Source organism: Pseudomonas sp. ASL8, assembly GCF_056680355.1.
Genome location: NZ_CM155278.1, coordinates 2,978,855 through 3,036,525, shown reverse-complemented (window position 1 = coordinate 3,036,525; position 57,671 = coordinate 2,978,855). Strand labels below are relative to the sequence as shown.

At 53.9% G+C, this 57,671-nt stretch carries 45 protein-coding genes and 4 pseudogenes (2 of these 49 running past the window's edge); 13 read left to right on the top strand and 36 right to left on the bottom strand.

Features of this window, described 5'->3' with window-relative positions:
• The 4 genes and pseudogenes from AC1MEA_RS13930 to AC1MEA_RS13915 all read left to right on the top strand — a co-directional run.
• Positions 1 to 185 (top strand): annotated as a pseudogene (locus tag AC1MEA_RS13930) (IS110 family transposase) (its annotated part extends 199 nt beyond the left edge of the window); the annotation flags it as partial.
• A gap of 188 nt (positions 186 to 373) precedes the next feature.
• Positions 374 to 2,314, top strand: coding sequence for an acyltransferase family protein (locus AC1MEA_RS13925; RefSeq protein ID WP_480416501.1), 1,941 nt, complete (start codon positions 374 to 376; stop codon positions 2,312 to 2,314).
• 208 nt (positions 2,315 to 2,522) lie between these two features.
• Positions 2,523 to 3,266: pseudogene (locus tag AC1MEA_RS13920) on the top strand (IS5 family transposase).
• Between the two features lie 377 nt (positions 3,267 to 3,643).
• Entirely contained in the window at positions 3,644 to 4,630 is a 987-nt protein-coding gene (locus tag AC1MEA_RS13915) for an acyltransferase family protein (RefSeq protein WP_480416499.1), read from the top strand.
• A gap of 486 nt (positions 4,631 to 5,116) precedes the next feature.
• Here the strand turns inward: AC1MEA_RS13915 and AC1MEA_RS13910 are convergent, their stop codons facing one another.
• The 26 genes and pseudogenes from AC1MEA_RS13910 to mtnA form a co-directional block, all read right to left on the bottom strand.
• A complete protein-coding gene (locus tag AC1MEA_RS13910) occupies positions 5,117 to 5,887 on the bottom strand; it encodes a PIG-L deacetylase family protein (RefSeq protein ID WP_449633672.1) in 771 nt (256 codons plus the stop codon).
• Positions 5,888 to 5,905: 18 nt separating this feature from the next.
• Complete coding sequence (locus tag AC1MEA_RS13905; RefSeq protein WP_480416496.1) at positions 5,906 to 6,658, bottom strand: hypothetical protein; 753 nt, start codon at positions 6,656 to 6,658, stop codon at positions 5,906 to 5,908.
• 197 nt (positions 6,659 to 6,855) lie between these two features.
• A pseudogene (tnpC, locus tag AC1MEA_RS13900) lies at positions 6,856 to 7,524 on the bottom strand (IS66 family transposase); the annotation flags it as partial.
• A 397-nt stretch (positions 7,525 to 7,921) separates the two neighbouring features.
• Positions 7,922 to 10,318, bottom strand: coding sequence for a hypothetical protein (locus AC1MEA_RS13895; RefSeq protein ID WP_480416495.1), 2,397 nt, complete (start codon positions 10,316 to 10,318; stop codon positions 7,922 to 7,924).
• A gap of 102 nt (positions 10,319 to 10,420) precedes the next feature.
• Positions 10,421 to 10,759 carry an EamA family transporter gene (locus AC1MEA_RS13890; RefSeq protein ID WP_449633669.1) on the bottom strand — a complete coding sequence of 113 codons (339 nt, stop codon included), beginning with the start codon at positions 10,757 to 10,759 and terminating at the stop codon, positions 10,421 to 10,423.
• Positions 10,760 to 10,763: 4 nt separating this feature from the next.
• Positions 10,764 to 11,744, bottom strand: coding sequence for a glycosyltransferase family 2 protein (locus AC1MEA_RS13885; protein ID WP_480416494.1), 981 nt, complete (start codon positions 11,742 to 11,744; stop codon positions 10,764 to 10,766).
• A 505-nt stretch (positions 11,745 to 12,249) separates the two neighbouring features.
• Entirely contained in the window at positions 12,250 to 15,108 is a 2,859-nt protein-coding gene (locus tag AC1MEA_RS13880) for a DUF4915 domain-containing protein (RefSeq protein ID WP_449633667.1), read from the bottom strand.
• The gene (locus AC1MEA_RS13875; RefSeq protein ID WP_480416493.1) at positions 15,101 to 16,450 is read right to left on the bottom strand and encodes an ABC transporter ATP-binding protein; all 1,350 of its coding nucleotides are present in this window, start codon (positions 16,448 to 16,450) and stop codon (positions 15,101 to 15,103) included. Before AC1MEA_RS13875 ends, AC1MEA_RS13880 begins: the two co-directional genes overlap by 8 nt.
• Positions 16,440 to 17,258, bottom strand: coding sequence for an ABC transporter permease (locus AC1MEA_RS13870; protein ID WP_480416492.1), 819 nt, complete (start codon positions 17,256 to 17,258; stop codon positions 16,440 to 16,442). Before AC1MEA_RS13870 ends, AC1MEA_RS13875 begins: the two co-directional genes overlap by 11 nt.
• A 480-nt stretch (positions 17,259 to 17,738) precedes the next feature.
• The gene (locus AC1MEA_RS13865; protein WP_480918144.1) at positions 17,739 to 18,662 is read right to left on the bottom strand and encodes a glycosyltransferase; all 924 of its coding nucleotides are present in this window, start codon (positions 18,660 to 18,662) and stop codon (positions 17,739 to 17,741) included.
• 58 nt (positions 18,663 to 18,720) lie between these two features.
• Positions 18,721 to 19,611: a glucose-1-phosphate thymidylyltransferase RfbA gene (gene rfbA, locus AC1MEA_RS13860; protein ID WP_480416491.1), complete on the bottom strand. Its 891-nt coding sequence runs from the start codon at positions 19,609 to 19,611 to the stop codon at positions 18,721 to 18,723.
• The gene (gene rfbD / locus AC1MEA_RS13855; RefSeq protein ID WP_480416490.1) at positions 19,608 to 20,513 is read right to left on the bottom strand and encodes a dTDP-4-dehydrorhamnose reductase; all 906 of its coding nucleotides are present in this window, start codon (positions 20,511 to 20,513) and stop codon (positions 19,608 to 19,610) included. Before rfbD ends, rfbA begins: the two co-directional genes overlap by 4 nt.
• The gene (rfbB, locus tag AC1MEA_RS13850) at positions 20,510 to 21,586 is read right to left on the bottom strand and encodes a dTDP-glucose 4,6-dehydratase (protein WP_480416489.1); all 1,077 of its coding nucleotides are present in this window, start codon (positions 21,584 to 21,586) and stop codon (positions 20,510 to 20,512) included. Before rfbB ends, rfbD begins: the two co-directional genes overlap by 4 nt.
• A gap of 434 nt (positions 21,587 to 22,020) precedes the next feature.
• Positions 22,021 to 23,502, bottom strand: a pseudogene (locus AC1MEA_RS13845) (MBL fold metallo-hydrolase); the annotation flags it as partial.
• A 274-nt stretch (positions 23,503 to 23,776) separates the two neighbouring features.
• Positions 23,777 to 24,019: a lipopolysaccharide assembly protein LapA domain-containing protein gene (locus AC1MEA_RS13840; protein WP_449633660.1), complete on the bottom strand. Its 243-nt coding sequence runs from the start codon at positions 24,017 to 24,019 to the stop codon at positions 23,777 to 23,779.
• Between the two features lie 26 nt (positions 24,020 to 24,045).
• A complete protein-coding gene (ihfB, locus tag AC1MEA_RS13835; protein ID WP_219064060.1) occupies positions 24,046 to 24,342 on the bottom strand; it encodes an integration host factor subunit beta in 297 nt (98 codons plus the stop codon).
• A gap of 165 nt (positions 24,343 to 24,507) precedes the next feature.
• Positions 24,508 to 24,789 carry a hypothetical protein gene (locus AC1MEA_RS13830; RefSeq protein WP_480416488.1) on the bottom strand — a complete coding sequence of 94 codons (282 nt, stop codon included), beginning with the start codon at positions 24,787 to 24,789 and terminating at the stop codon, positions 24,508 to 24,510.
• Between the two features lie 521 nt (positions 24,790 to 25,310).
• Positions 25,311 to 25,769 (bottom strand): REP-associated tyrosine transposase, encoded by a 459-nt coding sequence (locus AC1MEA_RS13825; protein WP_480416487.1) that lies wholly within the window; start codon positions 25,767 to 25,769, stop codon positions 25,311 to 25,313.
• A 247-nt stretch (positions 25,770 to 26,016) separates the two neighbouring features.
• The gene (gene rpsA / locus AC1MEA_RS13820; protein ID WP_219063883.1) at positions 26,017 to 27,708 is read right to left on the bottom strand and encodes a 30S ribosomal protein S1; all 1,692 of its coding nucleotides are present in this window, start codon (positions 27,706 to 27,708) and stop codon (positions 26,017 to 26,019) included.
• A 121-nt stretch (positions 27,709 to 27,829) separates the two neighbouring features.
• Positions 27,830 to 28,519, bottom strand: a complete 690-nt coding sequence (gene cmk / locus AC1MEA_RS13815) for a (d)CMP kinase (protein ID WP_219063884.1) — start codon at positions 28,517 to 28,519, stop codon at positions 27,830 to 27,832.
• Positions 28,516 to 30,723: a bifunctional prephenate dehydrogenase/3-phosphoshikimate 1-carboxyvinyltransferase gene (locus AC1MEA_RS13810; RefSeq protein WP_480918143.1), complete on the bottom strand. Its 2,208-nt coding sequence runs from the start codon at positions 30,721 to 30,723 to the stop codon at positions 28,516 to 28,518. The genes cmk and AC1MEA_RS13810 overlap by 4 nt, the downstream gene beginning before the upstream one ends.
• Before the next feature lie 28 nt (positions 30,724 to 30,751).
• Positions 30,752 to 31,864: a histidinol-phosphate transaminase gene (gene hisC, locus AC1MEA_RS13805; protein ID WP_480416486.1), complete on the bottom strand. Its 1,113-nt coding sequence runs from the start codon at positions 31,862 to 31,864 to the stop codon at positions 30,752 to 30,754.
• A gap of 15 nt (positions 31,865 to 31,879) precedes the next feature.
• The gene (gene pheA / locus AC1MEA_RS13800; RefSeq protein ID WP_480416485.1) at positions 31,880 to 32,974 is read right to left on the bottom strand and encodes a prephenate dehydratase; all 1,095 of its coding nucleotides are present in this window, start codon (positions 32,972 to 32,974) and stop codon (positions 31,880 to 31,882) included.
• Complete coding sequence (serC, locus tag AC1MEA_RS13795; protein WP_449633655.1) at positions 32,974 to 34,059, bottom strand: 3-phosphoserine/phosphohydroxythreonine transaminase; 1,086 nt, start codon at positions 34,057 to 34,059, stop codon at positions 32,974 to 32,976. The genes pheA and serC overlap by 1 nt, the downstream gene beginning before the upstream one ends.
• 176 nt (positions 34,060 to 34,235) lie before the next feature.
• A complete protein-coding gene (gene gyrA / locus AC1MEA_RS13790; RefSeq protein WP_219063889.1) occupies positions 34,236 to 37,007 on the bottom strand; it encodes a DNA gyrase subunit A in 2,772 nt (923 codons plus the stop codon).
• 440 nt (positions 37,008 to 37,447) lie between these two features.
• Complete coding sequence (gene mtnA, locus AC1MEA_RS13785; protein ID WP_480416484.1) at positions 37,448 to 38,524, bottom strand: S-methyl-5-thioribose-1-phosphate isomerase; 1,077 nt, start codon at positions 38,522 to 38,524, stop codon at positions 37,448 to 37,450.
• 137 nt (positions 38,525 to 38,661) lie between these two features.
• Between mtnA and AC1MEA_RS13780 the strand changes: the two genes are divergently transcribed.
• The 5 genes from AC1MEA_RS13780 (at position 38,662) to AC1MEA_RS13760 (ending at position 43,440) form a co-directional block, all read left to right on the top strand.
• The gene (locus tag AC1MEA_RS13780; protein WP_480416483.1) at positions 38,662 to 40,008 is read left to right on the top strand and encodes a TRZ/ATZ family hydrolase; all 1,347 of its coding nucleotides are present in this window, start codon (positions 38,662 to 38,664) and stop codon (positions 40,006 to 40,008) included.
• A gap of 60 nt (positions 40,009 to 40,068) precedes the next feature.
• Positions 40,069 to 40,767 carry a bifunctional 2-polyprenyl-6-hydroxyphenol methylase/3-demethylubiquinol 3-O-methyltransferase UbiG gene (ubiG, locus tag AC1MEA_RS13775; protein WP_443691295.1) on the top strand — a complete coding sequence of 233 codons (699 nt, stop codon included), beginning with the start codon at positions 40,069 to 40,071 and terminating at the stop codon, positions 40,765 to 40,767.
• Between the two features lie 4 nt (positions 40,768 to 40,771).
• Positions 40,772 to 41,443, top strand: coding sequence for an N-acetylmuramic acid 6-phosphate phosphatase MupP (gene mupP, locus AC1MEA_RS13770; protein ID WP_480416482.1), 672 nt, complete (start codon positions 40,772 to 40,774; stop codon positions 41,441 to 41,443).
• 70 nt (positions 41,444 to 41,513) lie between these two features.
• Complete coding sequence (locus AC1MEA_RS13765; protein WP_449633650.1) at positions 41,514 to 42,254, top strand: YciK family oxidoreductase; 741 nt, start codon at positions 41,514 to 41,516, stop codon at positions 42,252 to 42,254.
• Between the two features lie 259 nt (positions 42,255 to 42,513).
• Complete coding sequence (locus AC1MEA_RS13760; protein ID WP_219063895.1) at positions 42,514 to 43,440, top strand: GGDEF domain-containing protein; 927 nt, start codon at positions 42,514 to 42,516, stop codon at positions 43,438 to 43,440.
• Between the two features lie 53 nt (positions 43,441 to 43,493).
• Here the strand turns inward: AC1MEA_RS13760 and AC1MEA_RS13755 are convergent, their stop codons facing one another.
• The 7 genes from AC1MEA_RS13755 to AC1MEA_RS13725 form a co-directional block, all read right to left on the bottom strand.
• Positions 43,494 to 44,237 carry an iron-containing redox enzyme family protein gene (locus AC1MEA_RS13755; protein WP_480918142.1) on the bottom strand — a complete coding sequence of 248 codons (744 nt, stop codon included), beginning with the start codon at positions 44,235 to 44,237 and terminating at the stop codon, positions 43,494 to 43,496.
• An 84-nt stretch (positions 44,238 to 44,321) separates the two neighbouring features.
• The gene (locus AC1MEA_RS13750) at positions 44,322 to 46,787 is read right to left on the bottom strand and encodes an EAL domain-containing protein (protein WP_449633648.1); all 2,466 of its coding nucleotides are present in this window, start codon (positions 46,785 to 46,787) and stop codon (positions 44,322 to 44,324) included.
• A gap of 232 nt (positions 46,788 to 47,019) precedes the next feature.
• A complete protein-coding gene (locus AC1MEA_RS13745; protein ID WP_449633647.1) occupies positions 47,020 to 48,837 on the bottom strand; it encodes an ABC transporter ATP-binding protein in 1,818 nt (605 codons plus the stop codon).
• Positions 48,830 to 49,432 (bottom strand): DsbA family protein, encoded by a 603-nt coding sequence (locus tag AC1MEA_RS13740; protein ID WP_449633782.1) that lies wholly within the window; start codon positions 49,430 to 49,432, stop codon positions 48,830 to 48,832. Before AC1MEA_RS13740 ends, AC1MEA_RS13745 begins: the two co-directional genes overlap by 8 nt.
• A gap of 36 nt (positions 49,433 to 49,468) precedes the next feature.
• A complete protein-coding gene (gene trhO, locus AC1MEA_RS13735; protein ID WP_219063898.1) occupies positions 49,469 to 50,407 on the bottom strand; it encodes an oxygen-dependent tRNA uridine(34) hydroxylase TrhO in 939 nt (312 codons plus the stop codon).
• Between the two features lie 290 nt (positions 50,408 to 50,697).
• Complete coding sequence (locus tag AC1MEA_RS13730) at positions 50,698 to 50,997, bottom strand: BolA family protein (protein WP_219063899.1); 300 nt, start codon at positions 50,995 to 50,997, stop codon at positions 50,698 to 50,700.
• A gap of 34 nt (positions 50,998 to 51,031) precedes the next feature.
• Complete coding sequence (locus tag AC1MEA_RS13725; RefSeq protein ID WP_219063900.1) at positions 51,032 to 51,562, bottom strand: DUF2059 domain-containing protein; 531 nt, start codon at positions 51,560 to 51,562, stop codon at positions 51,032 to 51,034.
• Between the two features lie 173 nt (positions 51,563 to 51,735).
• Here AC1MEA_RS13725 and AC1MEA_RS13720 point away from each other — a divergent pair, with 173 nt between their 5' ends.
• The gene (locus AC1MEA_RS13720; protein WP_480416481.1) at positions 51,736 to 53,130 is read left to right on the top strand and encodes a class II fumarate hydratase; all 1,395 of its coding nucleotides are present in this window, start codon (positions 51,736 to 51,738) and stop codon (positions 53,128 to 53,130) included.
• Positions 53,123 to 53,737, top strand: a complete 615-nt coding sequence (locus AC1MEA_RS13715) for an NAD(P)H-dependent oxidoreductase (protein WP_219063902.1) — start codon at positions 53,123 to 53,125, stop codon at positions 53,735 to 53,737. The genes AC1MEA_RS13720 and AC1MEA_RS13715 overlap by 8 nt, the downstream gene beginning before the upstream one ends.
• Positions 53,738 to 53,795: 58 nt before the next feature.
• On the opposite strand, the gene AC1MEA_RS13710 is transcribed toward AC1MEA_RS13715, so the two are convergent.
• Positions 53,796 to 54,755, bottom strand: coding sequence for a DMT family transporter (locus AC1MEA_RS13710; protein WP_449633646.1), 960 nt, complete (start codon positions 54,753 to 54,755; stop codon positions 53,796 to 53,798).
• A gap of 232 nt (positions 54,756 to 54,987) precedes the next feature.
• On the opposite strand from AC1MEA_RS13710, the gene AC1MEA_RS13705 reads away from it, so the two are divergent.
• Positions 54,988 to 55,200 (top strand): DUF6316 family protein, encoded by a 213-nt coding sequence (locus AC1MEA_RS13705; protein ID WP_480416480.1) that lies wholly within the window; start codon positions 54,988 to 54,990, stop codon positions 55,198 to 55,200.
• Positions 55,201 to 55,203: 3 nt separating this feature from the next.
• Here the strand turns inward: AC1MEA_RS13705 and AC1MEA_RS13700 are convergent, their stop codons facing one another.
• Together AC1MEA_RS13700 and AC1MEA_RS13695 are read right to left on the bottom strand one after the other, a co-directional pair.
• Entirely contained in the window at positions 55,204 to 55,809 is a 606-nt protein-coding gene (locus AC1MEA_RS13700) for a tRNA-uridine aminocarboxypropyltransferase (RefSeq protein ID WP_480416479.1), read from the bottom strand.
• Positions 55,810 to 55,818: 9 nt separating this feature from the next.
• Positions 55,819 to 56,712: a LysR family transcriptional regulator gene (locus AC1MEA_RS13695; RefSeq protein WP_219063906.1), complete on the bottom strand. Its 894-nt coding sequence runs from the start codon at positions 56,710 to 56,712 to the stop codon at positions 55,819 to 55,821.
• Positions 56,713 to 56,999: 287 nt separating this feature from the next.
• Between AC1MEA_RS13695 and speB the strand changes: the two genes are divergently transcribed.
• Positions 57,000 to 57,671 carry the 5' portion of an agmatinase gene (speB, locus tag AC1MEA_RS13690; protein ID WP_480416478.1) on the top strand. It continues 279 nt past the right edge of the window, so 672 of the gene's 951 nt are visible here — the first part of the coding sequence; it begins with the start codon at positions 57,000 to 57,002; the stop codon falls past the right edge of the window.

Here is a 57,671-nt window from a genome sequence, read left to right as displayed (position 1 = left end):
GCTCAGGCCACCGAGTGCAATTAATCGCGGCGCAGCATGTGAAGGCCTACGTCACCGGCAACAAGAATGACGTCATCGATGCAGAGGCCATCTGCGAAGCAGCGTCGCGACCCAGAACCCGCTCGGTTACGGTAAAGACACTTGAGCAGCAGATCCTGTCGACCGAGCACAAGCTGCGCAAGTCTTGGTGGATAATCGCACGGGCATCATCAACCAAGCGCCCCCCTAATGTAACGGTACGTGGGGTTCAAGGGTCGCTTACGATTTTTCCTCAACCAAGTATTTGTGAGGCTCAGGCTTTAACCTGAGTTTGTTAGCATGTAGTCTATGCCTGACTTGCCGCGCAACCATTGAGTTGGAGATTCAACGAAGAATGACATCCCTGAAATTAGAAGATGTTCCCGACCACGTAATAAATCCAATTCATATTAAATACCGCTCCGACATTGACGGGCTTCGTGCAATTGCCGTCTTGTCTGTCGTCCTGTTTCATGCCTTCCCTTCTTTAATTCGGGGAGGTTTTATCGGGGTTGATATTTTTTTCGTGATTTCTGGGTTCTTAATAACATCAATACTAATCAAAAACTCAAAGAAAGAAATATTTAGCATCTCAGAGTTCTATGCTCGACGAATCACCAGAATTTTTCCGGCACTGATTGTCGTACTGATAACCTCTCTCACATTGGGTTGGATTACTTTACTCGCTGATGAATACATGTTGCTCGGCAAGCATACATTGGCTGGGATTGGTTTCGTATCCAACCTCGTTTTTTGGAGCGAAAGCAGCTATTTCGAGACTGCTGCCGAAACCAAGCCACTGCTGCACCTATGGAGTCTTGGCATTGAAGAGCAGTTTTATTTGGTCTGGCCCCTCGTTCTTTGGGCATGCTGGAAAAAAAGATCAAGCATCCTTGGCGCTATTTTAGTAATCGGAGCCGTATCATTCGCTTTGAATCTCTATGAAGCTGTCAACAATCCAATCGCCGACTTCTACTCACCGTACACCCGCTTTTGGGAGCTGCTGGCAGGCGCCTTGGTTGCAAGCATCCTTAACGAAAGACAAGCTGCGCTACCGCAGGGACGTCTTGCCGACGCTCTGTCTTGCTTAGGCGCCATCCTGATCATCGCCGGCTTGGCATTTATCTCCCGTGCGGCGACTTTCCCTGGAATGTTCGCCTTACTCCCTGTTCTAGGTACAGTTCTAACTATTTCTGCTGGCCCGAAATCCATCATTAATCGGACTGTACTTTCCAGCCGCCTGCTTGTTTGGGTTGGTCTTATCAGCTACCCACTATACCTATGGCACTGGCCTCTGCTCTCATTTGCAAGGATCATAGAGAGCGAAACGCCTTCACTTTATGTGCGGGTGATGGCCGTGCTGATGGCAATCATTTTGGCTTGGGCAACTTATTTGTTTGTCGAAATGCCTCTGCGAACAGGGCAGGTGAAGCGGTCGATAGCCATTCCAGCCTTGATAGGCATCATGGCGTCGATCGGTCTGGCGGCCTGGATCGTCTATGCTAATAATGGCTTTAGTTCACGGACCGGGGCAAATCCAGTTGAAAAGTTCTCAAACGACTTGGGGCGAGACCCATACCTGACTTATATAAGCAACAATTTTTTTCGATGTTCTGACGTACAACTTAAAGAGCTATCGTACCCAGATACAGTTTATGGGTATAGGTGCTTCCAATCGAAACCAAACAGTCCAGTCGAGATACTCTTAATCGGCGACAGTCACGCAGAACATTTGCTACCGGGAATAGCAGAGCAATTCAAAAACATAAATGTTGGATCTTTCGAACAATCAGAACTACCTTCTGTTGATAGCCCACATTTTACAAAAGTACTGCAACTGATCGCGGACAACAAAGATATAAAAACCATAGTGATTAGCGCACTATGGTTCGATAAAATTAAATCCGGAGCAATGGAGTCAGAGAAGCAGATGCTAAGAACATTTCAGTTTCTTGCTCACACAAATAAGAAGATTTATGTTTTAGACGACATACCTGCGTTTTCATTCAGTCCTGAAAAATGCAAATACGGTCGGCGCTTCAGTGGCAGCGGAACCACCTGCGACGCTCCTCTGCAAGAGCACCTGAATCAGAAGAAGTACTACTTCGATATTCTAACTTCTGCCGTCAAAAACTTCAGCAACATCAAGTTTATTCCTGTCGATCAGTTCTTCTGCGATGAAAAAATTTGCAAAATGACCTTTGGAGGTACTCTTTTGTACCGAGATACCAATCACCTGAATATTGATGGCTCGAAGTATCTGGCTAAAATGCTGATTCAGGCCGGGGCGTTCTGATCAGAACCGACGACAGGGAAATCAGGTTATACGTGGTTGCACCAGATACTTGAGCGCCTGCCGCAACTCTGCTCGCGGTAGGAATGGCAGTCACCTACCACCGCCGCACAAGCAGATAACTGACGGCCGGGGAAACTCTGAAAAGGCTCCCACGTCTGGTGAAATACGCGTGTCCCACAAACTGAACGGTTGGGTCCCGATGAAGTAAATATCCTTCTCAGATGCCGAATACGCTGGCAAACGTAAGCATGCCCGCCGCGAGCGTTTCCTGATTGAGATGCATCAGGTCGCGCATTGGAAAAGCCTGTCTGCATTATCCGAAGGGCGAAGGCGGTCGTCCGGCGTATCCGTTGATGGCCATGTTGCGGGGGCATTTGATGCAAAACTGGTTCGGCTACAGCGACCTGGCGATGGAAAAGTCTTTCTACGAAACCACGATTTTGCGCCAGTTTTCCGGACTGCATCTGGATCGGACTCCGGATGAAAAAACGATCCTCAACTTCCGCCGGCTGTTGGATAAACATGAGCTGGCTGGTAGGATTTTGCAGGTCATCAACGGCTATTTGGGCGAAAGAGGTTTGCTGCTACGCCAAGGTACTGTGGTCGATGCAACGATTATTCATGCGCTCAGGCCGACCAAGAACAAGGATGGTAAACGCGACCCTGAAATACACCAAACCAAGAAAGGAAATCAGTGCTTTTTTGGGATGAAATCGCACATCGGCGTCGATGCTGAATCCGGTTTGGGCATAGCGTAGTGGGTATCGAGGCGAATCACGTCCGGGCCAAGGTTGAGCATCCATTCCGGATGATCAAGCGCCAGCTTTATTATACGGAAGTCCGCTTCCGAGGCTCGGTTAAAAACACCGCGCAGCAGATCACACTGCTTGCCTTGTCGAACCTGTGGATGATGCGAAAACGGCTGTTGAATGTAGGCGAGGTACTCCTGTGATTCGGACAATGAGCCCTGAAAACGTGCTATTCCGCAAAAAATAGCGAACTGACAGGAGGAAAGGTTTGCTTTCCGACTAAGTCAGCGTTTTTTGAACCTCAAACAACGAGGCCATTAAAAACTGCTGCTTACTTCAGACCGTCCCTAGACGACCTCAGTCGCTGGCAAGACGTGTACCATAGGTTTCATGTTTCACATCCATCTTATAGTGTGAAATACTTATGAAAATTGAGCTCCATGAACGAGATAAGAAACAAAAGACTCCCAGCAAAGTCGCAAATAACAACCATTCACAGGAAAGACAGATAGCCTGTTGACTTAGCTTTCCGATATGATGGCCTCTGGTGCGTTGTCATCCTCCTTAAAAGAAACTAAAAATGAATATTTCGAATAGTCTCACACAGCAATTAAAGGGATTAGCAATTATCCTTGTAATTATTGGGCATTTATCACAGACCGGCTTTGTTAATCTCGCCCCAGTATTTATTGTCGCTGGCGGATGGGGCGTTGCCATATTTCTTTTTATTTCTGGATACGGCCTATCTAAGTCATATTTAAAAACTGGAATCACGCTTCAAGTAATTTTAAAAAGATTGCGTTCAGTCTGGTTTCCCTACGCACTAGTGACCCTAGCGTTGTTACTTATGGATCACTTTATATTCAGGGGCTCGTATACCACCCTAATATCGCTAAAACTTTTACTAGCAATTGATTTTTCTTATTCTTACGATAAAACCATGTGGTATATCTCATATATCATGATGTGGTACGGCATATTTTATGCCGTATTTTCGATCAATATCTTGAGGAGAAGCCATAAAGTATTTCTACTTTTTATCCTCTCTTTAATTCTCTCACTCTTCATAAAATCACCCGTCCTAGATTGGAATTTTTATTATTTCATTTTCCCATTTGGCGTTCTTATTGGCTGCTATACGGATGAGTTAATGGCCATTGATAAGCCTCGTTTCTATGGTGCACTCGCCATTGTATTTTCGATCTCGATAGCAGTTTTTTCAGGCTCATCTGACTGTTTTCACGACTTAAGCAAAACAATATATGTAGCTCTATTTTGCTTCTCTTTCCTTGTCTGCACTTTAATAATTTTTTATATCACGCAGCTCGAGTCTTCCTTTTTGAAGTGGATTGGGGCAATATCATATGAGATCTATCTATTGGAAGGGGTTTTATTGTGGCGGTACAAAGTTCCTTATTTTTTCAGCAATGCATTCATTTCCACAGCATTCTATTTATTTTCTCTCACTCTTGCGTCATATATACTTTCGCGACTAATTACTGCAATAGACCGCAGAGTATTTGGATCACCGCATGACAAGCCGCCACACTTATTAAAATCCGAATAAACCTCAACTAATTCAGTGAAATAGAATACCAATTTCCCGAAGTACCTATAGGACTTCGAAGTAACAAATATTTTTCGTTCACGACGACGTTTTGCAAGGTCGGGTCGTCAAAAAGAATCACAAACTGATTCGGCGGCCCGCCGGTTTGCCCCCACATCCAGGATTGGCTGGTGGACGCTCGATCTGGCTCTTTCGTATCCGATCCATGAACTACACCTACTGCCAGACTACCGCCTCGTTTCGAAAGTCCACCGGCTTTGGGCAGAGGTACGCGTCGGGTCGCATCATGACGGTGCTGGCTCCAGAGAGAGATCGGGAGCACAGCGTCAGGCATTAGTGGGCGGCTTGGAATGTGGGCTTTATGGCGCACTTACGCTAAAGCGAATAAACAACCTCAATAGACAGAGACCTTGAAAGACAGGGTACTTAAAACAGAGCCCGGTCACGATCAGTTTTTGTTGCGCATATAGGTCATTATGAATGAGACTAATTCTGCCGTGATAGCTTTTGATGTAACTGTTCTATAGCAATACACATCGTAGGCCAATCAAGAAAGCCGCGTTGTTCATAATAAAGAGGCCCTTGATGCGGAGGCTGTTCTAGTCGCTGTCTGTTTACACCTTGCAAGGACTGGACACCATGAAATAAATAATGTCCACCCACGAATGGGAATAGGCCTATCCAACTCCGCCATTGAGATGGATAGGAGAGGCAAAGTCTTATGTAGCGAAAACGATCTCGCCAGGCAATGGGCTGTCGTTCAATGGGACCATTTTCTGGAAGCGGTGACAACGCACGGAAAAATGGACCCGAGCAATTCCGGCCATTATAAAGTGGATATTGCCAGACTGTGGGTGAGTTTGCTCGTGCCGCTAGTAACTCAACGACAATAGCATGCAGCAGGTCATGGTCAGGGTGACCGCCTTCCCAGGCAGGCACAAAACAGGCCTGAACAGTTGGGTGGTCATTAAGGAAACAATCAAGCCAGTCTACAAACACACCAACATGGTGATGCATTTGACCATCTGTAATTGATAATTTCCGACCGATAAAAAAAATGTCATCCGCGGCAACACCTAACTTTTGAAGAACTGCTCGCGACTCACTATCTCGACGATCAGGATCAGCAGTGGCGGAACCATCGGTCACGTAGATGCAGCGGACCCACCGACCAGTACTTAACTCATGCTCGATCTGGTGGAATACTCCGAACTCGTCATCTTGATGAGGCATAAAAAATATAGAAGCTGATCTCATGTAGGCATCCCCCCGAAATTAAGGTATATCAATTGTGTCGAGATCAAGAAATTTAATCTTCTTCAAGAAAACATTATTATTTTTCGCGTTGTCGGTAAGGCATTTGTAGCCAAAATTTCTCGGTTCAAAAAGGAAATTGGGCATCCTAATAAAAAAAGCACCCGGTCGATAAGCGGATAGCGTTATCACAAACCCAACATTAGACGAGTACAGCCCATCTCTGCCGAGAAGGTGGACGAATAATGGCTTTTTTCTAGTGTACCATCCTCCCGTTGGCCTAATTGCTTTCCACAAGCCACTGTCTTTGATTGTTTTTCTAAAAAAACGCCAAAAAAATGGGATACCTACATACAGATACAGGTTTCCATCAAGGGTCCACCCCAGGCCTTTTTCACGTATCTTCCTAATATTATTATTGGGGTAGCCACAAACTACAGATATATCGTCCTCAATAAATGTTTTATACAATCGCTTTCCCAGAATAACTGATGAGCCCTTTTGGGTTCCATCGGACATGGTGTCTGTAGAAAGGAAAATAGCGGAGTCCTCATGGCTTAATTTTAAGCCACAATACGCGGCCACCATGGTGCCGTCCTTAATTGTGCAACAGATCCTTGAATCGTTTAGTAGGTACTTTTGAAATACACGAGTAGCATTTTCCTCGGAGCCTCCGAAACATCTTTGGAATAAGCGAGTCCATTGCGCAATGAATTCATTGCTAAAGTCGCTGCGCCTAGTTATATGAATTCCGTCATCCAGTAAGTTGCTCATGACAAGTTTCGCTCCGTTTGAGAACTATAAATTTTGATTGCGCATAACTGATCAAACTGCAAACTGCTTTTTTATGCGTCAGCATCATAGCCAATCGGCGGGTAGCTAGACGGAAAATTGTAAATGGTTTGGCTGAAACCTCCAAATAGTTTGTATTCGATCCATGAACTACGCCTATCGCCAGACTATCGCCTCTTTTACCGTGGCATCTCTGGCGAGCAGTTCCATGGCAATAGCGCTTCGTAGTCGGCCACCGACTGCGCATGTGGCAGTCGTTCCAGTACGTGGAGCAGCCACGTGTAGGGCTCTTGGCCGTTGACCTTGGCGGTCTCGACCAAACTGTATATCTGCGCACTGGCCGTCGCCCCCTTGGGCGTCTGCTGAACAGCCATGCCTTGCGCCCGATGACAAACAGTTTTATTGCGCACTCAGCTCTGTTGTTGTCTATCGGTAAAAAACCAGCCTCCACGTAACGTTCCAGCCGGCTCCAGTTGCTGGCCAGATAACTGACGGCTCGGCCGAGTACGCTCTGCGGCGTAATCTGCGGATGCGTTTTCTCCAGCCAGCTTTTCAGTTGCGCCAGGACCGGCAAACTCTTTTCCTGCCGATCAGCCAAGCGGTGTTCATCGCTCACGTCTTTCAGCTTATGCTCGATGCCGTACAGCTTGTTGATGATCGTCAGCGCAATATCGGGCACGGCCAGTTTTGCCTTTGGGTTGCACTTTTTGCGCTTCGACGAACTTGCGTCGAGCGTGCGCCAGACAAGCCAGCCGCGTAACGCCCGGTTACGCACCCAAGGCGTTGTAGCCGGCGTAATCGTCCGTCATCACATAGCCGCGATAATCTTCGAGCAGGCATAAAGGCACGCAGCAACTTGATCTGCTCTTTCAGATCAACGATATGGGTCTGGTAAGACTCTTTGACTTCGTGATCACGTGCACGCACTTCGTACGTCTCAAGCAGCATCTGCTTGAGACGTACCGGGTCATCAGGAAAGTTGTGAGGCATGGAAATCATGCCGCGGATTATAACCTTCATACGACAAACCTTGGAGTCAAAACCTGATGGGGGCGGTTACGCCACAGATCAAAACCGTCGAGCAACCAGTTCAATTCCTGGACACTTATGGCGCGCTTACGTTACAGTTTTTCCGTCCCCGGTATACTTTTTCAGGAGACGTGGAAGAGACGACAACTATCCTGATACCGGGGTATCTGCAAGGTAATATGTAAAAAGGCTACCGTCTGATGGTAGCCATTTTTGCTAGTTGAGTTCTATCTTCAGAGATTTCACACTGATCGACGTCGTATCTCGAGAAGTGATATAGACATCACCGCTGCTACTTCCTAAAGGAACAGTAATCGATTCGGTAAACGATACGATGCTATCTGAACAAGGCAGGAGTTTGTAGTATACAGGGCTTTTGTTCCAGTTCACTTGTGCAACAAAAAAACCTGTGTGAGATTCACATTTAAACGAGACAGAATATCTGGCGAAGCTCGCACCCTTTGTCTCTATTTTCGCGATGATGTGAGGCGTCTCATTAGCTATGCCTGTTGTACTAGCTGCTGACGGAGGTATCGCTGATAGGGTCGAAGTCAGATCGACTGAGGTATTATAGTAAGTTTTAGTGGGTGATAGACGATATAAGATCCAAGAGCCAGACTGGTAGATGGGTGTGCCATATTCAGAAAGATAATTGTGAATCAGATCTCGCCTGACTTGCTTACCTAAAGGACTCATACCCCATGCGATAAACTGAATGCCTTCCGTTTGCATATAATTTGAAATATCAGCCGTGCTTTCCAGTGGTGCGATTTTTTGTTCGCTGCTGGGTGCATACCAATTCGAAAATACTGGGCTGCCGTTTAAGGTTGCACCGTATGGACTGTCGGAATCGAAAAATACTTTAGAGCCAGGGGCAATGAAATTGACGTGCTGAACAAGCCGCTTCGCTGGCGCCAGTTGCTCTGTGGCGACTCGCTTTCCTGCCTCGCTATAGAGGCTTTGCAGTGGTGTAGTGAAGAACCATGAGGCGCCAGGCAGAAAGTACAGATTAACGGCTATGGTAAAAATAATACAGATGCGGACGACTGCTTTACTTATTTTGCGAGTGCTAGGCAGGTCTTTGAGAAGCAAGCCGATAGCAACAGATGCAATCGGAATAGCAGGAAAAAGATAGCGCCAATACTGGGAAGCTGCAAACATGATGAAACCGAAACCAACGCCTACGAATACAAGAGGAACATAGAGCAATCGTTTTTTTGAGAAAGCAGCCACTAATAGTGCGATGGGAAAAAGTGTCAGGTATTGAAAGCCCGCAGTGAAGTTCCTTACTTCGTAGAACTCACCAGTTCGAAAAAAAGTACTCCAGTAGCTTTTTAGTGAAAAGCCCTTTTGGTAGCGGAGATCGGAAAAATTTATCAGTGGAAAGTAAGGGGACTTAAATATTGCATTGTAGAGAGGGAAGACGGGGTTGTGTGTTTTTATCCACGCGTTAATATAGGGGTGCAGTGCTACAAATACAAAGACCAGAAAAAGGCTCGCCAAACCAAAGATAGACTTTTTATCAAGCGTTAAACGTAGCGAGGTATTATTAGCATAAAGGTGGGTAATGAGTGAAACCACCAATAATAAAGAAATCACTGCACCAGGCAATTTTGTAGAGCAGGAAATCGCTGCTGCAAATAACACTCCGAGTGTGCCAGCCCAGACATCGTGACGCTGCAAAAGGTAGATCGAGCGAACGCCCGCAACGGTGGCGAGCCCAAGGAAAAGCTCTGTTTGTAGTGAGCCTAAAAGATTGGCGATAATGGGTGTACTACTAAATAATGCTAATATTAACAGACGGTCTTTATTGTCTGTCAGAAAAAGCTTGGAAAGTTCGCTTATTACTAATAACAAAAGGGTAAAAAATAGTAGATTGAGCGCCCCACGAGCGTCGCTGTCTGCCATGAACGAGGTAATGCTATGCAGAAGGTCAACTGTAAATGGGGCAACCGACCAAATTTGCGCGGTAACGTCAAAGGAGTAAATACCTGTGTTCGTCAACTCACTCCACATTCTTAAATGTTGTGCGTTGTCGTCATATCCAATGGTTGGGAAAAATGCAAAGCGCGCCACCGAAGTTACTAGGACAAGGAAGGAAAATAAATACAGCCCAGGCGTGGTCTTTAGTGTGCAAAGTTTTGTTGTGAGTACCTGCTTCGCTGTTGTGAATATTTTTTGCTGCGCGTGAGATGAGAAGATCAGAAGCAGTGGAAGGCTGATGATTGTCCAATATACCTCGCGCGTGTTTGCATGAGTGTGAATTAGACAGCCAAAAATAGTTAGAAAAACGCCCGTTCCGACGAGAATACCTGGAGTTGGATGCATCAGATACGTTGTGTCGCGGTAGAAAAAAGAAATTGCAAAGGAACCCAGTAAATATGAGCTTGCGAGAAACGCTACGCAGGCAAAAAAGTTGCCTACGCCAACTCCGACAATTAGATATAGGGCGCTGAGCAGCAGGAAGGCAATTTTATGATGCGAGGGCAATAAAACCTTTAAAATAAGATAGGCCGCACCGCAACTTGCTATCCAGCCTATAAAGTCGAATGCTGTTGCAGACGTCCAGTAAAATGGAATGTTATCGCTATAGTTAATGATGCCTAGGATCATGGTTAGAGTTCCAAGCACCAGAGCGATGGGAAGACCCATTTCCTTCAAGAATATATTACATGGCATTTGTTATATCTCGAAATATCTATCGGTTAGCGTACGTTAGGACCTAACGGCAATTACAATGCCCGCGACAATTAACATCACGCCAATAAAGTACTGTGGGTTGAATTTTTCTTGGAAGAACAGATAGCTGCCGATGGGTACAATGACAAAAGCGAGAGCCATAAGAGGGTAAATTTTTCCTAGATCTGCCTTCTGCAGGACCCAGATCCAAGCGATAGTTGTGATCCCGTAAAGGGCAAAGGCCGAAAACACTGTAAGGAGCGTTGACGGGTCGAAGAAACTACCGGTCTTGTGCAGAGAGTTAGCGCTAAGTTTGAATAAAATTTGGCCGGCGGCGATGCCCATGACACATATTAGTGCTACCAGGTAAGTCATCATATTATTCCGTTTTTTTAAATTTTGTACGAGTAAGGTGGAAGGCACGCTTTGGCACTGCGGCAATGTCATGTCCTAAAAAGGCAAGTACCAGTTGTGTGCCCAAAATGACAGGGAGTGCAGATAACATTACAGTCCCTGCCGGGGTTGCTATACCAGCGCTCGATGAAGAGATCCAATGAGAGAGGCCGACTCCGCCCCCTATTACCATTAACAGAAGCCCCAGAGGAAGCTCAATGGAGGCTAATGACATATTGCGCAGGTAGTAGTTGTAAAAGATCCGCTTTAAGAAATTACGCAAATGCTTGACGGCAAACTCTCCAACAATGCGTGATATTTTCAGATTGCTTTCTTCATCTCCATATTTAGCATCCATTGGGATGTCGATAACGACTGCCCGCAGAGTATTCAATCGGAACAAAATATCGGTTTCAAAAAAATAACGTTTGCTGATTTTTGCGAATGGTAAATGTTTAGCAACGGTTGCGTGAATAGCAGTATAACCATTCGTAGGGTCAAACAGATCCCAATAGCCGGAAGAAAGTTTGGTTAGGAACGACAGAGCCGCGTTACCAAATAAGCGCATTTTAGGCATGGAATGAATTTCTTCCAGGTCAAAAAATCGATTACCCTTTGTATAGTCGGCATCACCCTTCAAAATGGGGCTTATGAAATCGTAGATCAGGCTTGGATCCATTTGGCCATCACCATCAATTTTGACAATAACTGTAGCGCCTTCACTGATTGCCGCCTGATAGCCAGTCATGACCGCGCCACCGACCCCCATGTTTTGAGGATTTCGTAACACCTTGACTCGGGGATCTAAGCAATTGTCTTCCACAAATTGGCCAGAGCCTACAGGGCAACAGTCATCGACAACATAGATTACATCGATTTCATTACCAATGGCAGCAATGACCCCCAAAATATGCTCTTTAACTTTATAGCTGGGTATCACTACTGCAATTTTGTCGCTGTTTTCCATAATCGCTCTCAATTGGGTATGGGAAAAGCCAATAGTAGCGTAAGCGCTCCATGAACCCCACCTATTCAAAAATAGGTGGGGTTCATGGAGCGCTTACCATCCTGTTGACTGGCTCCTGATGGAAGTCGGGAGCACCGCATCAGACAGCTTTGAATACGCTGTTCGCTCTGTCGAACCTGTAGATGGCTACTGAAGGCGGGAGAGGCGCGTCAGTAATGCGGCAAATGCCGTTGAAAAAGACGCAGCGCACTGAAAAGCGCGACGAAACTGTGGCAAAAATTCGAACTTCAGTTGCTCTTGTATTTTTTGAAGTAATTGGCGCGTAACGCTGTAAATAGAAGGCCCTACTTTCAGACCTTCCCTACATCGCTGCCCACAAGCAAGCAACAAGAGCCTTGTTAGAACATCCAATAATTCCAAAGGAGGATGGCCATCCAGGTACTACACCTCCCCGTAACTGAAAAAACCCGAAGGTAACCGTTGCTCGCACAAGGATCATGGGGTTTTAAGAGTTCATCACCTGATAGCCAGCCCCTTTGCGCCTATACGTTTCAATTTTGCTTTCCAGTACCGCATTACTTTTATCAATCATTTCATTGTAAAAAGAGTTTTCGAACCCCCAAAGGGTCGATTTTTGTTCCTCTTTGTGGCCGACCAGAAATGGATGAATCGTGACAACGCGGATACCTACATGATTTTCCATATAGCGATCAATGGCATTGCCGTGGACATCATGATTGCTCTCATCCCATTTCAAAATAGCCTGATAGAAACTAGCGTTGTACACGTTGAATACAGCACTGACCATCTTATCGATATGTACAAGTTCCAATCCATCCTGTTCTGCGATGCTGACAACCTGAGTGTCCTCATGCAGGTCTGCAATGAAACCGGAAAAAATGTCCCAATCATTCGGATGCGCTTGTAGGTAGGTCAATATTTTACTCAACCGCTCCTCCCAACCAGGCGTAAACTCCACATCGTCCTCACAAACAATGATCCACGGCAGTTCCTGCTCAGCAGCCTTACGCATGATAAACTTGTAACTCATGCCGCAACCAATCCAACCCAAAGGGTGTCGCAAACCCGGAAAATATTGGATGCCGTAGACGTTGTCCTTGTCAAAATCAGCACGACGTTCGACTGACTCAGGCAATCCCAAACATAAAAAATTGCCAGAAAACCGTATATTGTCGGCGGCCAAACTATAAAACCCTTCGAAATTAATATTTCCACTGGCTAGCAAGAAACGCTGGAAGTAGTATTCGAATTCGTTTGGCTGCCGTCGAAGTATTTCAATATTATCGGTTAAGCGCACTTCACACGCATGCTCATCGGCAAGCCAGTAATCCAGCCTCGCCAGCATGCCGTCGGCATCTCCCACCTCAACAAAGTCAACAACCTCGCTCAACTGCTGATGTTGTTTGATATCGGAGCTACTTTCCGATACAACCAAACACCCCAACGATAGACACTCATAAAGGCGAGTGGTCTCTAGCAACGCGCCTTCATAGTAGTGCACGTTAATCACCACTCGCGCCTTGCGCAACTCACGATACAGTTCTTCACCAAACAGGTTATCGATCAGTTTGACCTTGTATTTCTCTTCAATCCGAGCAATGAATTGACGACGTCTTTCATTATTGGTATCACCATAAAATAGGACATCGTATTCCTTCTTTAGCTTGCAGCCGGGTACACCCGTATAGTAGTCCGGCAACCAGCTGATAGGCATGTAATTCAGCTGCTTCTGGCTCACCCCGTGCTCAGAAAAGTAAGCGAGATTATTCAGCGAGTAATCGAATACTGCGAAAGAGCCTTCAAGAACCCGCAGATACTCTGGCGTAAGCCAACGAGAACTTACAGTCTGCTCCATCTGAAAAGCAACGTACAATTCAGGTAATTCGGTGAACATCTGTGGGCAAACAACGAAGTGGGGCACATTACTGAAACCGTCGATAGGCTTCTCAAATATCACGGCGCACTTTATGCCAACCTTTTTCAACTGGCGGGTAATCAGCTCAGCAATGAATAGGCAATGACGTGTACACAGCACATATACCTGCTCATGACCATGAAGCTCAAAGCAAGCTACAGGCATCATGGAATGCACTGTCGGCGCCCCAGTAAGTACCTCGCGAGCACGCCGCAGGGCGCTAGCCAAACCGTGGGTACGGACATGAGCAACAGCGTTAGATAGACGACTAAGGTTTCGTGAGAAATGGCCCAGTGCTTTGAGGTTTGCCCTAAGACCTTTCGCTCCCCGCTTCGATACCCAGCAACGCATTAGAAAGCGAAGAGGCTTAGTCAATAACCATGATTTGGAATTATAAATCGCGGACAGTTCAAAACTTTTTTGCCTTATATCCTCTCGTAATAATTCAATCTCATACTTACTATTTTCTACACTCTCGTTGAGGGCCACCACTAGCTCATTATTCAAGCCTGCCTGAACAGTCAACTCCCGCTTAAGCTCGAGGATCTCCCCTTTAAGTTCGAGAACCTCCCCTTCGCGTAAATCCGAAGAAATACTCACTGTTGAGGCGATTGCACTTATCAACTCAGAGGCGTCTTCGATTGCAATAATCGAATACACCTCATTGGCAGGTAGGGATATTCTCCCCAGCTCCGCCAAAGAATCAGCATCTAATGCCAGAACTGTTGCCGATGCGACGCCGGCATCATCTATATTTCTTGAACGGCTTAATCCTACGTAAATAACACTACCAACAACACATATTCCTCTGGAATAGCCGTCCAACCTTACGGACCTAACAAGATCACCAGAAAGTGTATACTCTCGAAGTTCTTTATCTTCAGAACTTGCAACTAATAAATTTTCTCCGTAGGGGACGAGGCTATGTGGCTGCGACAACCCCTTAATAAGCCTGTCACCTGAAAGTAAATCCTGAACATAACCTGAACCTGTGGTTTTTCCTTTATAGCCCCGCGCCTCTTTAAAATCACCAAAGGCTGAAAAAACCACTCGTTCATTCCAAACGCCAAGGCAATTTAAATGTCTCGAATCATCAGCACCAGGGTACACCCATCTTTGTACTTCGCGACCGTCGAGATCAAGCTTTACAACCTCATTTTTCGTAGTACCGACCAAGTAATAAAAGCCATCAAAACCAAGCACATCGTGGATATCAGGAAACAACACCTCTTCACTCGTTGCCATAAATGGCCTATCACCGCAAATCCACAAGGAGCTTGGTTGTGCCGCACGGAGAAGAGCATTTGGCAACGCATAGAGCCCCGTTGTATCGACACCATCTAGCTTGAAGAGTTGGCCAGCATGAGCTAAAAAAACTCCTCCACCATTGGGACAAGAGACTAATAACTTAGAAAATAATTCACTCATGAATTTCTATACCTGGTGTGCAGTGGAAATCTATCAACTCTGTTGCTAAATTGTTTTCAACAGGAGCCACACGAAACACAACAGCATCTACCAGACGATGTAATACTGTTTCCTCCTGCCCTGCTATCCCAAAAGCCCCAGCATTCAAAAAATAAGTACCTGGATTCAACGCGCACTCGAAGTTAAATCCAACGGAGACAGTGGTACCTGCAGCCACGTAGGGAATAACTTCTGATGCCGAAGCAGTGAGAGAGCCACCTAATGAAAAGCCAGACGTTGTCTTAATAACCATCCCAAACCGCACCTGTGTCGCCGCACTGACAAACCTTACATCAAAGGTATATTTATAAGTTTCCCGGCGAATCAAGTTATTAACTTGACGACCATTGAGCGTCCGAATCATTGGAGCTTCAATATGAGCCCCATGCGACTCGTACTCGATAGTGCTACTTGATATGAAACCCGGATCAAAAAACTCCATTCCTTCTTCACCACCGGAATTTTTTTCAAGTTCTATATTATTCCGTGCGTGCTCCAAGCCCGACTGATCAATCTCAGCACACGATGCTTTGATTTCATCAATAATTAGGGCTCGTTTATCATTAGGTGCATAGATAAGCTTTTGATACTTTGCGACCATTGTTTTAGGAAGTCCCATTGCTAGCTTTTCGCCAGAATCAAGAAGAACTACACGATCGCAAAGTTCAACAATTGCACTCCCGGAATGGGAAACAAAAAGTATCGTAGCACCCTTTTTTTTGATCGCTTCAATGCGAGAAAAACATTTCCGCTGAAAAACCTCATCACCTACAGAAAGTGCCTCATCAACTATAAGTATCTCTGGATCTACGTTGATTGCCACTGCAAATGCCAATCGCACCAGCATTCCGCTTGAATATGTTTTTACGGGTTGCTCAATAAAGTCTCCAATATCAGCAAAACTGACAATACCTTGGTAGCGCGCATCGGTTTCCTGCCTGGACAGGCCTAGTATCGATGCGTTCATGTATACATTTTCACGCCCCGTAAACTCAGGATTAAAACCCGAACCCAATTCAAGCAAGGCGGCAATTCGTCCATTTGCCTTAATACTTCCGCCGGATGGATTGAGCGTACCGCAGATCATCTGTAGCAGAGTCGATTTACCGCTACCGTTACGCCCTACAATACCGACTGTCTCCCCCTTCATTACTTCAAAGGATATACCCCGAACAGCCCAAAACTCGCGGAAATACTGTTGGCGACCACGCACCAGCATCTGCATAAGTCGGTCGCGTGGCTTTTCATAAATATGATAGCACTTGCTTAAGTTTTCAATTTTTATTGCAACTTCAGAGGACATCTGCAAAACCCTTTCTTGTCTTCTGGAAACAGGCAAAACCAACACATGCAATAATTATCGAAACCAAAGTATAGATAGCCAGCAGAGAGAACCCGGGCAACTTCCCCCAGAAAAGCACGTCACGAATCTGCTCGATTGCAGGAGTGAGCGGATTCATATATAAAAATTTCCGATATTGTTCTGGAAGCGCAGTTACTGGATAGAATATTGGGGACACAAACATCAACATGGTAGTCACGATACCAATGAACTGGCCCGCATCACGCAAGTAGACACCCAACGAAGCCAATGCCCATGAAACCCCAACGATAAAAAACACCAACGGAATTATTATTAAAGGAAGAAAAATAACAGTAATATGAGGCACCCCATAAACTGCCATGTAAGTGACCAACCAAACCATTAAACTCACGAGCGCATGAAACAGAGAGGCCCCTATCGCCACCCAAGGTAAAATCTCCAATGGAAACACTACTTTTTTAACATAGTTAACATTGGACAAAATCAGACCAGGAGCTCTACTTACGCACTCAGAAAAAATATTAAAAATCATCAGTCCTGCAAATAATACGAGCGCAAATTCCGCTTTCGAATTAGATCCACCGTCCCAACGAGCCTTAAATACAAAGCTGAACACAAAAGTATAAACAGTCAGCATGAAAATCGGATTGAGGAGAGACCATAAAATCCCCATAATGGAACCTCTATAGCGACCTATCACTTCCCGTTTTATCAGAGCGCCAATGAGATTCCGATTACGATATAGGCTTACAACCATTTCTTGTGGGGAGGCAGAAAAATTCTGCATCAGGTAAACACCTCGGCCTGATTCATGGATAAGCCTCTCAGGTCCTTTGCGGACTGAAAAAAGCTTCATTTATCGGTTAAAGCGATACTGACGGCCGGAACATTCCGGCAAGGCATCACTCACCTTCGCATCCCAATTCACTTACAGGCAGTAGACATTACGAAACTTAGGTTTTCAAAATTGCGCGATGAAACCACCTCGATCCCCTGCGCTTGAAATCCTTTTCCTGCTTGACATCTACCACCTCAAAGGGAGTTGACTGCTAAGTTTATTCGAGTTTTCGCCGTTTCGTCAACCCGACTAACATAGCCGCCCCTCAAAATTCGGGGAGTACGCATTGTCATGCAGCCCCCAGCACGCCGATGGCTACAATCTGGTAATTTGGTACAGGTCTGCCCTCCAAACTGCCTTTATGTAGTGAACTCCAACGCTAATCCGAGAGCAAAAACAGAACCCCTATCATCCAAACCTTAGAGTCTTTCATATATGTTTATTTCCAGCAGCAGCTGTCGCACAGCAGATAAACAAAAAGAAAAACTTATCCCGCACTCTCCTGCGGCAGTTGCAGCTACTCAAGGCCAATCGCAGTAATTGCAAACGCCCTAATTTCAGCCAGTTTTTAACAAACGGGTCACTTCCCTTCCCAACCAGGCCGGTGATCAATCGAACCTGGGTAAACCACCACCCGTTACTGATTTTTTTGTATCGTACGATCAGTGATGACATCCCGGCATTGGCCCCCATCTGATTCCGCTCATGCTGACGGTAGCGCATGCCAGGCACGGGGTCGATAAACCATTTGTAGCCATGACTACGGGCAAATGCGTAACAGTACCAGTCATGCAACGTGACGAGTTGCAGCGATTCCCAACTGGCCAACATGGCGGCCTTTAGCTCATCTGCCATTTTTTTACTGAACACATAGGTACAGCCAGGCCCAGCGGCTTCGAACAGAAAATCCCATTCGACTTGGGGCTGGGCTTTGTCCAGCAAAAGGGTTCTGCCATCGGGCCAAAAGGCGGTGACATTGCTTGAGTAAGCATCGCACTCGCCAGCCATCAAGACCTGTGTTGCCCGCTCAAGCTTGTCTGCGTACCAGACATCATCCTGATCGGCAAAGGCGACGAAATCGAAACCGTCAAAATCGACATCCCTGACCAGACGGAAGAAATTGCGCGCAGCACCTGAAAATTTGCCCGCAGGAGGCAGCAATCGCACATTGCTGTGCGTGGCCGCGTACGCGGCACACCAGGCTTCGGTACCATCCGAAGAAGGATCGACGCTGATAAACAGCGTTATGTCGACATCCGACTGGTTGAGGATCGATGCAACTTGCTCCTCGATCCATTGCATACCGTTGTAGGCAGCCAATAAAACTGCAATTTTTGGTTGCTCTACTGGCATGCTCTCACCCGTTTGCAGTGTCTGAAGGTTTCCGACGGTCAACATCGACGATCCCAGATCAATGAGTGCCTGCATCCAACAATCGTTGCAAATACTGACCATAGCCAGTCTTCTTCAGTTTCTCAGCCTGCTCTCCCAGCTGTTCTGCCGTGATCCAACCACTGTTGTAAGCGATCTCTTCCAGGCAGGCGACCTTTAGCCCTTGCCGTTGTTCGATGGTATGAACAAAGTGGCTGGCCTCAAGCAAGGACTCATGGGTACCCGTATCCAGCCATGCAAAACCTCTACCCAGCATCTCGACATTCAGGCTCTGCTGTTCGAGGTAAGCGAGGTTCACATCGGTGATTTCCAGTTCGCCGCGCTCAGAAGGCTTGATGCTCTTGGCGATTTCCACGACCTGGTTGTCGTAGAAATACAGGCCGGTGACCGCGTAATTGGATTTTGGCTGGAGCGGTTTCTCTTCGATGCTCAGCGCACGGCCGGATTTGTCGAATTCAACGACACCGAAGCGTTCCGGGTCAGATACGTGGTAGCCGAATACCGTTGCACCGTGGGTCTGATTGCTGGCTGAACGCAGGTTGTCAGAAAAATGCTGCCCGTAAAAAATGTTATCGCCGAGGATCAAGCAGCATGGATCCTTACCGATAAATTCCTCACCGATGATAAAGGCTTGAGCCAGGCCATCCGGGCTAGGTTGTTCTGCGTAGGTCAGTTGAATCCCGTACTGGCTGCCATCACCCAACAGCTTGCGGAAGCATGGGAGGTCTTCCGGGGTTGAGATGATCAAGATTTCACGCATGCCTGCAAGCATCAGAACCGACAGCGGGTAAAAGATCATCGGCTTGTCATAGATAGGCAGCATTTGCTTGGACACACCCAGCGTCAATGGGTGCAAGCGCGTGCCCGAGCCGCCAGCAAGGATGATGCCTTTACGTTTAGTCGTGATCATTTACCTGAAATCTCCATAAGCATTCTGGTTACACCACTTTGCCAATCCGGCAAGTGCAAGGAAAAAGTGTCGCGCAGCTTCTGTGTATCCAAACGAGAGTTCAGAGGACGGCGAGCGGGCGTCGGATAGGCGGCAGTGTCGATAGGTTCGACTGTCTCCGCGGCCAAAACATCACCTTGGGACCGAGAAAAATCAATCACGTGCCGCGCATAGGCGTGCCAGGAAACTTCACCCGCCGCCGCCAAGTGATAGACGCCGCTGATCTGAGGGCAATCCAATGCCTTCTGCAGCGCCAATACCGTGACGTCGGCCAACAAATCCGCACCGGTGGGCGCACCCACCTGATCTGAAATAACGCTCAAGGTTTGGCGATCCCTGGCAAGCCGGAGCATTGTCTTCGCGAAGTTATTACCCCGTGCCCCATATACCCAACTGGTGCGAAAGATCAGGTGCGTGCAGCCCGACGCCTGAATCATTTGCTCGCCAGCGAGCTTGGTCGCGCCATAGTGGTTTACCGGCGAGACGGCATCGGTTTCTGCCCAGGGACGATTGCCACTGCCGTCGAATACGTAGTCTGTGGAGTAATGAATCAACCAGGCATTGAGTGCCAAGGCTTCTTCGGCCATCACTTGGCTCGCCAATGCGTTGATCCGGTGCGACAGTTCACGGTCGGTTTCAGCTTTATCAACGGCGGTGTAAGCGGCTGCGTTTACGATCACATGGGGGCTGACGATGCGAATGGTCTGACGCAGCGCATCAAGGTCGGCCAAATCACCGCATAGTTGACCATAAGGGCTGTCGACAACGTTACGGTCCAGCGCAACCACTTCGCCAAGCACGCTGAGCGCACGCTGCAACTCCCAGCCCACCTGGCCGTTTTTTCCGAGCAGCAGGATTTTCATGCTTTACCTGAACGAGAGGCGTAGTTCTTGTCGATCCACTGCTGATAGGCACCGCTCTTCACGTGATCGACCCATTCCGGGTTGTCCAGATACCATTCCACTGTTTTGCGAATGCCCGACTCGAAGGTCTCTTGCGGTACCCAGCCAAGCTCGCGCTGAATTTTGCTCGCATCAATTGCGTAACGCAGGTCATGCCCCGGACGGTCCTGAACGTAGGTAATCAGGCTTGCGTGGGGACGGAACGCGGAATCAGGTCGCAACTCATCAAGCAATGCACACAAGGTGTGGACCACTTCGAGGTTCTGTTTCTCGTTATGGCCACCGATGTTGTAGGTCTCGCCGAGCTCTCCTTCCGTGACCACTTTATACAAGGCGCGGGCATGGTCTTCGACGTAGAGCCAATCACGTACCTGATTGCCTTTGCCATAGATCGGCAATGGCTTGCCTTCGAGGGCATTGAGAATGATCAGTGGGATCAGTTTCTCAGGGAAGTGGCACGGGCCGTAATTGTTCGAGCAGTTGGTCACCAGCGTTGGCAAGCCGTAGGTGCGGCTCCAGGCGCGGACCAAGTGGTCGGAGCTGGCTTTACTGGCCGAATAGGGCGAGCTTGGCTGATACGGCGTGCTTTCGGTGAAGAGGTCTTCGGGACCTTCGAGGTCGCCGTACACTTCATCGGTTGAAATGTGGTGAAAGCGGAATGCCGCTTTACGTGTGTCGTCCAGACCATTCCAGTACTGACGGGCCACTTCCAGCAACGTGTAGGTACCGACGATATTGGTCTGGATGAACTCCGAAGGCCCCGTGATTGAACGGTCGACATGAGACTCGGCTGCCAGGTGCATCACCGCGTCGGGGCTGTGATCACGGAACACGCGCTCGACGTCATCACGGTTACAGATGTCAACGCGCTCAAAGGCATAACGATCACTGTGATCGACCTCAGAAAGCGATTCCAGATTACCTGCGTAGGTAAGCTTGTCGACGTTCACGACCGAGTCGGCCGTGTTGGAGATGATGTGGCGAATGACCGCAGAACCAATGAATCCGGCGCCGCCGGTGACTAGAATCTTCACGCGAAGTCCATACTTTAAGTGTCGAACAAGGCTCATGGCGGTCTTGTCCAATCTATAAAAAACAAAAGCTACCGCATCAGCTCGGGCTTTTGAGCAAGTAAGCTGTACGAATTGGATTGAGCTCTGGATAGAGCTGAATCAGAGGCAATGCAGAGCGACATTTTACAGTTAAACGAAGGTATTGCTAACGTCAGTTGACAAACTGCGCCCTCGAATTCAAGTAATTGACATCCTCTACTTGAATGATTGATGTCAAAATAATACCACCCAGTCTGAATACCGCGCCAACCGCCATGCTGTAGCGGGTATACGACCGTTCAATCGGTGCAGCCAGGCATCCAAATGTTTAGTTGAACAATGCCATGACACGGGCACTTCTCGAAAACCAGATTCCAGCCAGGGCTTTTCAGGTAGCCCCGGCTGGAGCGTTACCCTCAACTACCCGGTATTACTACCTCAATGCTACGTTTCGCTAGCAGGTATTTTCTTTGCAAAACATTGCTCAGGGCCTTTTTCGCCTGAGCTTCGCCATGCACCAGTCGCACCTCTGCAGGCCATTCGCTCATGCCGGTTACAAAATCCACCAGACCTTGCTGATCGGCGTGAGCGGAGTAGCCACCTAGGGTGGTAACGCCTGAGCTGATAGCAAAGCGCTCACGATCAAGCTCGACATATCCGGCCTTTGGACCGTAGGCCTGAATCGCTGCGCCTGGCGTGCCTTTGGCCTGATAACCGACGAACAGCACATTGTGCCTGCTGTCACCGAGCATGGCTTTCAGGTAGTTGACGATACGACCACCGGAGCACATCCCGCTGCCCGCGATGACAATAGCGGGTCGGCCAGTGCTGGCGAGGTAGTTGACCGTTTGCAGGTGCTTTGCATGACTGTCGATGGTGATCAGTTGGTCAAAGCGCAGAGGTCGACGGCCGTTGTCTAATCGTGCAGTGGCTTCAGCATCCCAGAACTCATCAAGTTCCTGATAGACCTTGGTAAACCGGCTGGCCAACGGTGAGTCGAGGATAATTGGCAACTGGGGCCAATTGATGGGTAAGGAGCTGTCTGAATCTTGCTCAAACACTGGATCTCCCGGAGCCCTCCCCTCGCTGCCTGAGTCTTTACTCAGAAGAGCTTTGCGATGAAGGATGTCTTCGATTTCGTAGAGCAGTTCCTGGGTTCGCCCGATGCTGAACGCCGGTATCAATACGGTGCCGTGGTCAGCCAAGGCCTTATCAATGACGTCTTCGAGCCGCGCTTGCCGCGTGCTGCGTTCTTCATGCAAGCGATCACCGTAGGTGCTCTCCAGCACCAGCACGTCTGCCCTTTCGGGTGATTTTGGGCTTGGTAGCAATGGGGTATGAGAGGCACCCAGATCGCCGGAGAAAACCACACGTCTATTGCGATTTTCGGCGGGGTATTCGATGTCGCATTCCACGTAAGCAGAGCCGAGAATATGCCCAGCACGCTGCAGGCGCACACGACAGATCAGCGTTGGGGTTTGCGCCAGGCTGAACCACGTGTCGAAAGGGAGCGCGATCGTCCGCTGCTCGATCAGTTTGAGATAACGCTCAAGCTGCTTTTCGTCGCGGCCATGTTCGAGTTTAAACGCATCCTCCAACACCAGCGGTAACAGCTTGGCCGAAGGCTCGCTGCACAGAATCGGGCCTTTGAAGCCAGCGGCCAGCAGATTCGGGATACGCCCCACGTGATCGGCATGCACGTGGGTGATGATCAGGGCCTTGACGGTTTCTATGGAGAAATCGACAGCCATTGAGTTGGCGACCACATTCCCTTGTTTATTTTCTTCCCCCTGGAACAAGCCGCAGTCGATTAACAGACTGGTCACTGCGTCCATTTGCAGTTGATGGCATGAGCCGGTGACACCTTCAGTGGCGCCGTGATGAATTATTTCCGGGTAGAGCATGAGAGTTCCTCTCGATATTGCTGAGTAAAAGACGATCTCCGCCCACAAAAAGCGCGCAAGCATAGCCGGACCCCACGCTTGGACGAGTCTTTAACGTTTTACAAATTCTTTCGGTGGTTATCTGAGGTTTCGCCTATCTGGCGAGAGCTGACGCGCTTAGGTGTCAGCGGGATTTATGCGTGGGGTGCGGGAGGACACTGGCGAGCCGTGGGAAGGGGAAAGGCTCGCTGCGTATCGCGATATACGTAGCGATTAAACACTGTCCGGCTCAGACAGCCCTGATGGTTTTTTTGCTCTTTTTACGCAGGGACATGACCCAAACCAGGAAGGGGCCGATCATCATCCCGATCAGCAAGGCCACAATCACGGGGACAGCTACCGACAGCTCTGGCGCTGACCAGCCGAGAAAGACCAGGGAAACGGGTTGTTGGTTTTCGAGCACGAACACTACCGTCGCCAATACGATCAGCAGTGTGATTACCACCACCATTACGCGCTTAAAGTTCCGCATCTGCCGCTCCTTTTGTTGGGGGGGCGTTAGAGGCCCTCTTCTTCGTCTTCGTTGACCCGATCACGCAATTCTTTACCCGGCTTGAAATGAGGGACGAATTTGCCGTCCAGGCTCACGGATTGGCCGGTTTTCGGGTTGCGCCCTACACGCGGTGAGCGGTAGTGCAAAGAAAAGCTGCCAAAGCCCCGAATCTCGATGCGATCACCGGTGGCGAGGCATTGAGACATTTGCTCAAGCATGGTCTTGATAGCCAGCTCGACATCCTTGGATGAGAGCAGCCCTTGATGGGTAACAATTCGATCGATCAACTCCGACTTCGTCATATTTTTCCCTTCTTTTTCAAGCAGCTAGATAAGCGCTCCGAAGGTTTTAGCATGACTGGAAGGATTTGAACAGTCCGAGTATTGACTTATGTGAAGGATGATTGGCGGACCGTGAAGTTCCCTTCATTTATGACATTTTCTGGTGCATATCCAGGATTCAAACGATCAATTACAGACCACGAGCATGCGCCGGGTGAAATAGCCGGCCGGGTTCCACCCGAATGGATAGTCGTCCGGATCTTCTTTGACGTCGCTGGACTTGCCGAGAACTTTGAAGCCACCAGGTTTGCATTCACGGGTCGCGCGGGCATAGCACCTGTCCCAATTGGAGGTCATCCCGGAGCATTCGACCATCAATCCGCTTTGACCACGTATGACTTTGGTTTTATGGGAGGTGGCACAGCCTGTGAGAGCGAGTATGGCGAGAACAATGATGATGCGACGCATGTGCTTCCTTATGCAGGGCGCGCGCCCTGCGACAACTCGTAGACGCTTCAGTCTAGCCGCGGCGTGAAGGGCTTGTCTTGTTGAAAAGACAGGAGGGGTGATGTGTTGGTGGTATGTGTCAATACCGGTAGAAATTGACACAGCCTGCGGATTTTAATTTGACGCGAAAGCCATGGTGCGTTTCACGGCGAAAACCACCTATGGCAGGAGGTTGATCGGGATCGAGGGGCAGCAGATGAACCGCGCTGAATGGTCTTCGCAGACAAGTCAGCTCCCACAGCCCTACCGGCAGGAGCAGACGGTGGGCAACATGCTGTTGATAGGTAGGAGCTGACCGGGACGCGTAGTTTTGTCTGCGAATAAGCCCGGCACGGGTTTCCGGCGGGGCTGGATTTGACCGCGCAGCCATGATCTGGATCGGAGGGGCGGCAGGTAGACCGCGCCGTATGGTCTTCGCAGACGAGTCTGCGCGCCCCGGTCTCTCCTACGGCCCTGCGGGCAGAAGTTGGGATAGTGTGATGTTAAAGCCATATTGCGTCCCACAGGGGGTAGTCACCCATTCGCTTGACCAGCCCGGCTCGCAAGGGGTTTGCGACGATGTAGCGGGCGAGTTTTTTCAGGTCGTCTTCGGTGCGGAGGGTTGTGTCGTGGTATCCGCGTTGCCATACACGGTTTTGGCTTTGGATGGCTTTGTTGATTGCGATGGCGCTTCGGGCTTTGACTTGCTGCATGACGCTGGAAAGGGATTTCTGCTTCAACTCGATGAGCCAGTGCAGGTGATCGGGCATCACTACCCAGGCCAATGAATGAACCAGGCTCTGCTCTTCGGCTCGCTTTAGTTCGGAGACGACCAAGCGTCCCAGGTGCAGGTCTTTGAAGAGGGGGTGGCGGTTTTGGGTGACGGTGGTTAACAGGTAAATTTGGCTGATTTCAGAAAATCGGCCATGGCGTAGGCTGCGGCTGTGCGCGTGTTTGGGCATTCCGTTGCCCCTCCCATTGAGTTAATCAGGTGTATGTACAAGATTAGCCAAGCGTTGGGTGGACTGCAGGTAGGTATGTTTGGCGAGGTGTGTCAGATGAAACGCGCTGAATGGCCTTCGCAGCGGGACGCGTAGTTACAAGTCAGCTCCCACAAGAAATAGGTGTTTGGCTGAAAATTTCTGAAGCCAAATTTCAGGCACAAAAAAGGGCGACCGAAGTCGCCCTTTTTCTATGGTCAATCAGAACTTAGTTCTGTTTTTCCATTTGTGCGCGAAGCAGGTCACCGATGGTGGTAGGACCTGTGCTTTCCGCAGTTTCTGGCTTCGCGCGCAGGCTTTGGATAGCTTCTTTCTCGTCTTCAACGTCTTTCGACTTGATGGACAATTGGATTACGCGGCTCTTGCGATCAACGCTGATGATCTTGGCTTCAACTTCTTCGCCTTCTTTCAGAACGTTACGCGCGTCTTCAACGCGGTCACGGCTGATTTCGGAGGCTTTCAGAGTAGCTTCGATGTCGTCGCCCAGAGTGATGATGGCGCCTTTGGCGTCAACTTCTTTAACGATACCGCGAACGATAGCGCCTTTGTCGTTGACCATCACGTACTCAGAGAACGGATCGCTTTCCAGCTGTTTGATACCCAGGGAGATGCGTTCACGCTCTGGATCAACAGACAGGATCACGGTGTCGAGCTCATCGCCCTTCTTGAAGCGACGTACGGCTTCTTCGCCCACTTCGTTCCAGGAGATGTCGGACAGGTGAACCAGGCCGTCGATGCCGCCGTCCAGACCAATGAAGATACCGAAATCGGTGATCGACTTGATGGTGCCGGAGATTTTATCGCCCTTGTTGAACTGGCCAGAGAAATCTTCCCATGGGTTAGATTTGCACTGTTTGATGCCGAGGGAGATACGACGACGCTCTTCGTCGATGTCCAGAACCATAACTTCCACTTCGTCGCCAACTTGTACGACTTTCGAAGGGTGGATGTTTTTGTTGGTCCAGTCCATTTCGGAAACGTGTACCAGGCCTTCAACGCCTTCTTCCAGCTCAGCGAAGCAGCCGTAGTCGGTCAGGTTGGTAACACGGGCTGTTACGCGAGTGCCTTCTGGGTAGCGAGCTTTGATCGCGACCCATGGATCTTCGCCCAACTGCTTCAGACCCAAGGAAACACGATTGCGTTCGCGATCGTACTTCAGGACTTTTACATCGATCTCATCGCCAACGTTGACGATTTCCGATGGATGCTTGATGCGTTTCCAAGCCATGTCGGTAATGTGCAGCAGGCCATCGACGCCACCCAGATCGACGAATGCGCCGTAATCGGTGAGGTTTTTGACGATACCTTTGACTTGCTGACCTTCTTGCAAGGATTCCAGCAGAGCTTCGCGCTCAGCGCTGTTTTCGGCTTCAAGGACGCTACGGCGGGAAACGACAACGTTGTTGCGTTTCTGGTCGAGTTTGATGACCTTGAATTCGAGCTCTTTGCCTTCCAGGTGAGTCGTGTCACGCACTGGGCGGACATCAACCAGAGAACCAGGCAGGAACGCACGGATGCCGTTAACGTCGACAGTGAAGCCGCCTTTAACCTTACCGTTGATAACGCCCTTGACCACTTCTTCAGCTGCGAAAGCCGCTTCCAGAACAATCCAGCACTCAGCACGCTTGGCTTTTTCGCGGGACAGCTTGGTTTCGCCAAAGCCATCTTCGACCGCGTCCAGTGCAACGTGCACTTCGTCGCCGATCTTGATGGTCAGCTCGCCAGCGTCGTTGTGGAACTGTTCCAGCGGGATGAGGCCTTCAGATTTCAGACCGGCGTGAACCGTAACCCATCCAGCCTGGTAATCGATATCAACGATGATCGCGGTGATGATCGAACCGGCCTGAAGGTTGAGGGTCTTTAGGCTTTCTTCAAAAAGTTCTGCAAAGCTTTCGCTCATTTTAATTCCTGTTGATCAAGGGCGAAGAATACGCCCATCTGCCACGTTCCAGACAACGTGGGTTTCGTTCAAATAAAAGAAGGCCTGTGGGACTATGCCTGGTCTCCCACACGCTTCCTTGTCATCCGGCGAGATCGCGAAGTGCGATTTCACTCAAAATGCGTTCCAGCACCTGCTCGATGGATAATTCAGTGGAATCCAGCTGTATGGCGTCATGCGCCGGCTTGAGCGGGGCTACCGCTCGCTGGGTGTCACGCTCGTCGCGTGCACATATCTCATCTAGCAGACTCGACAGACTAACATCATCGCCCTTGGCCTTCAACTGCAAGTAACGGCGACGTGCACGTTCCTCGGCGCTGGCGGTCAGGAAAATCTTCAGCGGCGCATCCGGGAACACTACGGTGCCCATGTCGCGGCCATCGGCCACCAACCCCGGCGGCTCCTGAAACGCGCGCTGGCGCTGGAGCAAGGCATCGCGCACCGCTGGCAGTGAAGCCACTTGCGAGGCGCCATTGCCGATCTGTTCGTTGCGGATGGCGTGGGTGACATCTTCGCCTTCCAGAGTAATCCGCTGCCCGTGATCATCGGTGCCGACGTTGAACTGCACATCCAGATGAGCGGCCAGCAGCTTCAGGGCTTCTTCATTCGTCAGGTCGACGCCATGGTTGCGCGCGGAGAACGCCAGCAAACGATAGAGCGCTCCGGAATCGAGCAGGCACCAGCCCAGGTGCTTGGCCAACCGGCCAGCAACCGTGCCTTTGCCCGAACCGCTAGGCCCATCGATGGTGATGACTGGCGCTCGAACCCTCATGACTGAGCCTCTTCTGCTACACGCATGCCGACTTGAGCGCAGAGTGCGAGGAAGTTGGGGAATGAGGTCGCTACGTTGGCGCAATCATGGATGCGGATCGGTGCCGATGCGCGCAGGGAGGCAACGCTGAAAGCCATGGCAATCCGGTGGTCGCCGTGACCGTGGACTTCGCCGCCGCCGATCAGGCCGCCATCGATAATGATGCCGTCCGGGGTTGGCTCGACTTTAACGCCCAGCGCCAGCAAGCCGTCGGCCATGACCTGGATACGGTCAGATTCCTTGACCCGCAGCTCTTCGGCGCCGCGCAGGACGGTACGCCCTTCCGCACAGGCCGCCGCCACGAACAGCACCGGAAATTCGTCGATGGCCAGAGGGACCAGCGCTTCAGGGATTTCGATGCCCTTGAGCTTGGCCGCGCGTACACGCAGGTCCGCCACGGGTTCACCGCCGACTTCGCGCTGGTTTTCCAGGGTGATGTCGGCGCCCATCAGACGCAGAATATCGATGACGCCAGTACGCGTCGGGTTGATGCCGACGTGTTCCAGCAACAGGTCAGAGCCCTCAGCAATAGAAGCAGCGACCAGGAAGAAGGCGGCCGAGGAGATATCAGCTGGCACTTCAATGTGGGTCGCGGTGAGCTTGTGACCCGACTCTACGGAAGCGGTGCTGTTCTCAACGCTGACCGGGTAGCCAAAGCCGCGCAACATGCGTTCGGTATGGTCACGCGTCGGTGCAGGCTCGGTGATGCTGGTCTTGCCATCGGCATACAGGCCAGCCAGCAGCAGGCAGGATTTAACCTGCGCGCTGGCCATTGGCAAGGTGTAGGTCAGGCCGGCCAGGCGATGGCCGCCGCGAATAATCATCGGCGGACGACCTTCAGCAGCGGTCTCGATCACTGCGCCCATTTCACGCAATGGATTGGCGACGCGGTTCATCGGCCGCTTGGACAGCGAGGGATCGCCGGTCAAGGTGCTGTCGAAACTCTGCGCGGCCAACAAACCGGAAAGCAGGCGCATCGAGGTGCCTGAGTTGCCCAGATAGATTGGGCCCGGCGCAGCTTTCAAGCCATGCAGGCCAACACCGTGGATGGTCACGCGGCCATTTTGCGGGCCTTCGATCACAACACCCATGTCACGGAACGCCTGCAAGGTTGCCAGCGCGTCTTCACCTTCGAGGAAGCCCTCGACTTCGGTCGTGCCTTCGGCCAGCGAGCCGAGCATGATTGAGCGGTGGGAAATCGATTTGTCGCCTGGAACGCGGATACGTCCGCAAACGCGTCCACCAGGATTAGCCAGGAAAATCAGGTCGTTGGTGTTCATAGCGTCCACATAAGCCCGGCGGGCAAGGATTTTACTGAAATGCTCGCGAGCAACACGGGCGCGAGTGAATACGCCCAGTAATTGAAGCCCATCCCCTGCATCTACCGCGTCGCGCAAGGCGTCGAGGTCTGTGCGAAATGTATCTAATGTGCGTAACACCGCCTCGCGGTTGGCGAGAAAGATGTCATGCCACATCACCGGGTCACTGCCCGCGATCCTTGTGAAATCGCGGAAACCGCCCGCTGCGTATCTAAAGATTTCCAGATTCTCGTTGCGCTTGGCCAGTGAGTCCACCAGGGCAAACGCCAGCAAATGCGGCAAATGACTGGTCGCCGCCAACACTTCATCGTGGCGCTCGACCTGCATGTGCTCGACATCGGCGCCCAGCTCAGACCATAAACGGTCAATCAGGGCTAACGCTTCCGGATCTGTTTCGGCCAGAGGTGTCAAAATCACTTTATGCCGACGGAACAGCTGGGCGTTGGAGGCCTCTACCCCACTCTGTTCGGACCCGGCAATCGGATGCCCGGGCACGAAACGCGAGGGCAAACCGCCAAACGCCAGACGCGCGGCGCGCACCACATTGCCCTTGGCGCTGCCAACATCGGTCAGTACGGCATTACCAAGGTCAAGGGTCGCCAACAGCGTCAGCAGCTTTTCCATCGCTAGAATAGGCACGGCGAGCTGGATAACGTCAGCGCCGCGACAGGCGGCAGTGATGTCTTCCTCGCACCGGTCGACCACGCCCTGCTCTACCGCTAGCTGGCGCGAGCGCGGATTCAGATCGACACCCACCACTTCCCGGCACAAGCCACTTTCACGCAAGCCTTTGGCGAACGAACCACCGATCAAACCGAGGCCGATCACCACCAGGCGCCCGATCATAGGTTGAGTTGATTGCACGGGCATGACATCAACCACGTGCCAGAACCTTGGCCAAAGCCTCAAGGAAGCGCGTGTTTTCGCCCGGCAGGCCGATGCTGACCCGCAGGTGGTTTGGCATGCCATACCCCCCAACCGGACGCACGATTACGCCTTCACGGAGCAGGCCTTGATAGACCGACGCGCCCTCGCGACCGAGATCAATGGCAAGGAAGTTGGCCTTGGAAGGAATCCAGCTCAGGCCCAACACACGCAGCCCTTGTTCAAGCTGTTGCATCCCGGCTTCGTTCGCGCGGCGGCTTTGGGCCACGTACTCGACGTCATCCAGCGCAGCACACGCCGCCGCCAGCGCAAGGCTGTTGACGTTGAACGGCTGACGCACACGGTTCAGCACATCAGCTACAACCGGCGAAGACACGCCATAACCGACGCGCAGCGATGCCAGGCCGTAGGCTTTGGAGAAGGTGCGCGACACCAGCAGGTTCGGGTAATCCGCCAGGTAGTTCAGGCCATTCGGCAGTTCCGCGCCTTCGGCGTATTCGATATAGGCCTCATCCAGCACCACCAACACGTTTTCCGGCACGGCGGCGAGGAAGTCAGCCAAGGCACTCGGACCGAACCAGGTACCGGTCGGGTTGTTCGGGTTGGCGATAAACACGACGCGGGTGTTGCTGTCGATAGCCGCCAGCATCGCCGGCAGGTCGTGACCCCAGTCCTTGGCAGGCGCAACGCGAGCGTCGGCACCAACGGCTTGGGTGACAATCGGGTAGATGGCGAACGCATGCTCACTGAACACCGCGTTCAGGCCCGGCGCCAGATAGGCGCGAGCGACCAACTCCAGAATGTCGTTGGAGCCATTGCCCAAGGTCACTTGATTAGCTTGCACACCGCAGCGCTCTGCAAGACGCGCCTTGAGATTGAAACCATTACCGTCCGGGTAGCGGGTCAGCTCGGCAAGCTCGTCGCGAATCGCGGCCAGGGCTTTAGGGCTGGCACCCAGCGGGTTTTCGTTACTGGCCAGCTTGATGATCCGGGCCGGATCGATGTCCAGTTCGCGCGCCAGTTCGTCCACGGGTTTGCCCGGGACGTAAGGCGAAAGTTTTTGCACGCCCGGCTGGGCCAGGGCGAGGAAGTCGACGCTCATGTAGTGCTAACCCCTTTAGAGAACCGCTTTCGGGTAGGAACCCAGCACCTTGAGTGCCACTGCTTCCTGACTGATCTGTTCCAACACGGCCTTGATCAATGGATCACGGTGATGGCCGACGAAGTCGATAAAGAACACGTAGGTCCATTTACCGCTGCGCGAAGGTCGGGTTTCGATACGGGTCAGGTCGATTCCGTTCTCATGGAAGGGCACCAGCAATTCATGCAGCGCGCCTGGTTTGTTGCTCATCGACACGATGATCGAGGTTTTGTCGTCGCCCGTCGGCGGGACTTCTTGACTGCCGATGATCAGGAAACGCGTGGCGTTATCCGGGCGGTCTTCGATTTTTTCTGCGATACGGGTCAGGCCGTACAGCCCTGCCGCCATATCGCCGGCAATGGCCGCCGAGTTCCACTCACCCTTGACCCGCTTGGCCGCTTCGGCGTTGCTGGCAACCGCGATGCGCTCGACATTCGGGTAGTGCGCGTCCAGCCACTTGCGGCACTGGGCCAGCGACTGCGCATGGGAGTAAATGCGGCTGATACTGTCGGTCTTGGTATTTTCACCGACCAATAGATGGTGGTGGATACGCAATTCGACTTCGCCACAGATGACCATGTCGTGTTCGAGAAAGCTGTCGAGGGTGTGGTTGACCGCGCCTTCGGTGGAGTTTTCCACCGGGACCACGCCAAAATTCACCGCCCCGGCCGCGACTTCACGGAACACTTCGTCGATGGCGGCCATCGGCAAGCTGATGACTGCGTGACCAAAGTGCTTCATGGCGGCGGCTTGGGTGAAGGTGCCTTCAGGGCCGAGATAAGCCACTTTCAGCGGCTGCTCCAGCGCCAGGCACGAGGACATGATTTCGCGGAACAAACGCGCCATTTCCTCGTTGCCCAACGGCCCCTTGTTGCGCTCCATGACACGCTTGAGCACTTGGGCTTCGCGCTCTGGACGGTAGAACACCGGCACTTCGCCTTCAGTGAGCGTGGCCATTTTCACCCGCGCAACTTCTTGCGCACAGCGCGCACGCTCACTGATCAATTCCAGGACTTTCTCGTCCAGGCTGTCAATGCGGATGCGCAGCGCCTTGAGTTCTTGCTCAGACATTAGCCGTGTTCCTTCTCGAACTCTGCCATGTACGCCACCAGGGCGTTGACCCCATGGATGTCGACGGCGTTGTAGATGGAAGCACGCATGCCGCCAACCGAACGATGGCCCTTGAGGTTGAGCAGGCCACGTGCTTCGGCGCCGACCAGGAACGGCTTGTCCAGGCGGTCATCGGCCAGACGGAACGGCACGTTCATCCACGAGCGATCGGTTTTGTTGATCGGGTTGCTGTACAGGCCGCTGGCGTCGATGAAGTCGTACAGCGTGCGCTGCTTGATGTCATTGAGCTTGCCGATGGCTTCCACGCCGCCCTGCTCTTTGAGCCATTCGAACACCAGTCCGGACAGGTACCAGGACAGGGTCGGCGGGGTGTTGTACATCGACGCGTTGTCGGCGGCGACTTTGTAGTTGAGCATGGTCGGACAGATCGTACGGGCGTGACCGAGCAGGTCTTCGCGAATGATCACGACGACAATACCGCTCGGGCCGATATTTTTCTGGGCGCCTGCGTAGATCATGCCGAACCTGGAAACATCCACGGGGCGCGACAGGATGTCCGAGGACATGTCTGCCACCAGCGGAATGTCGCCGGTTTCAGGAATCCAGCTGAATTCCAGGCCGCCAATGGTTTCATTGGGTGCGTAGTGAACGTAGGCAGCGTCTTTGGACAGCTTCCACTCGTTCTGGCCAGGAATGGCGAAATAGTCGTAAGGCTTGGCGCTGGCAGCGATGTTGACGTTGCCGAAGCGCGAGGCTTCTTCAATGGCTTTCTGCGACCAGATACCGGTGTCGATGTAATCGGCACTGGCGTTTTCCGGCAACAGATTGAGCGGAATCTGGGCAAATTGCTGGCTTGCGCCGCCTTGCAGAAACAGCACTTTATAGTTTGAGGGGATGGTCATCAGGTCGCGCAGATCTTGCTCGGCCTTGTTGGCAATGGAGACGAACTCATCACTGCGATGACTCATTTCCATGACGGACAGGCCTTTGCCATGCCAGTCCAGGAGTTCTGCCTGGGCACGCAGCAGAACAGCTTCAGGGAGCGCAGCAGGACCTGCGCAGAAGTTAAAAGCTCGCTTGCTCATATCCACTCTCGTCAATGCTTGGGTCTGTACGCTTTCGGTGTTGCTTCTGACTTTCCGTGACCGCTTCGCGGTCAATCGCAGGCAAGCCAGCTCCTACAGAAATTCGTGTTCGGCCGGGCATCTGTTTCTGGCCGAAGGCCGTAGGCGCAGACAAGTCAGCGCCTACGGGTATCGCATTACTCTTCTTCCGGGGCGTCGGCTTGCTGGGACTCGTCGATGTCGCTGACATCCAGCACTTCGCCTTCAAGCTCTTCGCCTTCCAGCACCTCACCTTCGAACTCTTCGCCTTCGACTTCCGATGGCTCCTGAACACGCTCCAGGCCGACCAGTTTTTCGTCGCTGGCGAGCTTGATCAAGGTCACGCCCTGGGTATTACGACCCAGACTGGACACTTCATCAACACGGGTACGAACCAGGGTGCCCTGGTCGGAAATCAACATGATTTCTTCGCCGTCGAGCACTTGTACCGCGCCGACCAAACGGCCGTTACGGTCGTTGCTGACCATGGCGATAACGCCCTGACCGCCACGTTTGTACTCAGGGAACTCGGTAATCGCAGTGCGCTTGCCGAAACCACGCTCGGACGCAGTGAGAATCTGGCTGCCTTCTTCCGGGATCAGCATGGAAATCAGCTTCTGACCTTCTGGCAGACGCATGCCGCGCACACCGCGAGCGGTACGGCCCATGGCGCGAACGTCGGACTCTTTAAAGCGTGTCACTTTGCCGCCGTCGGAGAACAGCATGACTTCGCGTTCGCCGTCAGTGATGGCGGCGGAAATCAGGATGTCACCTTCGTCCAGCTCCAGCGCGATCAGGCCAACACTGCGTTGACGGCTGAATTGCACCAGCGGAGTTTTCTTCACGGTGCCGTTGGCAGTCGACATGAAGATGAACGGAGCTTTCTTCCGGTCTTCTGCCTTGATGCGGGCCTTTCTGTCTTCTTCGCTCTCGTCGCCTGCTACGTCGTCCAGTTCAGGAGTGATGACATCGTCACCGCCTTCTTCTTCGGATTTCTTGCGCATGGCTTCCATGTCTACCGGCAGCATGGTGGTGATGTATTCACCCTCACTCAGCGGCAACAGGTTGACCAGTGGGCGACCACGGGCAGCACGCGAGGCTTCCGGAATTTCGTATGTCTTGAGCCAGTACACCTTGCCTTTGCTGGAGAACATCAACAGCGTGGTGTGACTGTTGGCAACCAGCAGGTGAGCAATGTAGTCCTCATCCTTGACGCCGGTAGCCGATTTGCCTTTACCGCCACGGCGTTGAGCCTGGTAGACGGCCAACGGCTGAGTCTTGGCATAACCACCGTGAGAGATAGTAACGACACGCTCTTCTTCGGTGATCAGGTCGCCGAGGGTCAGGTCCAGACGCGCATCGAGAATCTCGGTGCGACGTACATCGCCGTATTCAGCACGGATCAGTTCCAGCTCTTCGCGGATGACTTCCATCAGACGTTCGGCGCTGTTGAGAATACGCAGCAGTTCGCCGATCTGGGTGAGGATTTCCTGGTATTCGGTCAGCAGTTTTTCGTGTTCGAGACCGGTCAGACGGTGCAGACGCAGTTCCAGAATCGCCTGAGCCTGTTCTGGCGACAGGAAATACTTGCCGTCACGCAGGCCATATTGCGGGTCAAGATTGTCAGGACGGCAAGAATCTGCGCCGGCACGCTCAACCATTTCCACAACAGCACTGGATTCCCACGGTGTTTCGATCAGCGCTGCCTTGGCTTCAGCCGGTGTCGGCGAGGCTTTGATCAACGCGATAACCGGGTCGATATTCGACAGGGCGACCGCTTGACCTTCGAGCAGGTGACCACGCTCACGGGCTTTACGCAATTCGAAAACGGTACGACGGGTAACGACTTCGCGGCGGTGACGAACGAAGGCTTCCAGCAGGTCCTTAAGGTTGAGGATCCGCGGACGGCCATCGATCAACGCAACGATGTTGATACCGAAAACGCTTTGCAGCTGGGTCTGGGCGTAGAGGTTGTTGAGGATCACCTCAGGCACTTCGCCACGACGCAGCTCGATCACTACGCGCATGCCGTCTTTGTCGGACTCGTCGCGCAGCTCAGTGATGCCTTCGAGCTTTTTCTCTTTGACCAGCTCGGCGATCTTCTCGATCAGGCGTGCTTTGTTCAACTGGTACGGGAGTTCGGTGATGACGATCTGCTGACGACCACCGACTTTGTCGATGTCTTCGACCATCGAGCGGGCACGCATGTAAATGCGCCCACGACCGGTGCGATAGGCTTCGACGATACCGGCACGACCGTTGATGATCGCGGCCGTCGGGAAGTCAGGGCCCGGGATGTATTGCATCAGCTCATCGATGGTCAACTCTGGGTTGTCGATGAGTGCCAGGCAACCGTCGATGACTTCACCGAGGTTGTGCGGCGGGATGTTGGTCGCCATGCCCACGGCAATACCGCTCGAGCCGTTGACCAGCAAGTTCGGGATACGGGTCGGCATGACCGCTGGGATCATTTCGGTGCCGTCGTAGTTCGGCACCCAGTCCACGGTTTCTTTATGCAGGTCGGCCAGCAGCTCGTGGGCCAGCTTGGTCATCCGGACTTCGGTGTATCGCATGGCGGCGGCGTTATCGCCGTCCACCGAACCGAAGTTGCCCTGACCGTCTACCAGCAGGTAGCGCAGGGAGAATGGCTGAGCCATCCGTACGATAGTGTCGTAAACAGCAGTATCACCATGCGGGTGATACTTACCGATAACGTCGCCGACCACACGGGCAGATTTCTTGTACGGCTTGTTCCAGTCGTTACCCAGTTCGCTCATCGCGAAGAGTACACGCCGATGCACGGGCTTCAAGCCATCACGCGCATCCGGCAGTGCCCGTCCGACGATTACGCTCATTGCGTAGTCAAGGTAGGACTGTTTCAGCTCGTCTTCGATATTGACCGGGAGGATTTCTTTGGCCAGTTCGCCCATGAGAAGCCTGATTCCTTTTTCTGGTGAAACCTCGTCACATCCATGCGGGACGAACGAAGCTCGCCGCTGCAGGCATTTGCCATGCAACGACTTACGACAAATCAACGAGTTATGCCATGGATCTGCGCAGTAAAGGCAGGCGCATCGCGCTACCCTGGAAACCGCCGAATGTTATCACAAACGCGATCAGGGACCTATCCCTTGGATAGCTTGCCAAAACACTAATCGACCAACGATCGGCCTTTATAGCGCCTCTGAGGGCCTTGCGTGGTTTGTTAGCTGTATCGCCGAGCACTTGTAGGCGCTGGCTTGCCTGCGATAAGGCCCGAAGGGGCTTCCTGCAAAACCGTGCCCAGCCCATTTACGACTGCTTCGCAGACGATCGCGGCGGAGCACGTACTTGCAAGCCCGCCCCTACAGGGATCAGGGCACTGACAGGATCAATGCAACCGCTTGCGACACATCAGTTGCGCCATCTTGGCGGCGTCGGGGCGTTCGACGATGCCTTTCTCGGTCACGATGGCGTCGATCAAATCCGCTGGCGTCACGTCGAACACCGGGTTGAACGCGTCGACATCAGCCCCTACGCGCTGGCCGCCGAGCTCCAGCAACTCTCGACCGTCGCGCTCTTCGATGGGGATGTCTTCACCACTGGCCAGGGCCATGTCGATGGTCGAACTCGGCGCCACCACCATGAAGCGCACACCGTGGTGCATGGCGGCAACGGCCAGTTGATAGGTGCCGATTTTGTTCGCCACGTCGCCGTTTGCGGTGATGCGGTCGGCGCCGACGATGACCCAAGTGATGCCTTTGGTGCGCATCAGGTACGCAGCAGCCGAATCGGCAGTGACGGTGACGGGGACGCCCTCATTCGCCAGCTCCCAGGCCGTCAAACGCGAGCCTTGCAGCCATGGCCGGGTTTCATCGGCGTAAACGCGCTCGATCATGCCTTCCAGGTACGCCGCACGGATCACGCCCAGCGCGGTGCCGAAGCCGCCAGTCGCCAGCGCACCCGTGTTGCAGTGGGTCAGCACGGTTTGCAGATTGCCCTGATGCTTGCGGATCAGGTCGGCACCGAGCTGGGCCATGGTCAGGTTGGCTTCGCGATCACTCAAGTGAATGCCGACCGCCTCCGCTTCGAGCGCGGCCAGAGGTGATTCACTGCCCTTCAAGCGTTGCAGGCGGTCGCGCATGCGATTCAGCGCCCAGAACAGGTTGACGGCGGTGGGCCGCGACTCGGCAAGCAGGGTGAAGTCTTCTTCCAGTGCCGCTTGCCAGTCGCCGCCCGCGGCAAAACGCTCGCGCGCTGCCAACACCACGCCGTAGGCCGCACTGATACCGATGGCGGGCGCACCCCGCACGACCATCGAGCGAATGGCCTCAGCCACGCCCGCCGCGCTGGTGTACGTGTGCCAGGTTTCCTCGAACGGCAACACGCGCTGATCGAGTAGATGCAGAGCGCCGTCCCGCCAATCGATGGCCTTCACCTTCTCCGCAGCCAATAGTCGATCGCGCATTCCACACCCCATGTACTTAAAAATAGAAAGCCAAGATCAAGAGCAAAGCATCAAAAGCCGCCGATTATAGCGAGCCGCCCAAGAAGACGCTCGGGTATACTTCGCCGGCCCTGAATATAAGCTCTGGATGTCCTGCCATGCCCAATCCTGCTGCCCCGCTCGACCTGCTGCTCCTGCCCACCTGGCTGGTGCCGGTCGAACCTGCTGGCGTAGTCCTCAAAGAGCATGGCCTGGGCATTCGCGACGGCCTTATCGTGTACATCGGTCCCAGAGCCGAAGCGTTGAAGCAAACTGCGCTGCAGGTACGTGAACTGCCGGGCATGCTCCTCAGCCCTGGCCTGATCAACGCCCACGGGCACGCGGCCATGACTTTGTTTCGTGGCCTGGCCGACGATTTGCAGCTGATGACCTGGCTGGAGCGCCATATCTGGCCTGCCGAAGCCAAATGGGTCGATGAAGCCTTCGTCCGCGACGGTACCGACATCGCGATTGCCGAGCAGTTGAAAGGCGGCATCACCTGCTTCTCCGATATGTATTTCTTCCCCAAGGTGGCCAGCGAACGCGTGCACAACAGCGGCATCCGCGCGCAAATCACCGTGCCGGTCCTGGACTTCCCTATTCCGGGGGCACGCACCCCCGAGGAAGCACTGCACACGGGCGTCGAGTTGTTTAACGACCTCAAGCATCATCCACGAATAAACGTCGCCTTCGGCCCCCATGCGCCTTACACCATCAGCGATGAAAACCTGGAAAAAATACGGGTTCTGGCTGACGAACTTGACGCGATGATTCATATGCACATGCATGAAACCGCGTTCGAAGTTGAGCAATCCGTCGAGCACCGCCATGAGCGGCCTCTGGCACGCCTGAGCCGTCTTGGCTTGTTGAGCCCACGTTTTCAAGCGGTACACATGACCCAGGTCAGCGATGAAGACCTGGCTTTGCTGGTAGAAAGTAATGCCAGCGTGATCCACTGCCCGGAATCGAACCTGAAACTCGCCAGCGGCTTTTGCCCGGTAGAGCGCTTGTGGCAGGCTGGAGTCAATGTCGCGGTAGGCACCGATGGCGCGGCCAGCAACAATGACCTGGACCTGCTCGGCGAAACCCGCACGGCGGCCCTGCTGGCCAAGGCTGTCGCGGGTTCGGCTACCGCACTGGACGCACACCGCGCCCTGCGCATGGCCACACTGAACGGCGCCCGCGCCATGGGCATCCAGGCGCAAACAGGCTCGCTGGAGATCGGCAAGGCTGCGGATCTCGCCGCCTTTGACCTGTCCGGGCTGGCCCAGCAACCGGTGTATGACCCGGTATCGCAGCTTATATATGCCACCGGGCGCGACTGCGTGACCCACGTATGGGTCGCCGGCAAGCAACTGCTCGAGGACAAGCGCCTGACGCGAATGGATGAACAAGCGCTTATTGAAACGGCCAAAAACTGGGGCCAGCGCATTCATGGCCATAAAGAGCAGCAGAAAACAGAATAAAGACCGTCCGAACCCTCGTTCGAACGCTCGCCAGCATTATCAAGTTTAAGAGGACACCCCATGAGCAACGTTGACCACGCTGAAATCGCCAAATTCGAAGCCCTGGCCCATCGCTGGTGGGACCGCAATAGCGAATTCAAACCGCTGCATGACATTAACCCGCTACGGGTCAACTGGATTGATGAACGCGTCCAGCTGGCCGGTAAAAAGGTGTTGGACGTTGGTTGCGGCGGCGGCATTCTCAGTGAAGCCATGGCCCTGCGTGGCGCCACGGTAATGGGCATCGACATGGGCGAAGCGCCGTTGGCGGTCGCGCAGTTGCACCAATTGGAATCGGGTGTGACTGTCGACTATCGGCAGACCACCGCCGAAGACCTCGCGGAAGAAATGCCTGAGCAGTTCGACGTGGTGACGTGCCTGGAGATGCTGGAACACGTCCCGGACCCGTCGTCGGTGATTCGCGCCTGCTTCCGCATGGTCAAACCGGGTGGTCAGGTGTTTTTCTCCACCATTAACCGCAACCCCAAGGCGTACCTGTTTGCCATTGTCGGCGCGGAGTACATCATGGGCCTGTTGCCACGCGGCACCCATGACTTCAAGAAATTCATCCGCCCTTCCGAGCTCGGTGCCTGGAGTCGCGAAGCCGGTTTGCAGGTCAAGGACATCATCGGCCTGACCTACAACCCGCTGACCAAGCACTACAAGCTGGCGTCCGATGTCGACGTCAATTACATGATCCAGACACTTCGAGAGGCATAAGGGCATGCGTTTGAGAGCGGTTTTATTCGACATGGACGGCACGTTGCTCGATACCGCGCCGGATTTCATCGCGATCTGCCAACGCATGCTTGCCGATCGCGGCCTGGCGTCGGTGTCGGACAAACTGATTCGCGATGAAATTTCCGGTGGTGCCCGGGCGATGGTCGCGGCAACGTTCGCCCTGTCGCCGACGGAGCCTGAGTTTGAAGCGCTACGCCTGGAGTTTCTCGAGCGCTATCAGGCCAACTGTGCCGTCCACAGCACGCTGTTCGATGGCATGGCCGAGTTACTGGTCGACATTGAGAAAGCCAATCTGATCTGGGGCGTGGTCACCAACAAACCCGTGCGCTTTGCCCAACCGATCATGGAGCAACTGGGTTTGGCCGAGCGCTCGGCAATCCTGATCTGCCCGGACCACGTGACCCACAGCAAGCCGCACCCGGAGCCGTTGATCCTGGCGTGCAGCATGCTCAACCTGGACCCGGCCAGCGTGCTGTTCGTCGGCGATGATCTGCGTGACATCGAGTCTGGACGCGACGCCGGCACCAAAACCGCAGCCGTGCGTTATGGCTACATCCATCCCGACGACAACCCCGATCACTGGGGTGCCGATGTGGTGGTCGATCATCCACTGGACCTGCGCAAGGTGCTGGATAACGCATTGTGTAGCTGCTGAAGAATAGACTGATCTGCTTCTGGCCACAGGCCGCAGGAGACGGGTGCCTTTTTAATTATTGAGGTTTTTCATGTTTGATTATTCCGCTCGTCCCGAACTGCTCAAGGATCGGGTGATTCTGGTCACTGGCGCTGGCCGTGGCATTGGTGCAGCTGCCGCCAAGGCCTTCGCTGCGCATGGCGCCACTGTGTTGCTGCTGGGCAAGACCGAAGCCAATCTGACTCAGGTCTATGACGAGATCGAAGCCGCGGGCCACCCTCAGCCCGCAGTGATCCCCTTCAATCTGGAAACCGCCCTGCCGCACCAGTACGACGAACTCGCCGCGATGATCGAGACCGAATTCGGCCACCTGGACGGTTTGCTGCATAACGCGTCGATCATTGGCCCGCGCACGCCGACCGAACAGTTGTCCGGCGAGAACTTCATGCGCGTGATGCACGTCAACGTCAACGCGATGTTCATGCTCACCAGCACCTTGCTGCCACTGCTCAAGCTGTCCCAGGACGCCTCGGTGGTGTTCACCTCCAGCAGTGTCGGGCGCAAGGGTCGTGCCTATTGGGGTGCTTACGGGGTGTCCAAGTTCGCCACTGAAGGCTTTATGCAGAGCCTCGCCGACGAACTGGAAACGATCTCTTCGGTGCGCGCCAACAGCATTAACCCAGGCGCCACACGCACCAGCATGCGTGCGCAGGCTTACCCAGGTGAAAACCCACTGAACAACCCGACGCCCGAAGAGATCATGCCCCTCTACCTGTACTTGATGGGCCCCGACAGCACCGGCATCAACGGCCAGGCTTTCGACGCGCAGTGAGAGCTATTGCGCTGTAGCACAGCAACCCCCATCAAGGCGCCGGGCTTAAAATTGAGGTGACATAATATTGTCACCTCAATGAACTTGGTGGCCGAAGGCTACCAAACGAGTCAATGAACCGCCTACCCCGCGACACCTCCCCGCCTTATAGTTCCCTAACTCACTGAATATCAATGAATTTAATTAAATGAACTGTTTGGCACGACTTTCGCTCTAAAACACCAGCTAAGACTGCGTTATGTGTTTTAGGAGTAAAAACATGAATTCTTCTACCCAGACCAACGCAATTGATTTCGATAGCGCTAAATTGCAACGACTGGGATTTGGCCAATTGCAAAACGCCGCCCAGCGGCCTGTCGATGTGGCGCAATTGCGCCACCAGCTTGGCCTGCAATTACAGACCAGCCTTGAACCTGAAAGAATCCTGACGATTTTTTTTCGCGGCATTCAGCGAATGATTCCACTCACGGCGCTGAGTTACGAACACCGCGCCAGCGACCTGCACCTGAAAGTGGGCGAGGGTGGGCATCATCGTGTCAGTTACAGCTTGAGCAATGAAGGCGAACACCTGGGCGAGCTGGTCTTTCAGCGTAACCAGCGTTTTTCCGAACACGAATTGAGCCAGCTTGAGTCTTTGTTGCCTTGCCTGTTGTTCCCTCTGCGAAACGCCCTGCTCTATCGCGAGGCGACACAGAGTGCCCTGCGCGACCCGTTGACCTGTACCGGCAACCGAATCGCCATGGATCAAACCCTGTCTCGGGAAATCGAAGTAGCCCACCGTCATAAACACCCGCTGTCCTTGCTGATGCTCGATATCGACCACTTCAAGCGGGTCAATGACGATTACGGCCATAGCACGGGCGATGAAGTGCTCAAAGCCGTCGCAAATTCCATCAAGGCCCAACTGCGCAATATCGATATGGTGTTTCGTTTTGGGGGTGAGGAGTTCTTGATAGTGCTCTCGAACACCGGGCGTGAAGCCGCTGCGATGATCGGCGAGCGCCTGCGCCTGGCGGCGAGCCATCTGACCTATCCAATGCTGGATCACCCGATTGAACTGAGCGTCAGCCTGGGCTGCGCCACCCTGTTGCCGGCCGAGTCGGCCGAAAGTGTTCTGCGCCGCGCAGACAGCGCGCTGTACGTAGCCAAGCGTCAGGGGCGCAACCGTCTGGCGATGGCGGGCTAAGCTCGGCTAGCTCGATTTGCCAAGCCTGCCCGTCACTCAGCTTTCGACCACTATCACGCGCTCACACGTTCACGCGATTGCGTCGCCTGCTCCAGCTGCATGCAGCGCTCCAGAAACAGGTACATGTAGTCGTAACTTTTGGTGACCGCCTGGCGCAGCTCAGTCTGCAATTGGACACTGGGGTTGTTACCGGCCAGCGTGCAGATGATTTCCAATGCCTCCCAAGGATGCGAGTCGTCGTATTGAGCGTGCATTTTCAGCCACTTCATCGCGCGCTTACGCTGATCTTCTGGGAAAGCGTCGGCATACACACCGCTTGAGCAGACAAGTGCCGACCATTCACCGGTGGCGCCTTCGATGGCATAGTTAGTGGCCGCAATGGCGACGATCAGCGAGTCCGACGAACTGGAATGCCAACACCAATGGCTCAGGGCGTGCAATTCAGGTGGAACTTGCTGGGCCTGCAACTCTTCCAGGCTTACTCCGTGGGCCAGGCTCCAGCTTACCCAATAGTCGGCATGATTGAGTTCCACGCGAATATTGCGCATTAACCAACGACGCGCCATGTCTTCACCCGGATGACGGGCGAAGCGGGTTTTTGTCAGGTTCTGCGCCATATACAGGGCGAACTGTTCAACCACTGGCCAGCCGCCGATCAGGTACTGCCGCATGGTTTTCGAACTCAGGCGGCCATCGCGCATCCGCTGATACAACTCATGCTCAACCACTCGGCGCTTGGCTTCGCTGCACTCTTGAATCAACTGCTGTGCCCACGCCGGATAACTGGTTGCTTCCATGAGCGGACCGGTTCTGCAGAAAGTATCGATCACTGTTTTGGCCTCCTTTTTTTGTGGTGTCATTGTTCGGTCGCGCACTGCGTATTAGCGGAATGTTCCTGGCACCCTGAACAACAAAGGTGCAGGGCGAACCGGCCGGGTATACAGACTTTCACACGTAAACACTTGCGGACGCTGGATAATGTAGCCCTGCGCGAAATCGACGCCGATCTCAAGCAGTGCCTGTTCAATCTCCGGGGTTTCAACAAACTCGGCGATGGTCCGTTTACCCATCACATGCCCGATATGGTTGATCACTTCGACCATGGCGCGATTGATAGGATCATCCAGCATGTCTTTGACAAAACTGCCATCGATCTTCAAAAAGTCTACCGGCAGATGCTTGAGGTAGGCGAACGATGACATCCCGGCACAAAAGTCATCCAGAGAGAACAGACACCCCAAGCCTTTCAGCTCATTAATAAAACGGATGGCACTGCCCAGGTTTGAAATGGCACTGGTTTCAGTGATCTCAAAACAAATCAGGTCGGGCGGTATTTGGTACGTATCGAATTGCTCTTTCAGGTACTCCAGAAAGGCATCATCGCCAATACTGGTCCCCGACAGGTTGATCGCGCACATGGCCATCGGCCCGCTGTGCTTTGCCTCGCGCAGGCATTGCGCGATGACCTTGAATACATTCTGCACCACCCAGCGATCCAGCGTGGTCATCAGGCCATAGCGCTCGGCGGCCGGAATAAAGCTGTCCGGCAGAATCATCTGACCTGTTTCATCGCGCAGTCGCAGGAGAACTTCGATGTGCCCTCCAGCATGCTCACTGACATTCCCGAGGTCGGCGATTTCCTGGGAGTACAGGCAGAACCGATTTTCTTCGAGAGCCATGTGCAGTCGCTGAACCCAGGCCATTTCGCCGAAACGCATGGACAGTTCCGAATCGTCTGCGTGGTAGACCTGCACCCGGTTGCGGCCCTTCTCTTTGGCCATGTAGCACGCCATGTCGGCAGTGCGCAGTGAGGCCTCAAGGGTGGTAGGCACATGGGCAATATGCACCAACCCGACGCTGATGGTGGTGACGAAAGGCCGACCTTTCCAGACAAAGTGCAGGCTTTGCACGGTTTGACGAAGGCTTTCAGCGATGATTTCCGCCGTTTCCGGCGGGCAGTTTTCCAGAAGGATGCCGAACTCATCACCGCCCAGGCGCGCCAGAGTGTCGCCTTCGCGCAGGCCCTGTTGCAGCAAGGTACAAATGTGCCGCAGCAACTCATCCCCCGCCGCGTGACCACTGGTGTCGTTGACCAGCTTGAATTGGTCCAGATCGAGAAACAACAGTGAATGGCGACCGGCCTGACGTGCCAGATTATTGAGGGCCTGCTCCAGCCGATATTCAAACTCGCGCCGGTTGGCCAGCCCGGTCAATGCATCATGGGTCGCCTGCCAGGACAGATTGGCGATGTATTGCTGCTCTTGGGTCATGTCATGCAGGACCAGCACGGCACCGCTGACCTTGCCGTCGGACTGGATCGGCGAACCCACCAGCGCTACTGACACCGTGGTGCCGTCCAGACGCTGAATAGACCGCGAATGTTCGCTGGCGCCGCTCAGCTTGCCACCCAGGATGTGCTCTATCAGGGTGAAACTGTCTTTCTGGTCGTTCTCGTCCAGCAGATTGAACAGCGCCGCCAGCGGCAAACCGCTGGCCTGCTCGGTCTTCCAATGGGTCAGATGCTCGGCGGCCGGGTTCATGTAAGTGATCGAACCCTCGACATCGGTGGTGATCACCCCGTCGCCGATGGACTCCAGCGTGATTTGCGCCCGCTCTTTTTCCAGTTGCAGCGCACTGGCGAAAGCGTGCCGCTGTGTCAGCAATTTATGCGTGCGCAACAGTGCCAGAAGAATCAGCACCACTGCCGTTGCCAAATTAGTGATCAGCAACAGGCGCAGAATGAACCGCGAGCCCTCCCCCAGCGCATCGCTGAAGGCTTTGGCCGCGGGTGTCACGCCCTCGTTGATCGCATTGATCTGAGACTTCCAGCCGCGCACATCATCGTTGGTCGCATTGCCCTGGCTGATACGGGTATGCATCTGCCGGGCAACGGCATCGAGTTGTACCAGGTAGCCGTCACCGACTTTCCACAGCTCAATGGCTTTTTCCATGTAGCTGAAATGACGAAAATTCAAATACAGCCAGATAATACTCGGGACGTCATCCGGGTGGTTTCCGCCTTGCAGGATGCCGAGACGAGCCGCTCCGATCTCCGGGATCGACCCGTCGAGCGCGACCCGTAGGTCATGGCTACCCTGCGGAATGGCGATGGCTTGCTGGTACTTCTGATAATGCTGCTCATCCCGACTGTTGGCGTACAGGTTGAGGTAGTAAATGGCATCCTTTTGCCCTTTGGACCACATGCTCTCGCCCGCGACATACCCGCGAACGGCGGACAGCACATACAAGCTCACGCACCCCAGAAGCGCCTGGAACAGCACGACCGCTATAAATGGCCAAACAATCCCCAACAGACGGGGCCTCTCCAGAATCCGCTTTTCCTTCATGGTTTCCCTTACATAAGCGTTTCTGATACTCACCCTGCAGCTTGAGTGATAGTCCTGAACAGAGCCTAGGCTAAAACCGGACAAGACGGCAGACCATTTTCTCAAATTTGAGACGTGCTACCGCCTGACGGAGTCCTTTCGTTGGCGGTCCATATAAGAGATAGAGGGCTTAAAAGAAATTCGTAGCGCTAGATTTATTCATAACCGGATCTTCGGCAAGACCGTTTGGTGATTATATTTGCTGCAAATGACCGTACAGCTTTGCGTACAGGCCACCCTCGGCGATCAATTGGTGGTGGTCGCCCTCTTCGGCAACGCGTCCACCATCGAACACCAGGACCCGATCTGCCTGTTTCACCGCTGACAGGCGGTGGGCAATGATCAGGGTTGTCCGGCCGCTGAGGAAGCGCGCCAAGGCCTGGTGCAGGTTGTATTCCGTCGCGGCGTCGAGTGCCGAGGTGGCTTCGTCGAGAATCACGACTTTGGGGTCGGCCAGGACCATGCGCGCAATCGCCAGCCGCTGACGCTGACCACCGGACAAGCGCACGCCAGAACGCCCGACGATGCTGTCCAGCCCCTGCGGCAGGGCGCTGATGGTGTCGTCGAGCTGGGCGATTTCCAGCGCGCGCCAACAGGCTTCATCGGTGCGCTCACGGCCCATGGTCAGGTTGGCGCGTACCGTGTCGTTGAACAACGCCGGATGCTGGAGCACCACCGCGACGTGTTCGCGCACGGTTTCCAGACCGATCTCCTGCTGGCTTGCGCCGCCAAACCGGATGCTGCCCGCTTGAGGCGTATACAGCCCCAGCAACAGTTGGACCAAGGTGCTTTTGCCACCCCCACTGGCGCCTACAATCGCAACCTTCTCTCCCGGGGCGATCGACAGGTTCAATTGATCCAGCACCAGCTCTTCGCCATACCCAAAACTCAGGCCTCGCACCTCGATATCGACCGTTTCCCGACCGGTGAACGGGTCTGTACCGCCGGGGTATTGCGGCTCATCGGCGCGCGCCAGCAGCTCGTTGATGCGGGTCAACGCCCCGCCTGCCGCGTAGTAGGCGTATTGCAGATTGAGCAGTTGCTCCACCGGACCGATCATGAACCACAGGTAGCTGAACACCGCGAGCATCTGGCCGATGGACAGGTCGGAAAACAATACCGTGAGCATCGCCGCCGCGCGGAAGATATCGATGCCGAACTGGAACAACAGCCCACTGGCCCGGCTTGAAGCGTCGCTTTTCCATTGGGAGGCGATGGCGTAGTTGCGAACCTCTTGCGCCCGCACCCCCAGGCGTCCCAGAAAAAAGCCCTGGCGATTACCGGCACGCACTTCCTGAATCGCATCCAGGGTTTCGGTCAGCGCTTGGGTGAAGCGAGAGGTGCTGTCGTTCTCGAGCTTTTTCAGGTGTTTGACCCGCTTGCCCAACTGCACCGTGGCGTAAATCACCAATGGGTTGAACAGCAGGATCAGCAGCGCCAACTGCCAATGCATCCACACCAGAATGGCAGCGGTGCCGGTCAGGGTCAGCATGGCGACGAGGAAGCGGCTCAGGGTTTCGCCGACGAATTTGTCCAGGGTGTCGAGGTCGGTCACCAAATGCGTGGTGACCGTGCCACTGCCCAGGCTTTCATACTCGCTGAGGGAGATGCGTTTGAGGCGCTCGATCAGACGAATCCGGATGCGGTAGACGATGTCCTTGGCCAGCCGGGCGAACAGGCGCGCCTGCAGCACGTTGAACACCAGCGCCCCCAGGCGCAGGGCAAACGTCACCAGCAGCATCAGGCCGATGTAGCCCACGGCCTTTTGCAGGCTGTCGGGCAGCAGATGGTTCATGAACTTAAGCGCTGAATCGCCGTGCCCGAGCAGCACTTCATCGACCAGCAAGGGCAGGAGCAAAGGGATCGGCACACTGCACAAGGTCGCCAGCACAGCCACGCCGTTGGCGATCCACAGGGCCTTTTTATGATGAAGTGCCAGACGGCGAATTTCGGCCCAGCTTAGTCGATCGATACGAGGTGCAGCTTCAGGGCGGCTCGGTTGCTCATGCACAGGCAGCGCGCTCCAGCCAACGGCCGAGCAACGGAGCTAATTGGTCGAGAGGTTGATAACCGTTGGTCAGTAACGCCAACTGACCGTTGCGCTCGGCGAGCAAGGTCGGGAAGCCGGCGATGCCCAGATCCTGTACCCAGGTAAAGTCCGCTGCCGTGGCCGCACGCTGTTCAGGACTGTCGAACGCCTCGGCAAATTCGATTCGGGGCAAACCGGCCTGTTCCGCCAGCTCCACCAGAACCGAGGCACGGGTCACATCGCGGCCTTCGACGTAGAACGCCTGCTGAATCAATTTGACCAGCGTCCAGGCGCTGTCCGGATCGAGGTCTCGCGCCGCGACCAGTGCGCGGCAAGCCGGCTCGGTGTCGTAAACGAAACCGTCCGGCAGCGCGCCCTCAAAACGAAAAGGCTGACCGGTGGTGTTCGCCACCGCTTGCCAGTGTTCGAGGATATAGCGCTGTGTGGTGGGCTCCAGCGCCGCACCACTGCCCGTGCGCAACCCGCCCGCCACCAGATGCAATGCAACGCCCGCCGCCTTCGCCTGTTGCACCAGGGCCTCGGCCACCGGAGCAAAGCCCCAGCACCATGAGCACATAGGGTCCATCACGTAGAGCAGGCGGGCTTGCATGTCTCAGGCCTCTGTTGGCAGTCGGTAGTTGCGACCAATCGGGTGCGGTTGATTGCGTGCCTTGGCCAATTCGATCTGCTTTTGCCGATCGATGGCGCTGCGGCGAGTCTTCTCGCTTAATTTATCCCAACAGTGCGGGCAACTGATACCCGGCACGTAGTGTTCGCTGGCACGGTCCTCAGCGCTGATCGGGGTCCGGCAGGCGTGGCACTGATCGTAATCCCCTTCGCTCAAGTCGTGGCGCACGGTGACGCGGTTGTCAAAAACGAAGCAGTCTCCACGCCATAAGCTGTCTTGCTGCGGCACTTGCTCAAGGTATTTGAGGATGCCGCCCTTGAGATGATAGACCTCATCGAAGCCCTGGCCGAGCATGTAGCTCGAGGCTTTTTCGCAGCGAATGCCGCCCGTGCAAAACATGGCGACTTTCTTGTGCTTGGCTGGGTCGAAGTGGGCTTTGATATAGTCCGGGAACTCGCGAAAACTGGTGGTTTTCGGATCGATGGCGCCTTCGAAGGTGCCAATCGAGACTTCGTAATCATTGCGGGTGTCGATCAGCAGGACTTCCGGATCGCTGATCAGCGCGTTCCAGTTTTCCGGATCAACGTAGGTGCCGACATTCTTGTTCGGGTCGACGCCTTCGACGCCCAAGGTGACGATTTCTTTTTTGAGTTTGACCTTGGTGCGATAGAACGGCTGATCATCGCAGTACGATTCTTTGTGATCGATATCGACCATGCGTGGATCGTTTTTCAACCAGGCCATCAAGCCGTCGATGCCTTCGCGGGTACCGGAAACGGTGCCGTTGATGCCTTCTTCAGCGATGAGCAGGGTGCCTTTGATGCCGTTATCGACCATCGCCTGCAACAGCGGTTCGCGCAGGGCGACGTAATCGGTGAGGGTGACGAACTTATACAAAGCCGCCACGACAATCTTTTGATTCATGCTGCGTCTCCAGGTGGGTGCTCTCGCAAAGAGCCGACCCGATGCTAAAAAAAACGCGCCGGCTGATGCGGCGCGTTGTGGATTCTAGCAAAACTGCAGTGTCTGAGACAGGCATCGAATCTGACTCTGGCCTAAGGTCGTAGCAACTGAGTTCATCACGCCAATCGCTGATCCCCTGTAGGAGCCGACTTGTCTGCGATCGGCCGCGTAGCGGTCGCAAAAATCGAAACATTGCGCAGCATTCGAAATATTTTAAGGTCCTTCGGCCCTTATCGCAGACAAGTCAGCTCCTACAGTTTGCTACCACCAGCGCAGGTCGGTGAGTCTGGAGCCGCACCGGTTTTCGCCCATTCTTCAGGCGTGTAGGTGTGCAGCGCCAGGGCGTGGAATTCGCCCATCAAATCACCCAGCGTGGCGTAAACCTTCTGGTGACGCTTGACTGCATTCAACCCGGCGAACTGATCACTGACCAATACCGCCTTGAAATGGGTCTGCAGACCACGGCTGTGCATGTGACTTTCATCAAGCACTTGCAGATGCTGCGGCTGCAAGGCGGCCAGAGCCGCCTCGATTCGCTGTTGCATGGTCATATCTGCCTTCATTAACGATTAACGTCAACTGCGCTTATGGCTTTTTGGCCGGAGCAGCAGGAGCAACGGCTTTTGCCGGTTCCAGTTCTGCAGTCATGTCAGCCAGCAATTTGTTGACGACAGGCACTGCGCTTTCCAGTTTGCCTTGGGTCAATTGAGCCGACTGCTGAGTCAGTTCAGGCATCTTGGTCAGCACTTTCTTGCCCAATGGGGACTGATAGAACGCGACCAGATCCTTCAACTCGCTTTCGGTGAAGTTGGCGGTGTAGAGCTTGACCATGTCTGGCTTGAGTTTGTCCCAGCCGATAGCGCGATCCAGGGCTGCGTTGGCTTTGGCCTGATAGGTCTCAAGCAAGGCTTTTTTCGACTCAGGGGCTTTGGTTTCGGCAAAGCGCTGCTGGAACATTTGCTGCACTTGCATGTAAACCGGTGTGCCCAATTTGTCGGCATGAGCCAGCTTCAGGAATGTTTCAGCACTGGCGTTATGGCTGGCGGTGTCGGCAAAAACCTGGCCGCTGGCGCATACCAGAGCAACCGCGGTACAGATGGCACGAAGACGGGTCATCGAGTTTCCTTATCATCTAGCAGGCGAGGCAGAACCCCAAGACCGGCCATTCTGCGCCCATGTCTGCTTACGGCTCAACCCCCGACTGGCGAGCGGTTAAAAACGGAGCTTAGGGAACCCAACCCGGTTAACTGAGCCTAAACTTTGCAATCAGACCTTAAGGAGTGAGCCCGATGAGCCGTATCGAGACCGACAGCATTGGCCAGATAGACGTACCTGACGATGCCTACTGGGGGGCACAGACTCAACGCTCACTGATCAATTTCGCGATTGGCAACGAGCGTATGCCACTGGCCGTGTTGCATGCCCTGGCGCTGATCAAGAAAGCCGCCGCGCGAGTCAACAACCGCAACGGCGACCTGCCCGCCGACATCGCGCGCTTGATCGAACAATCGGCTGACGAAGTGCTCAACGGTCAGCTGGACGAACAATTCCCCTTGGTGGTCTGGCAGACCGGCAGCGGCACCCAGAGCAATATGAATGTCAATGAGGTGATCGCAGGGCGCGCCAACGAGCTGGCCGGCAAAGGGCGCGGTGGCAAAGCGCCAGTGCACCCCAACGATCACGTGAACCGCTCCCAAAGCTCCAACGATTGTTTCCCGACGGCGATGCACATTGCGGCGGCGCAAGCGGTTCAGGAGCATCTGCTGCCGGCGATTGCCGAGTTGTCCGGCGGGCTGGCCGAACAGTCGACGCGGCACATGAAACTGGTCAAAACCGGGCGCACCCACCTGATGGATGCCACTCCGATCACCTTCGGCCAGGAGCTCTCGGCGTATGTCGCGCAGCTCGATTACGCCACACGGGCGATTCGCAGTGCGTTGCCTGCAGTGTGTGAACTGGCTCAAGGCGGCACCGCTGTCGGTACCGGCCTGAACTCGCCACACGGGTTCGCCGAAGCGATTGCCGCCGAATTGGCCGCCCTTTCCGGCCTGCCGTTTGTCACTGCGCCGAACAAATTTGCCGCGCTGGCCGGTCATGAGCCACTGACCACGTTATCGGGCGCCCTGAAAACCCTGGCCGTGACCCTGATGAAAATCGCCAATGACCTGCGCCTGCTAAGCTCTGGACCACGTGCCGGGCTGGCCGAAGTGAGGCTGCCGGCCAATGAACCTGGCAGCTCGATCATGCCCGGCAAGGTCAACCCGACTCAGTGCGAGGCGTTGTCGATGCTGGCCTGTCAGGTACTGGGCAATGACGTGGCCATCGGCTTCGCGGCCAGTCAGGGCCATCTACAATTGAACGTGTTCAAGCCAGTGATCATCCACAACCTGCTGCAATCGATTCGTCTGCTGGGTGATGGCTGCAGCAATTTTCAACAGCATTGCGTTGCCGGCATGGAACCGGATGCCGCGAAAATGGCGGAACACCTGGAGCGCGGTTTGATGCTGGTGACCGCACTGAATCCACATATCGGCTACGACAAATCGGCGCAGATCGCCAAGAAAGCCTACAGCGAGGGACTGACCTTGCGCGAAGCGGCCCTGGCATTGGGTTATCTGACCGAAGAACAGTTCGACGCCTGGGTGCGTCCGGAAAACATGCTGGAGGCGGGCAGCAATGGGTGATCCGAAAAGCGGCGCCACTCCACTGGAAGGGGACGGCAAACGCATCCTGATGATTTTTGGTACGCCGAAAACCATCAGCCTCTGCCACGCATTGGGCGAAGCGTATGCCCGAGGCGCACGCAGCGAGGGGCATGTGGTGCGAATGCTCAAATTAGGTGAGTTGGAGTTCGATCCGGTGCTGCGTTACGGCTATGAACAGAGCCAAACCCTGGAGCCTGACCTGTTGGAGGCTCAACGACAGATTCATTGGGCCCAGCACGTAGTGTTTGTTTACCCCATCTGGTGGGGTGGCCTGCCAGCGTTGCTCAGCGGCTTTTTCGACCGGGTATTTTTACCCGGCTTTGCGTTCAAGGCCCACGGTCGCAAACACCCATCGAACGAGCTGCTCAGAGGGCGCACCGCAGAGATACTGGTGACCATGGACACCCCGCCGCGCTACTTCCGGTGGGTCTATGGTGCCCCGGCGCACCGGCAGATGGTGCGCACGATTCTGGATTTTTGCGGGATCAAAACCCAGCGCTTGAAAGAGTTCGGCCCGGTGCACAGCTCGTCTGAAGAGCAACGACAGAAATGGTTGCGAGAGGCCGAGCAGTTGGGCCGGGTTTAGGCGGCGACCTTTTCAGGACGCCTTGGCGAAAGGGCCGACACGCTCCACCTGACACCGATCAAACTCCGGCCATCCTGGCCCGCCGTGCTCGCAAGCCCGCCATCAACGAGGGGCCCAGGGCCGTGAGGGCCGAGCCGAGTACCACCAACACCGCACCGCTGTAGCCCAACCCATTAATGTCTTCGGCCTGCACATAGTCAGGCCACAACCAGGCGGCGGTCGCCACGGAAGCAAAAGTCACCAAGGGTGTGATCGCCAACGTCGCACTCACCCGCGACGCTTCCCAATGGGCCAGCGCTTCGGCAAAGGCACCGTACGCCACCAGCGTGTTCAAGCAGCACGCCAGCAATAACCAGCCTTGCAACGGGCTCAGCTGCAACGCCTCCATCGGGTGCGCCCACGGCGTCACCAACAGTGCGCAGAACAGGTAAATCACCATCATCACTTGCAGCGAGTTCCACACCGTCAGTAACTGCTTCTGGCTCAAGCCATAAAACGCCCAGACAGCGGACGCCAGCAGCACCGTGAGAATCCCGGCCGTGTAGTCGCCCAGCGAGGTCAGCAACTCGATCAACCGCTGATTGAAGAACAGGCCAAAGCCGATCAGCAGGACCAGTAAGCCTATCCCCTGCCCCAGACTGAAACGCTCCTTGAACAGGAAAATACTGCTGATCAGCAGCAGGACCGGCCCCATCTGGATCACCAGTTGTGTGGTGCCCGGACTGAGCATTTTAAGGCCGATCAAATACAGCACGTAGTTGCCCACCAACCCGCAGACCGCAAGCGCCACGAGCCCTTTGCCCTTGCGCCCCAGCACTTTGAAGCTTGGCAGACGCCCCACCGATGCCAGCCAGATAAACAGCAGCGAACCGGAAACCAGTAGCCGAAACCAGGTCACCGTGACCGGATCCATCACTTGCAATACTTGCTTGAGCTTGACCGGCAGGATGCCCCACAGCACCGCTGTCACCAACGCCAGTGACAGGCCGTACAACCAGCGCCCAGAAGAGACATGCATCGCAGAGCATCCTATAAACGAGCCGTAAAAAGGCAGTACAGCAGAGCCGCCATTCTAGGCGCGGTTTGGCCCGCGACACAGGGACAGTTGTGCGCAGAGATTTCCGCAAAGTGTGTTAATTGATGGCCGCCGGCCACTTATCCGATGTATTCCTACCTGCTATTGGCAAGATTTAAACTAGGCTTTGTCCGCCACCACAGCTGTCCACTACGTCCAATCTCAGGAAACGACCATGTTCGGAAAGCGCGCACAAGACCCAGTCCCGACCGTCCACTACCGCTGTGATCGTGTTTCGCTGGTCAATGGGCAGTACTTTTTCAGTACCCGGGAAAACACCCTGGAAGGCCCGTTCCCAAGCCGCACCGATGCGGAGCGTGAAACCGATGCCTATATCCAGCGAATGCAGCGGATCAAGGCAGAGCAACAGTCCTCACTGAACCGCTGATGCTTAAAGATGGTTACGCTGATAGGTGTCCTCGCCCATCGCCGCAATTTGCCCGTCGATAAGCGCCTCGAAAGGCCGCAATAGCGCCTCGAACGTTTTTGGCGCCTCCAATGTCTGCAACGCCTGGACAATGGCTTCTACTGTCGACAACGCACCCGGCCCCGGCGCTTTGCGCAATCGATAGCGTGAAGGCACGGCTTGCGCCAGGGTCACCCGGGGCAAGGCCGCCAACAGCGGATTGAGGTGCAGTAACTTGCGCGCCTTACGCCAGGTGCCGTCCGGCACTACCAACAACATCGACGTACTTCCCGCCTCACCGCCTTCGCTTCGGTAAGCCTCCAACGGTTGCGCATCGTCGGCGGGGAACAGCAGCCTTGCCTGATAACCGGGCGGGTTCAACAGCGCAGACAAGTCATCGAACACTTCCCCCACAATCAACTCGGCATTGTTCAGCCCCAGCGCCGCCAGCCGTGCGGTGCTCAGGGCGTGATTGACTTCGCTCGGGTGCTGCAAAATCAACACCCGGGTGCGGCTGTCGAGGTGCGGGATCAGCGCGCACAGGCAATGAGTTTCAGGTCGCAGGCAGCGGGCGCATTGGGCACGGGACATAGGTTCTCCTCAGCTCTGATTGAGCTGCGCCTTGAGCAAGTCACGGAAAGTCTGGATCAACGGTTCGCGACTGCGCCCACGGCGCACGATCATCGAGAACGGCGCCTGGTAGCCGAACGTCGCGGGCAGCAACACCCGCAGATGACCGGAGTCCGCCCAGGCTTGCGCATAATGCTCCGGCAGGTAGCCGATATAGGCGCCGGACAGCACCAGAATCAGCTGCGCCTCCATACTTTCCACCGTCGCAGCGCTGTGCTTGAAGCCATGCCGCGCCAGCTCGGCCTGGCTCCAGTAACCACGTCCGACCATGCGCTGCTGAGTGATGACTTGCTCGGGGATGCGCCGTTCAGTGAACAGTGGATGGCGATTGCTGCAATACAGCCAGTGTTGCTCGCGGTACAACGGCTGATAGACCAACCCGCTCATGCGTGTGGAAAAGGCGCCGATGGCCAGATCGAGCCGATTGTCCTGCACGCCGAGCTGCAATTCGTAGGGACTCATCACTGACAGGTGCAAATGCACCGCCGGATGTTCCTGGCTGTAGGCGCCAATGGCTTCGGCGAACGGCAGTGCACGGTCACTGACAGTGGAGTCGATCACCCCGAGATTGAGCGTGCCACGCAGTTCGCCTTTGAGGGCGGCGGCGTATTGCTCGAAATCCTCCAGTTCACCGAGCAGACGCAGGGTTTCCTGATGGAACAACTCGCCCTTGCTGGTCAGGCTGAAACCGCCCCGCCCACGATGGCACAACACCAGCCCCAAGGCCGCTTCGAGCTGACTCATGTAGGTGCTGATGGCCGAGGTCGACAGGTTGAGTTCCTGCTGAGCGCTGGCAAAACCCTGATGCCGCACCACGCTGACGAAGATGCGCAACAGTTTCAGGTCGGGTAACGCGTTGGCCATGGTGGTTCCGGGTATTTACAGACCTGGCTCAATCTCCTGTAGGAGCTGGCTTGCCTGCGATCGAGTGCAAAGCGCTCGCAAAAAGGGTGAATTCATTACCGTAGGAAGGTCGTTCCGACCTTATCGCAGACAAGTCGGCGCCTACAGAGGTTGCGTACGGCACAGTCTAACTGTGATTCCCTCGATAGTTTAGAAATCTCTGAACTAAGTATTTTGCCTCAGCGATTCTTTCAATCCTTCGTACTTTGCAAAATCCGCCTAAATCACAACAACGATGAGGCAATCCCGTGGAAAAGATTTTTCACCAACCACTGGGCGGCAACGAAATGCCGCGCTTCGCCGGCATCGCCACCATGATGCGTCTACCCCACCTGCAATCGGCTGCTGGCCTGGATGCCGCCTTTGTTGGCGTCCCGCTGGACATTGGCACCTCGCTACGCCCTGGCACCCGTTTCGGACCGCGCGAGATTCGCGCCGAGTCGGTCATGATTCGCCCGTACAACATGGCCACCGGCGCTGCACCTTTCGATTCCCTGTCCGTGGCTGATATCGGCGACGTCGCGATTAACACCTTCAACCTGCTGGATGCCGTGCGCATCATCGAGGAGTCCTACGACAAGATTCTCGAACACGATGTCATCCCCCTGACGCTGGGCGGTGACCACACCATCACCCTGCCCATCCTGCGTGCTATCCACAAAAAGCATGGCAAGGTCGGACTGGTACACATCGACGCCCACGCTGACGTCAATGATCACATGTTTGGCGAGAAAATCGCCCATGGCACAACCTTTCGCCGCGCAGTAGAAGAAGGCCTGCTCGATTGTGATCGTGTGGTGCAAATTGGTCTGCGCGCTCAGGGTTATACCGCCGAAGACTTCAACTGGAGCCGCAAACAGGGCTTCCGTGTGGTTCAGGCGGAAGAATGCTGGCACAAATCCCTCACCCAGCTGATGGCT

Bases quoted from the DNA above. Each gene is read 5' to 3' on its own strand.
- AC1MEA_RS13925 (WP_480416501.1), top strand. From the start codon at position 374: ATGACATCCCTGAAATTAGAAGATGTTCCCGACCACGTAATAAATCCA.
- AC1MEA_RS13915 (WP_480416499.1), top strand. From the start codon at position 3,644: ATGAATATTTCGAATAGTCTCACACAGCAATTAAAGGGATTAGCAATT.
- AC1MEA_RS13910 (WP_449633672.1), bottom strand. From the start codon at position 5,887: ATGAGATCAGCTTCTATATTTTTTATGCCTCATCAAGATGACGAGTTC.
- AC1MEA_RS13905 (WP_480416496.1), bottom strand. From the start codon at position 6,658: ATGAGCAACTTACTGGATGACGGAATTCATATAACTAGGCGCAGCGAC.
- AC1MEA_RS13895 (WP_480416495.1), bottom strand. From the start codon at position 10,318: ATGATCCTAGGCATCATTAACTATAGCGATAACATTCCATTTTACTGG.
- AC1MEA_RS13890 (WP_449633669.1), bottom strand. From the start codon at position 10,759: ATGACTTACCTGGTAGCACTAATATGTGTCATGGGCATCGCCGCCGGC.
- AC1MEA_RS13885 (WP_480416494.1), bottom strand. From the start codon at position 11,744: ATGGAAAACAGCGACAAAATTGCAGTAGTGATACCCAGCTATAAAGTT.
- AC1MEA_RS13880 (WP_449633667.1), bottom strand. From the start codon at position 15,108: ATGAGTGAATTATTTTCTAAGTTATTAGTCTCTTGTCCCAATGGTGGA.
- AC1MEA_RS13875 (WP_480416493.1), bottom strand. From the start codon at position 16,450: ATGTCCTCTGAAGTTGCAATAAAAATTGAAAACTTAAGCAAGTGCTAT.
- AC1MEA_RS13870 (WP_480416492.1), bottom strand. From the start codon at position 17,258: ATGCAGAATTTTTCTGCCTCCCCACAAGAAATGGTTGTAAGCCTATAT.
- AC1MEA_RS13865 (WP_480918144.1), bottom strand. From the start codon at position 18,662: ATGCCAGTAGAGCAACCAAAAATTGCAGTTTTATTGGCTGCCTACAAC.
- rfbA (WP_480416491.1), bottom strand. From the start codon at position 19,611: ATGATCACGACTAAACGTAAAGGCATCATCCTTGCTGGCGGCTCGGGC.
- rfbD (WP_480416490.1), bottom strand. From the start codon at position 20,513: ATGAAAATCCTGCTGCTCGGAAAAAACGGCCAGGTGGGCTGGGAGTTG.
- AC1MEA_RS13840 (WP_449633660.1), bottom strand. From the start codon at position 24,019: ATGCGGAACTTTAAGCGCGTAATGGTGGTGGTAATCACACTGCTGATC.
- ihfB (WP_219064060.1), bottom strand. From the start codon at position 24,342: ATGACGAAGTCGGAGTTGATCGATCGAATTGTTACCCATCAAGGGCTG.
- AC1MEA_RS13830 (WP_480416488.1), bottom strand. From the start codon at position 24,789: ATGCGTCGCATCATCATTGTTCTCGCCATACTCGCTCTCACAGGCTGT.
- AC1MEA_RS13825 (WP_480416487.1), bottom strand. From the start codon at position 25,769: ATGCCCAAACACGCGCACAGCCGCAGCCTACGCCATGGCCGATTTTCT.
- rpsA (WP_219063883.1), bottom strand. From the start codon at position 27,708: ATGAGCGAAAGCTTTGCAGAACTTTTTGAAGAAAGCCTAAAGACCCTC.
- cmk (WP_219063884.1), bottom strand. From the start codon at position 28,519: ATGAGGGTTCGAGCGCCAGTCATCACCATCGATGGGCCTAGCGGTTCG.
- AC1MEA_RS13810 (WP_480918143.1), bottom strand. From the start codon at position 30,723: ATGATCGGGCGCCTGGTGGTGATCGGCCTCGGTTTGATCGGTGGTTCG.
- hisC (WP_480416486.1), bottom strand. From the start codon at position 31,864: ATGAGCGTCGACTTCCTCGCCCTGGCCCAGCCGGGCGTGCAAAAACTT.
- pheA (WP_480416485.1), bottom strand. From the start codon at position 32,974: ATGTCTGAGCAAGAACTCAAGGCGCTGCGCATCCGCATTGACAGCCTG.
- serC (WP_449633655.1), bottom strand. From the start codon at position 34,059: ATGAGCAAGCGAGCTTTTAACTTCTGCGCAGGTCCTGCTGCGCTCCCT.
- gyrA (WP_219063889.1), bottom strand. From the start codon at position 37,007: ATGGGCGAACTGGCCAAAGAAATCCTCCCGGTCAATATCGAAGACGAG.
- mtnA (WP_480416484.1), bottom strand. From the start codon at position 38,524: ATGCGCGATCGACTATTGGCTGCGGAGAAGGTGAAGGCCATCGATTGG.
- AC1MEA_RS13780 (WP_480416483.1), top strand. From the start codon at position 38,662: ATGCCCAATCCTGCTGCCCCGCTCGACCTGCTGCTCCTGCCCACCTGG.
- ubiG (WP_443691295.1), top strand. From the start codon at position 40,069: ATGAGCAACGTTGACCACGCTGAAATCGCCAAATTCGAAGCCCTGGCC.
- mupP (WP_480416482.1), top strand. From the start codon at position 40,772: ATGCGTTTGAGAGCGGTTTTATTCGACATGGACGGCACGTTGCTCGAT.
- AC1MEA_RS13765 (WP_449633650.1), top strand. From the start codon at position 41,514: ATGTTTGATTATTCCGCTCGTCCCGAACTGCTCAAGGATCGGGTGATT.
- AC1MEA_RS13760 (WP_219063895.1), top strand. From the start codon at position 42,514: ATGAATTCTTCTACCCAGACCAACGCAATTGATTTCGATAGCGCTAAA.
- AC1MEA_RS13755 (WP_480918142.1), bottom strand. From the start codon at position 44,237: ATGGAAGCAACCAGTTATCCGGCGTGGGCACAGCAGTTGATTCAAGAG.
- AC1MEA_RS13750 (WP_449633648.1), bottom strand. From the start codon at position 46,787: ATGAAGGAAAAGCGGATTCTGGAGAGGCCCCGTCTGTTGGGGATTGTT.
- AC1MEA_RS13740 (WP_449633782.1), bottom strand. From the start codon at position 49,432: ATGTGCTCATGGTGCTGGGGCTTTGCTCCGGTGGCCGAGGCCCTGGTG.
- trhO (WP_219063898.1), bottom strand. From the start codon at position 50,407: ATGAATCAAAAGATTGTCGTGGCGGCTTTGTATAAGTTCGTCACCCTC.
- AC1MEA_RS13730 (WP_219063899.1), bottom strand. From the start codon at position 50,997: ATGACCATGCAACAGCGAATCGAGGCGGCTCTGGCCGCCTTGCAGCCG.
- AC1MEA_RS13725 (WP_219063900.1), bottom strand. From the start codon at position 51,562: ATGACCCGTCTTCGTGCCATCTGTACCGCGGTTGCTCTGGTATGCGCC.
- AC1MEA_RS13720 (WP_480416481.1), top strand. From the start codon at position 51,736: ATGAGCCGTATCGAGACCGACAGCATTGGCCAGATAGACGTACCTGAC.
- AC1MEA_RS13715 (WP_219063902.1), top strand. From the start codon at position 53,123: ATGGGTGATCCGAAAAGCGGCGCCACTCCACTGGAAGGGGACGGCAAA.
- AC1MEA_RS13710 (WP_449633646.1), bottom strand. From the start codon at position 54,755: ATGCATGTCTCTTCTGGGCGCTGGTTGTACGGCCTGTCACTGGCGTTG.
- AC1MEA_RS13705 (WP_480416480.1), top strand. From the start codon at position 54,988: ATGTTCGGAAAGCGCGCACAAGACCCAGTCCCGACCGTCCACTACCGC.
- AC1MEA_RS13700 (WP_480416479.1), bottom strand. From the start codon at position 55,809: ATGTCCCGTGCCCAATGCGCCCGCTGCCTGCGACCTGAAACTCATTGC.
- AC1MEA_RS13695 (WP_219063906.1), bottom strand. From the start codon at position 56,712: ATGGCCAACGCGTTACCCGACCTGAAACTGTTGCGCATCTTCGTCAGC.